The 57671-nt window shown below is 70.6% G+C and carries 47 protein-coding genes and 3 pseudogenes; 32 read left to right on the forward strand and 18 right to left on the reverse strand.

What is annotated here, in order from left to right; genetic code table 11:
• Window positions 1–54: 54 nt before the first annotated feature.
• From ACFE76_RS14145 to ACFE76_RS14155, 3 genes are read left to right on the forward strand one after another with little or no spacing between them, the layout of a single operon-like run.
• The gene (locus tag ACFE76_RS14145; RefSeq protein ID WP_375432406.1) at window positions 55–258 is read left to right on the forward strand and encodes a hypothetical protein; all 204 of its coding nucleotides are present in this window, start codon (window positions 55–57) and stop codon (window positions 256–258) included.
• Window positions 255–509 (forward strand): hypothetical protein, encoded by a 255-nt coding sequence (locus tag ACFE76_RS14150; protein WP_375432407.1) that lies wholly within the window; start codon window positions 255–257, stop codon window positions 507–509. The genes ACFE76_RS14145 and ACFE76_RS14150 overlap by 4 nt, the downstream gene beginning before the upstream one ends.
• 35 nt (window positions 510–544) lie before the next feature.
• A complete protein-coding gene (locus ACFE76_RS14155) occupies window positions 545–1258 on the forward strand; it encodes an ATP-binding protein (RefSeq protein ID WP_375432474.1) in 714 nt (237 codons plus the stop codon).
• Window positions 1259–3120: 1862 nt separating this feature from the next.
• Here the strand turns inward: ACFE76_RS14155 and ACFE76_RS14160 are convergent.
• The 4 genes and pseudogenes from ACFE76_RS14160 to ACFE76_RS14175 form a co-directional block, all read right to left on the reverse strand.
• The gene (locus ACFE76_RS14160) at window positions 3121–4203 is read right to left on the reverse strand and encodes an amidase domain-containing protein (RefSeq protein ID WP_375432408.1); all 1083 of its coding nucleotides are present in this window, start codon (window positions 4201–4203) and stop codon (window positions 3121–3123) included.
• A gap of 810 nt (window positions 4204–5013) precedes the next feature.
• On the reverse strand, window positions 5014–5928 hold the full coding sequence (locus tag ACFE76_RS14165) for a hypothetical protein (RefSeq protein WP_375432409.1): 915 nt from the start codon (window positions 5926–5928) through the stop codon (window positions 5014–5016).
• A 1241-nt stretch (window positions 5929–7169) separates the two neighbouring features.
• Window positions 7170–8415: pseudogene (locus ACFE76_RS14170) on the reverse strand (type II toxin-antitoxin system HipA family toxin).
• A 107-nt stretch (window positions 8416–8522) separates the two neighbouring features.
• A pseudogene (locus ACFE76_RS14175) lies at window positions 8523–8633 on the reverse strand (helix-turn-helix domain-containing protein); the annotation flags it as partial.
• Window positions 8634–8923: 290 nt separating this feature from the next.
• Here ACFE76_RS14175 and ACFE76_RS14180 point away from each other — a divergent pair.
• The gene (locus tag ACFE76_RS14180) at window positions 8924–9211 is read left to right on the forward strand and encodes a DUF1905 domain-containing protein (protein WP_375432410.1); all 288 of its coding nucleotides are present in this window, start codon (window positions 8924–8926) and stop codon (window positions 9209–9211) included.
• Window positions 9212–9233: 22 nt separating this feature from the next.
• Here the strand turns inward: ACFE76_RS14180 and ACFE76_RS14185 are convergent, their stop codons facing one another.
• Window positions 9234–9584, reverse strand: coding sequence for an MmcQ/YjbR family DNA-binding protein (locus ACFE76_RS14185; protein WP_375432411.1), 351 nt, complete (start codon window positions 9582–9584; stop codon window positions 9234–9236).
• 42 nt (window positions 9585–9626) lie between these two features.
• Here ACFE76_RS14185 and ACFE76_RS14190 point away from each other — a divergent pair, with 42 nt between their 5' ends.
• Together ACFE76_RS14190 and folP are read left to right on the forward strand one after the other, a co-directional pair.
• Window positions 9627–11051, forward strand: coding sequence for an MFS transporter (locus tag ACFE76_RS14190; protein WP_375432412.1), 1425 nt, complete (start codon window positions 9627–9629; stop codon window positions 11049–11051).
• 48 nt (window positions 11052–11099) lie between these two features.
• Entirely contained in the window at window positions 11100–11996 is an 897-nt protein-coding gene (folP, locus tag ACFE76_RS14195) for a dihydropteroate synthase (RefSeq protein WP_375432413.1), read from the forward strand.
• Window positions 11997–12166: 170 nt separating this feature from the next.
• On the opposite strand, the gene ACFE76_RS14200 is transcribed toward folP, so the two are convergent.
• Window positions 12167–14557: a response regulator gene (locus tag ACFE76_RS14200; RefSeq protein WP_375432414.1), complete on the reverse strand. Its 2391-nt coding sequence runs from the start codon at window positions 14555–14557 to the stop codon at window positions 12167–12169.
• A 134-nt stretch (window positions 14558–14691) separates the two neighbouring features.
• Here ACFE76_RS14200 and ACFE76_RS14205 point away from each other — a divergent pair, with 134 nt between their 5' ends.
• From ACFE76_RS14205 to ACFE76_RS14285, 17 genes and pseudogenes are all read left to right on the forward strand, one after another.
• Window positions 14692–16050 carry an SWIM zinc finger family protein gene (locus ACFE76_RS14205; protein WP_375432415.1) on the forward strand — a complete coding sequence of 453 codons (1359 nt, stop codon included), beginning with the start codon at window positions 14692–14694 and terminating at the stop codon, window positions 16048–16050.
• A 1-nt stretch (window position 16051) separates the two neighbouring features.
• Window positions 16052–16927 carry a hypothetical protein gene (locus tag ACFE76_RS14210; protein WP_375432416.1) on the forward strand — a complete coding sequence of 292 codons (876 nt, stop codon included), beginning with the start codon at window positions 16052–16054 and terminating at the stop codon, window positions 16925–16927.
• Entirely contained in the window at window positions 16914–18041 is a 1128-nt protein-coding gene (locus ACFE76_RS14215) for an AAA family ATPase (protein ID WP_375432417.1), read from the forward strand. The genes ACFE76_RS14210 and ACFE76_RS14215 overlap by 14 nt, the downstream gene beginning before the upstream one ends.
• Entirely contained in the window at window positions 18038–20365 is a 2328-nt protein-coding gene (locus ACFE76_RS14220) for a DUF5682 family protein (protein WP_375432418.1), read from the forward strand. Before ACFE76_RS14215 ends, ACFE76_RS14220 begins: the two co-directional genes overlap by 4 nt.
• The gene (locus ACFE76_RS14225; RefSeq protein WP_375432419.1) at window positions 20362–21567 is read left to right on the forward strand and encodes a VWA domain-containing protein; all 1206 of its coding nucleotides are present in this window, start codon (window positions 20362–20364) and stop codon (window positions 21565–21567) included. Before ACFE76_RS14220 ends, ACFE76_RS14225 begins: the two co-directional genes overlap by 4 nt.
• 40 nt (window positions 21568–21607) lie before the next feature.
• A complete protein-coding gene (locus ACFE76_RS14230) occupies window positions 21608–23038 on the forward strand; it encodes an NAD-dependent malic enzyme (RefSeq protein ID WP_375432420.1) in 1431 nt (476 codons plus the stop codon).
• 3 nt (window positions 23039–23041) lie between these two features.
• Complete coding sequence (locus ACFE76_RS14235) at window positions 23042–23491, forward strand: hypothetical protein (RefSeq protein ID WP_375432421.1); 450 nt, start codon at window positions 23042–23044, stop codon at window positions 23489–23491.
• Window positions 23488–24051, forward strand: a complete 564-nt coding sequence (locus ACFE76_RS14240) for a YqgE/AlgH family protein (RefSeq protein WP_375432422.1) — start codon at window positions 23488–23490, stop codon at window positions 24049–24051. The genes ACFE76_RS14235 and ACFE76_RS14240 overlap by 4 nt, the downstream gene beginning before the upstream one ends.
• Before the next feature lie 150 nt (window positions 24052–24201).
• On the forward strand, window positions 24202–24924 hold the full coding sequence (gene mtrA / locus ACFE76_RS14245; RefSeq protein WP_375432423.1) for an MtrAB system response regulator MtrA: 723 nt from the start codon (window positions 24202–24204) through the stop codon (window positions 24922–24924).
• Between the two features lie 22 nt (window positions 24925–24946).
• Window positions 24947–26641 carry an MtrAB system histidine kinase MtrB gene (mtrB, locus tag ACFE76_RS14250; protein ID WP_375432424.1) on the forward strand — a complete coding sequence of 565 codons (1695 nt, stop codon included), beginning with the start codon at window positions 24947–24949 and terminating at the stop codon, window positions 26639–26641.
• Complete coding sequence (locus ACFE76_RS14255; protein WP_375432425.1) at window positions 26638–28407, forward strand: LpqB family beta-propeller domain-containing protein; 1770 nt, start codon at window positions 26638–26640, stop codon at window positions 28405–28407. The genes mtrB and ACFE76_RS14255 overlap by 4 nt, the downstream gene beginning before the upstream one ends.
• Before the next feature lie 74 nt (window positions 28408–28481).
• Window positions 28482–29213, forward strand: a complete 732-nt coding sequence (locus ACFE76_RS14260; protein ID WP_375432426.1) for a ComF family protein — start codon at window positions 28482–28484, stop codon at window positions 29211–29213.
• 161 nt (window positions 29214–29374) lie between these two features.
• Window positions 29375–30010 carry a ribosome hibernation-promoting factor, HPF/YfiA family gene (gene hpf, locus ACFE76_RS14265; RefSeq protein ID WP_375432427.1) on the forward strand — a complete coding sequence of 212 codons (636 nt, stop codon included), beginning with the start codon at window positions 29375–29377 and terminating at the stop codon, window positions 30008–30010.
• Window positions 30011–30128: 118 nt separating this feature from the next.
• On the forward strand, window positions 30129–31361 hold the full coding sequence (locus tag ACFE76_RS14270; RefSeq protein ID WP_375432428.1) for a winged helix-turn-helix domain-containing protein: 1233 nt from the start codon (window positions 30129–30131) through the stop codon (window positions 31359–31361).
• Between the two features lie 153 nt (window positions 31362–31514).
• A pseudogene (gene secA, locus ACFE76_RS14275) lies at window positions 31515–34180 on the forward strand (preprotein translocase subunit SecA).
• Between the two features lie 112 nt (window positions 34181–34292).
• A complete protein-coding gene (locus tag ACFE76_RS14280; protein ID WP_375432475.1) occupies window positions 34293–34487 on the forward strand; it encodes an SEC-C metal-binding domain-containing protein in 195 nt (64 codons plus the stop codon).
• 78 nt (window positions 34488–34565) lie between these two features.
• Window positions 34566–35585 (forward strand): DUF3048 domain-containing protein, encoded by a 1020-nt coding sequence (locus ACFE76_RS14285; protein WP_375432429.1) that lies wholly within the window; start codon window positions 34566–34568, stop codon window positions 35583–35585.
• Between the two features lie 141 nt (window positions 35586–35726).
• Here the strand turns inward: ACFE76_RS14285 and ACFE76_RS14290 are convergent, their stop codons facing one another.
• Window positions 35727–36461, reverse strand: coding sequence for a DUF5995 family protein (locus ACFE76_RS14290; protein WP_375432430.1), 735 nt, complete (start codon window positions 36459–36461; stop codon window positions 35727–35729).
• Window positions 36462–36624: 163 nt separating this feature from the next.
• Here ACFE76_RS14290 and ACFE76_RS14295 point away from each other — a divergent pair, with 163 nt between their 5' ends.
• Both ACFE76_RS14295 and ACFE76_RS14300 read left to right on the forward strand, forming a co-directional pair.
• Window positions 36625–37167 carry an Rv3235 family protein gene (locus tag ACFE76_RS14295; RefSeq protein ID WP_375432431.1) on the forward strand — a complete coding sequence of 181 codons (543 nt, stop codon included), beginning with the start codon at window positions 36625–36627 and terminating at the stop codon, window positions 37165–37167.
• Between the two features lie 34 nt (window positions 37168–37201).
• On the forward strand, window positions 37202–37693 hold the full coding sequence (locus ACFE76_RS14300; RefSeq protein WP_375432476.1) for a phosphoribosyltransferase: 492 nt from the start codon (window positions 37202–37204) through the stop codon (window positions 37691–37693).
• A gap of 66 nt (window positions 37694–37759) precedes the next feature.
• Here ACFE76_RS14300 and ACFE76_RS14305 read toward each other — a convergent pair whose 3' ends face one another.
• From ACFE76_RS14305 to ACFE76_RS14320, 4 genes are all read right to left on the reverse strand, one after another.
• Window positions 37760–38515 carry a GntR family transcriptional regulator gene (locus ACFE76_RS14305; protein WP_375432432.1) on the reverse strand — a complete coding sequence of 252 codons (756 nt, stop codon included), beginning with the start codon at window positions 38513–38515 and terminating at the stop codon, window positions 37760–37762.
• Between the two features lie 63 nt (window positions 38516–38578).
• Complete coding sequence (locus tag ACFE76_RS14310; protein WP_375432433.1) at window positions 38579–39757, reverse strand: Gfo/Idh/MocA family protein; 1179 nt, start codon at window positions 39755–39757, stop codon at window positions 38579–38581.
• 53 nt (window positions 39758–39810) lie between these two features.
• Window positions 39811–41121, reverse strand: a complete 1311-nt coding sequence (locus ACFE76_RS14315) for a hypothetical protein (RefSeq protein WP_375432434.1) — start codon at window positions 41119–41121, stop codon at window positions 39811–39813.
• A 6-nt stretch (window positions 41122–41127) separates the two neighbouring features.
• Window positions 41128–41547 carry a hypothetical protein gene (locus ACFE76_RS14320; RefSeq protein WP_375432435.1) on the reverse strand — a complete coding sequence of 140 codons (420 nt, stop codon included), beginning with the start codon at window positions 41545–41547 and terminating at the stop codon, window positions 41128–41130.
• 56 nt (window positions 41548–41603) lie between these two features.
• Here ACFE76_RS14320 and ACFE76_RS14325 point away from each other — a divergent pair, with 56 nt between their 5' ends.
• Both ACFE76_RS14325 and ACFE76_RS14330 read left to right on the forward strand, forming a co-directional pair.
• On the forward strand, window positions 41604–42068 hold the full coding sequence (locus ACFE76_RS14325; RefSeq protein WP_375432477.1) for a DUF6912 family protein: 465 nt from the start codon (window positions 41604–41606) through the stop codon (window positions 42066–42068).
• Window positions 42069–42123: 55 nt separating this feature from the next.
• A complete protein-coding gene (locus ACFE76_RS14330) occupies window positions 42124–42930 on the forward strand; it encodes a Ku protein (protein WP_375432436.1) in 807 nt (268 codons plus the stop codon).
• A gap of 35 nt (window positions 42931–42965) precedes the next feature.
• On the opposite strand, the gene ACFE76_RS14335 is transcribed toward ACFE76_RS14330, so the two are convergent.
• Window positions 42966–43877, reverse strand: coding sequence for a hypothetical protein (locus ACFE76_RS14335; RefSeq protein ID WP_375432437.1), 912 nt, complete (start codon window positions 43875–43877; stop codon window positions 42966–42968).
• Between the two features lie 276 nt (window positions 43878–44153).
• On the opposite strand from ACFE76_RS14335, the gene ACFE76_RS14340 reads away from it, so the two are divergent.
• Entirely contained in the window at window positions 44154–44357 is a 204-nt protein-coding gene (locus ACFE76_RS14340) for a cold-shock protein (protein WP_375432438.1), read from the forward strand.
• 67 nt (window positions 44358–44424) lie between these two features.
• Here the strand turns inward: ACFE76_RS14340 and ACFE76_RS14345 are convergent, their stop codons facing one another.
• From ACFE76_RS14345 to ACFE76_RS14360, 4 genes are all read right to left on the reverse strand, one after another.
• Window positions 44425–44970 carry an RNA polymerase sigma factor gene (locus ACFE76_RS14345; protein ID WP_375432439.1) on the reverse strand — a complete coding sequence of 182 codons (546 nt, stop codon included), beginning with the start codon at window positions 44968–44970 and terminating at the stop codon, window positions 44425–44427.
• 77 nt (window positions 44971–45047) lie between these two features.
• Window positions 45048–45653 (reverse strand): hypothetical protein, encoded by a 606-nt coding sequence (locus tag ACFE76_RS14350; RefSeq protein ID WP_375432440.1) that lies wholly within the window; start codon window positions 45651–45653, stop codon window positions 45048–45050.
• Between the two features lie 60 nt (window positions 45654–45713).
• Window positions 45714–46778: a magnesium and cobalt transport protein CorA gene (locus ACFE76_RS14355; RefSeq protein WP_375432441.1), complete on the reverse strand. Its 1065-nt coding sequence runs from the start codon at window positions 46776–46778 to the stop codon at window positions 45714–45716.
• A gap of 38 nt (window positions 46779–46816) precedes the next feature.
• Window positions 46817–47287: a DUF2505 domain-containing protein gene (locus tag ACFE76_RS14360; RefSeq protein ID WP_375432442.1), complete on the reverse strand. Its 471-nt coding sequence runs from the start codon at window positions 47285–47287 to the stop codon at window positions 46817–46819.
• 115 nt (window positions 47288–47402) lie between these two features.
• Here ACFE76_RS14360 and ACFE76_RS14365 point away from each other — a divergent pair, with 115 nt between their 5' ends.
• Both ACFE76_RS14365 and ACFE76_RS14370 read left to right on the forward strand, forming a co-directional pair.
• Complete coding sequence (locus tag ACFE76_RS14365; protein ID WP_375432443.1) at window positions 47403–52418, forward strand: NAD-glutamate dehydrogenase; 5016 nt, start codon at window positions 47403–47405, stop codon at window positions 52416–52418.
• Window positions 52419–52530: 112 nt separating this feature from the next.
• On the forward strand, window positions 52531–53397 hold the full coding sequence (locus ACFE76_RS14370; RefSeq protein WP_375432444.1) for a PHP domain-containing protein: 867 nt from the start codon (window positions 52531–52533) through the stop codon (window positions 53395–53397).
• A 14-nt stretch (window positions 53398–53411) separates the two neighbouring features.
• Here the strand turns inward: ACFE76_RS14370 and ACFE76_RS14375 are convergent, their stop codons facing one another.
• Entirely contained in the window at window positions 53412–54290 is an 879-nt protein-coding gene (locus ACFE76_RS14375) for an oxidoreductase (RefSeq protein ID WP_375432445.1), read from the reverse strand.
• Window positions 54291–54474: 184 nt separating this feature from the next.
• On the opposite strand from ACFE76_RS14375, the gene ACFE76_RS14380 reads away from it, so the two are divergent.
• Both ACFE76_RS14380 and ACFE76_RS14385 read left to right on the forward strand, forming a co-directional pair.
• Window positions 54475–55239, forward strand: a complete 765-nt coding sequence (locus ACFE76_RS14380; RefSeq protein WP_375432446.1) for a DUF4397 domain-containing protein — start codon at window positions 54475–54477, stop codon at window positions 55237–55239.
• 134 nt (window positions 55240–55373) lie between these two features.
• Window positions 55374–55895 (forward strand): class F sortase, encoded by a 522-nt coding sequence (locus ACFE76_RS14385; protein WP_375432447.1) that lies wholly within the window; start codon window positions 55374–55376, stop codon window positions 55893–55895.
• A 9-nt stretch (window positions 55896–55904) separates the two neighbouring features.
• On the opposite strand, the gene ACFE76_RS14390 is transcribed toward ACFE76_RS14385, so the two are convergent.
• A complete protein-coding gene (locus tag ACFE76_RS14390; protein WP_375432448.1) occupies window positions 55905–57569 on the reverse strand; it encodes a DEAD/DEAH box helicase in 1665 nt (554 codons plus the stop codon).
• Window positions 57570–57671 lie beyond the last annotated feature (102 nt).

The raw sequence follows: 57671 nt of genomic DNA on the forward strand, positions 1-57671 counted from the left end.
TGAAACTCCTTCAGTTGAGAGGACCACTTACACAGACCATCTGACACGCCCGCGGTGAACGGCCGGTTCGGGCACAAAGATCTCGCCTCCATCCTGAACGCGCACCCGCCGACCACCACCCGCCAAGCCGGGGAGTCCCGTTCCCTGGCCCAAGGCACCCGCGGCTGGGCCCCGATCAGCCAACCCCAAGTCAGCCAACCCCAGGTCAGCCAACCCCAGGTCAGCCAGCCGGTCGACGGGCCGGCGGTGACCGAGTGACCGGGCGGCAGCGGGCGGGGCGGCCCGACACGCTCCAGGTGGACCGGTTCGACGTGGCGAACGCCTCGTTCTGGCTCGACATGGTCGCCTGCTGGCTCGACGACCCCGCCCACGCTTCCCAGCTCGCCGCCGACCTGTGGGATAACACCGTCGACGCCGGCGAGCCGTTGACGGTCATCGTCCGGCGGTCCGCAGGCGCCCTCCGGGCCGCGCTGACTGCCGACACCGACACCTCCCTGGACCTCCGGTGACCGCCGTTGGGTTGCCGGCCGACGTGGAGCAGCTGATGCGGCAGCTGAAGATGCCGTACGCCCGCGCGTTGGCGCCAGAGCTGATCGCGACCGCGAAAGCGCAACGGTGGGAACCGGTCGAGGTGATCAAAGCGTTGTTCGTCGAAGAGGTCACCGGCCGCGGCCGGTCCATGCTCGCCACCCGCCGCAAAGCGGCCGGGTTCCCGACCGGGAAAACCTTCGACGCCTGGGACGCCACAGCATCCTCGATCCCCGCCCCCACCCAACAGGCGTTGCGGACCCTGGAATGGGTCCACCGCCGCGAGAACCTCGTCGTCTGCGGCCCATCCGGGACCGGGAAGACGTTCTTCCTCGAAGCCCTCGGCCAAGCCGTGGTCGAAACCGGACGCAGGGTCGCCTGGTTCACCCTCGAACACCTCGGCGTCCTCGTCCGCGCCCACCGCACCGACGACACCGTCGCCCGGATCCTGCGCGCCGACCTGATCATCATCGACGACATCGGGCTCCTCCCCGTCGCCCACGACGCCGCCGAAGGGCTCTACCGCATCGTCGACGCCGCCTACGAGAAACGCTCCATCGCCCTCTCCTCGAACCTCCACCCCGCCGGGTTCGACGAGCTGATGCCGAAAACGTTGGCCACCGCCACCGTCGACCGGCTCCTCCACCACGCCCACGTCTGCCAAACCAACGGCGACTCCATCCGCCTCACCCAAGCCCTCACCGGGAAAGGAGTCACCGCCCTCACCTAACCCCCTCGATGGCCAGCCCCGCCAACCCGGTGGGCAGATCCGCTGGCCATCACCGGGCACTTCCCATGGCCACCGGTGGGCAGGATTACTGACCGCCAATGGGCAGAATCTCCTGGCCCTTGACACCTGCTCAGCGCAGCCGCCTCCTGGCGGGTAGCGGCCAGCTCGGCCCGCAGCTCCGCCGTCTCCGCGGCAAGCTCTCGGATTTCCAGCCGTCGGGAGCGTCTGCGGGTCACCTCCAAGAGGTCCGGCAGCACAACCGCCGCGACCAAGATCAGGTAGAGAACGACGCGGGGGTCCGTGAGCCCCAGCGGTTCGCAGAGCGTCACCACCCCCACTGCTCCCCGAACCACCTCCTGATGACAGACCGTCGGCGGCTCCGGCCACAGTGCGACGACGGCGAACCCGAGGAGTAGAACCACGGCAATCCGGCGTAGCTGTCGACCGACAGCGTAGCTCCGTCTCCTGGGCTTGCGGGCGGCTGCAGTGGTCACGGGGGGTCAGAGTGCCCGCTACCCCGGACACGACAGCGATCGCGGCTGCCCAACAGGCGGGGCGAGTGGTCGTCGTCGTCGGCTCCGAGGTGGGCAAGCTCGCATCGTCAGCAAACTTCGCGCACCAGGACCCGCTGCTGTCCCACCACTTGCTAGTCGACGAGCTGTCTTGACAGCACGGCTGACCGATGGCCGCGTTAACCGCACCCCGACGCCATGACGCCGCCCACATGCAACGGCGATCGATTGCAGCGTCCGGGTCGCAGGGCATCCTGGCCTCGTGACCGACACAGCCGCCAGCAAGCCTGGGGACCGAGCGCCACCGTCGTTCGACGGCTGCGCCGTATGGCCGTGGTTCTACTCCTCGGGTTCGCCGTCGTGGCTCTGTGGCCGGAGCCCCCGACGGTCGCTCGTTAGGAGGTGGCTCAAGGGGTGGTGGTGCCCTGCTCAAGCCGATGCGGTTCGCGGACGCGCGCGTGGGCTTCTACCTGCTCTTGATAGGGCTGGCTGTGCTACCGGACGCTCTGGCCCACGCAGTGCAACGACGCACGCGCCGGGTGGCAGTTCGAGCGCTCGCGGCGGAGGCGATGAGCTGCGAGCCGCGCTAGCCACCAACCGGCGAAAGGCGACAGCGCTGACCGAGTTGCTGACCGCCAGCCCTACGGGGCAGCAGCGCTCCGAGTCACGGCCCACCTTAAAAATCCCCGGGCTGACGCGGGCCTCACCTCAACCGGTCGTTGACGACGGAGCGTACCGCGGCTTGCCGAGCGCAGCGCGCCGCCCATCTGCACCTGGTCTCGGATGGCCTGCGCCATGCGTGTGACGACGGATGCCCGTGGGCGTCGATATGACTGGGGATCCGAGAACGATTCCTTGTCAGGCGGGGATCACCCTCGCCCGGCCGGGACTGGCCGCGGCTGCCGACGCCTAGTGCGGGTGGCGACCACACCTGCGAGCCCCACGGCGATGGCATACCCGCCCAGAGCGAGGCTGAGGCGGAGTCGGGAAGATGAGACACAGGGCTTCCAGTATTCGTAGAGCCCCGTCTTGGGGTTCCCGCCCATGAAGGCCCCGTCGATCGTGGGTAGGGGACATTCGGCGCTGCCGCTCACGGTGTCAGTGCCGACCTGAGCGCGGGCCGGCAGCAGCAGGACCATGGCGGGGATCACTACGCCGAGGACGACGGCAACCGCGAGTACCCGAGGTGCGGCGCCGCTGGCTGGCCCCTTCAGCACGCGGAAGGCGACGACTACAGCCGTAGCTGCGAGGGCAGCGAGAACCAACCACACGACGGCGGCGGGGATCGCACTCTCGGGGGCGGCGGGGAAGCCCGCTGCATCCATGGCAGTAGTCCTCTCGGCGGGGTGGTTACGTACGCAGCCCTAGGACCTTCCATTGAGTCCCGCCGCCCGACCTGAAATTGCTGATGACGGTGCTGGGAGGGACGTTGTGCCGGTTCCCGGACTTCTGCGAGTAGTAGGGGTGAGCTGAGGTCCGCTTCGTGACGATTATGACATGGTCCTTGATGCCGTCCCCGTACTTGGCGCCACCGACGTTCCAGTCGAAGTACGCGAGGTCGGCCAGGAAGCCGTCTTCCAAGTCGCTGAATGTCGACTTTCCGGCCTTGTCGTGAACCATGCGGTAGCTCTCCTCGGCGCGTGACCAGGAGTAGGTGAAGGTCCCGGGACCGGTCATGTTGTAGTCCCAGTAGTTGAGGTTGGCGCGATAGGGATAGGTGGTGTCACGGATTGGCCACCCGCCCACGTTCAGTGCCTGGGAGATGAAGTTGCTGCAATTGTTGCCCGCATCCCCGTACTTGGAGTTGAGTTGGTTGGCGTGCGCGTCGTCGGTCCACAAGGACGCGTAGTTCGCGACAGCCTGGTAGTTGAGAGTGGGATAGGCGGTTGCCTGAGCGCTGATCGACCCCGATTCCGCCTTGGAATTAGCCGGCGCCGCCCCGCCCCGCTTGCCTCGAAGCTGCCAGGCCGGGAGAGGAGTGGTGTCCTTCACGGTGGCGATGTCCGCCGCGGTCTCGGCCACCACCTGAAGTGGCGCGGTGGAGACGCCGGTGCTGCGGTCCTGCCGGACCACGATGGGTCCCTCGGTCTGCTCCACAGTGTCAAGTAGGTGATCGATGGTTTCGCCGCCAGTGAACGTGCTTCCATCGGCCTTGTCGGTCAGACGTACCGACACCCGCACCGAGACTCGGTAGCGGGCACCGGCGTCCGTCGGGGTTCGGGTGATGATCGAGGAGACTACGTCCATCCCGCCGACGGTGAGACCCGGGTCGTCCTCGTAAGCGGACAGAAAGCTGTCGAAGTAGTCATTGCCGATCGAGGTTGAGGACGCTGCGAGACGGGTGCTCGCCGGTGCCAGACGGGAGCCGGCCCCAGGCATGACGCCCTTCGAGCGATAGAACGCCGACACGGCCGATTCCTGGTCCGCGGTCACTCTTACCTTGTCCGCGTGGGCTGGGGTTGCTGATGTTGCGACCAGCGTTGCCGATACCAACACCAGCGCACCCGATAGACCTACGAGCCGACGTATCACAGCGATCCTCCGAGTCTGCTCCGAACCCCAGGTCGCATGCAGAACGTAGCAGCATTGCTGTCCGCGCTACAAGGGCTGCCAGCGCGACCAGAGTCCGCCGGGCACCCGGGAGAAAGGGAAAGTTGTTCCCTGACTTGTTTTGGGCCGGAACCCGGACACCCCAAGAAGACGGCAGTCGAAGGCAGAAGAATCGGGCAGCGGTGCCAGCCATTCTGACCGCAGACCGCCGACAGTTACATGGTCCGGGCATTGCTGGTGGCACCGTACGTCGTAGCCTCAGGGTTTGGGTGCCGCGCTCCCAGGGACGATCAATGGGGATTGCGGACGGGCCTGGACGTTGTTTGCCTGACCCCTAATCATCTCGCTCAGCTAGGCGGTGGCGAGATCGTTCAGCGCTTCATCCAAAGTTCGTCTCCACACAGCAGCGGTCTCGTGAGGTTCTCTGAGGTACTTGATCTCGATCGCCGCGGGGGCATACCTCGGAGGACGAGGCCTATGGCGTCAGCGCCGCCGGCGCGCCGCCGCTCTGCCTCTAGAATTGGGACTAATCGGCGACTCCCGCCGCCCTCAGAGCGTTCCGGCGCATGGCGGTCAAGAGTTTGTGCACCGCTTGCTCCGGGGCTGTGCGGAACTCCCTTGGTGCGGGTGCGGGTGCGGGTGCAGCGATGGGGACGTGTCGTTTGGCCATAGCCACCAGTGCACTGGGCGGATTCAACTGGTCGTCGCAACACCTCCGTGATCAAGGTGTTGCGACGACCAGTTGAATCCGCCGTGTGTGCGGGCTTCGGTGTGGTCGAGGAACATGAGGACTTCCCCGAACAAGGACTCGGGTTCGGCCTCCACGCGCACGTCGTCGGGGTTGCCGCTGTATCCGATCTCGGTGAAGGCGGGCGACTGCCACAGCACTGTCTGTCGCAGGCGGCCTCGTCGCATCTCGACGTTCCCGACCCGTTCGCTGCTGAGGAGCTCGTACTCGTGCGCCTCGAGGACGCCGGCGACCAGAGCGCTCCAGAGGTCGTCAGTGAGTGTGGCGAGCTCGGAGCGCAGGGGGTCTATGCGGTGCCCCAGAGGTCTGCCGCGGAACGCCGGACCGTCGATGCGCATGCTCCGGTGGCTGAGCATCGCATCGAGGCGGTGGGCGGTGAGAACGGAGTCGGTGGGGATGGAGACTGACACCTTCCTGCCTTGGTAGGTCTCCATCACGGCGTAGAAGTCGTCGCCCCAGGTCTGGTCAACGAAGTCGCGGGTGTCGATGGTGAGGAACTCGTCGACCGACTCGATGTAGGGGGTCACGTAGACAGGCTCGGGCGAGGCGTACCAGAACTTCAGGTGCTCGATCTCCACCTGGACGGCCAGGGTGTCCCTCGCCGCGAAAGCTTCTGGCGAGAGCGTGCTGGCCTGGATGCCCTTGAACTGAAACCAGACCCGCACCGAGGTGGCATGGAAGTACTTGCGCTCAAGTCCCTTGTTGTCGGCCTTGGTTCCCTCGACGTAATACTGCAGGCCGGTGTCGACGCCGAACCGGTCCTTGCTGTAGTCGATGGTGACGCCGCGGCCGGCCACGAGTGTCTCGAACTTCGCCATGTAGCGCTCTTCGAGCTCGTCGGCCGGGCCCATTCCCACCATGCGGCCAAATCTGGCTCAGAGCGCCACCGATTGCGGGCAGCCGTGTCGTTGACCGCCCGATGGGTTGCGGCTTGTAGCCGCGGCTGCCGCGCCTCAGACTGTGAGGCGGGGCGCTCAGCTCATTGGCTCTGGGCCCGAAAACAGGTCGAGGGCACCGCTGGTCGGATCATCGACGAAGGCTGCCACCACCCCGGCGGAGTGGCGATCACAGGTGTCGTAGCGGGAGCTGCGCGCAGGGCGGAACCTCGTTAGACGAGCGGACCGCCTGGACGCTGGACCCTCATCTAGCAGGCCTGCGGCCAGCCGCTCCAGTAAGCCATCCGGCGTCGCGTGAGCGCGGTCTGGCCGCTCGCGAGACGGTCGCTCCGTGGTCCGAAGTCCGCCACCACGTCGACCGGTCCCAGTCAGGGGGGCGGGCTGGTTAGCCTTGCCAGGGGCACCGAAGAAGGCCCTAGTTCTCGAGCGTGCCGCCTGGGGTTTCGGGACTGCATCGGTCCTTGTCAGGGGCTACTTCGTAACGGAGGTTGTGGACCCCCTGCCGCTTAGCGCGTGGACCCCTCCCGAGATCGGACCGGCTGCACGCCTGAGATCGGCTTTCGGGAACATGCCACCCACCCCTGGGGTCTTCGCAAGGATGTTGGGCAGATCGTCGCAGAATCGCCGTCCCCTCGGGGCGGCGGTTCGCGAGCCCCGGGGGACTGCTGTATCACCTTCCTCCTGCTGCGCCTCCAACTGACCGGCTGGGGCACGCCTGTTCGAACGCGTCTGTCAGGAAGTCCAGGACATCGCCACCGCCCTCCTTGGACAGACATCCATCCCCTCGGTCGGGGCGCCCGTCGAGGGTAGCCGGGCGGGGCTGTTGGGCTGCCCGAGTTGGCTCCCACGTCTCGGCTGACCGACTGAATGGGTCGGTCACGACCGCGTCACAGAACGCAGGACCTCATGGTTGCCAGCGCTCAAGAACTGCCCGGCAGGGTTCTGATCGAGATCAACAAGGAGGTCGGAATCCGCCTTCGACGAATTTCGGCGAGAAGGGCGTCACCAACCTCCTACGATTCGTTCGAGTTGTGGGCGGAGTGGCCGGTGGCGCTGCCAACGTGGCGTCCATGAGGATGATAGGCCGTTGGGCACGCTATCTCCGTGGCGGCCGGTTCCGTTGAGGTCCGCTCTGGTGATGGTCGACCGAAGCTCGGTGCAGCGAGGTCATCGCGTCGCTGGCGCCTAACCCAGCCTCCCGTTAGTCAGTTGAGGGTCGGGAGACCTTCGAAAGCGTCGGTCATCCTGGCCAGATCGCGTTCAGGGATTCCGTTGCTCGCGGCAGAGGTCCGCCATCCCTTGGTGGCGTCCCGTACCTCTCCAAGCACCTGGTTGGCCTCTTGGCCGGTGAGTCCAAAAGTTGCCGCCGACGCCATCAGGCCGTCGATCTCCTCGTCGCGGGAGTGTGCGGCCCCGATCCCGATCTCGCGTTCTTTCGCGGTGTCGGGGTTGGGGTTGACGTCGAACACCGGCGAGAGCGTCCAGCCGGCTCGGCCGCGGAGGAACCCGTGGTTGCGCAGATGGTCGTCGGTGTTGTGGATGGCTACGGAGAACGCGACTCGACGCCACAGCTCGGCCAAGTCCTGCTTGACGGTGACGTCGCCGTGCTCGGTCAGGGCCTCGGCGATGTCGACGTAGTCGAATTGGTCACTGCTGCCCTCACGCGCGGTCAGCAAGGTCATCGCTGACATGTAGGGGATGCGGCCCCCGCTCGGCGCGGTCGAAACGGTCGAGCAGGAGAACCGCCTTGCCGTTGATGCGTCGCAGACTCCGGCTCGGGACGCGGATCCCGGCTCGTTCCGCCAGATCGAGAGCGGTCTTCTCCCAGGCGATGACGTCCCACTCGTCGCGCGGGCTGGCGAACTTCGCAATCAGCAGCCGGTTGCCGTCGCGCACCGACGCCTTGGGTCGAGCGCCGCCCAACGATCCGGTGCCGGCGTCGAGGAGCTCCTTGTCCGCACCGAGATCGTCCTCGTCGAGCTCGACCTGCTCGGCGGCGTGCAGGAGGCGGGGCAGCTCGAGGAGCTTGGGGACGTCGGAGTCCTCGGCGAGGAACGGACCCTGTGGTCCGCTGTCCGGCTCGGTGAACCTGAATGCCCCTTGCCGGGTGCAGTCGGTGACTCCCAGCAGGTAGTCGATCTCGGTGACGTCGCGCTGGGTGCGGGCTGCAACCTCGTCCAGGCCGCGCAGCCGCTTCCGGATGAGGTTGCATCCCCACCGGTCCGGGGCGCAGTCGGCGAAACAGTAGGGCAGGCCGTCCGCGACGGCGTGCTGGCCGGAGAACAGGGGAAGGGACGGGTCCAGCGGGAAGGCCGTGGTCCGGTCGGCCAGGTAGGTCTGGTCGTAGCGAAACGTCGTCGCCACTCCGCGACGTTTGGCGGCGATGTAGGCACGCCCGACGAGCAGGTCTGCGGTGGGCGTCGTGAGGTAGACGTCGATGCTCCGGCTCATCGACGGACCCGCTTCGGCAGCTCGAGGTGTTGCTCGGCGAGGGACTGGCCGAGGGCGGTCTCGAACGGGTTCATCCCCTCGAGCACGAAGTCGAGTGCGCCCAAGACCCGGCACACCTCGAGGAAGACGTCGAGGCCGACCGTGGCCTCGCCGTGCTCGAGCTTGCGCAGGGTGTTGCGCGTGATGCCGGCCCGGTCGGCTACCTGTTCAGCGGTCAGCCCTTAGAGGCGACGGAACGTGAGGAGGTACTCACCCAACGTGCGTGCGGTGCGCTGGGCTTTGCGGGAAAGCGGTCGCGTCGGCACTACGTCCTCCGGGGTCTTATGGTGAATCAAGTGCTCATCGTACCGCTCAACGTGGTGAGCACCGTGATCTTTAGATTGGCACCGGTTGGCTCTCGTCCTGCGCCCCTTGTCGACTGCCGCGCGCTCCACCCCGGGCGCAAGAGCAGGTGGGGGTCGCGGCAGCGGGAGCCGGAGCGGTGTCGGCAGAATCTAGGCTGACGCAGATGGAGCTCGAGTTCACCGGTGAGGTCTGGTACTGGCGGGGACCGTCGCCGTTCCACTTCGTCACGGTGCCGGCGGCCGAAAGCGCTCAGCTGCAGGCGGTGGCGGCGGCAGTGACCTACGGCTGGGGCGTGCTCCCGGTGACCGCGAGGGTGGGGCCGACGAGCTGGTCGACGTCGCTCTTCCCCAAGAACGGCGGCTATCTGGTGCCGGTCAAGGCGTGGGTACGCACGGCTGAGGGCATCGACCTCGGCGACACCGTCACCGTTCGGCTGAGCATCGACGTCTGACCCTCACGTCGAGGTCCGCAGTTCAGGTTGGCAGTCGCAGCCCCCTGCGCTCGACCAGCTCGGCGGGAGCGGTCAGCCGCCAGGCCTCGTACGTCAGCTCCGCGAGCTCAGCGCGGTCGATCAGGGCCAGGTGCACCACCACCCAGCCCATGGAGCCAGCGGTGAACTGGACCTCGAAGACGTCGGGCCGCTCGGCCACCAGGGCCAGCTGTTCGGCGAGCGGCTGCTTGAGCCCGACCGTCTGGGTGGGCAGCCAGAGGTAGCCGAAGCCGTGCCCGCGTACGAGCAGCTGGATGTAGCGGCCGTGGTCGGCCTGCTGCACGTCCTCCAGCTGCGCGACCAGCTCGAGGAAGTCATCGCTGGTCACCCCCATGCCGATATCGAACCACCGCGGGCTGGCATAGGGTCGGGCGACGTGACCTCGTCCCCCGTCTCCGGGTCGACGCGGCGGCGTTCGGCTACGTTGAACCGGCCGCTGGCGCTGCTCGTGGCCGGCACCTACTTCATGGAGAACCTGGACGGCACGATCATCGCGACGGCTGCCCCGGCGATCGCCCGGGACCTGCACGTCGACCCGGTCGACGTGAACCTGGCCATGACGGCCTACCTGGTCACGATCGCCGTCGGCATCCCCATCAGCGGCTGGTTGACCGACCGGTTCGGCGGCCGCCGGATCCTGCTCACCGCGATCGCGGTCTTCACCGTGGCGTCGGTGCTGTGCGCCGTCAGCGTGAACCTGCCGATGCTGGTGGCGATGCGCGTCCTGCAAGGGGTGGGCGGAGCGCTGATGGTGCCGGTCGGTCGACTCGTCGTGCTGCGCGTCACCGACAAGCGGGACCTGCTCGACGCGATGGCCTACCTGACCTGGCCGGCGCTGGTCGCGCCGGTGGTCGCGCCGGCCCTCGGCGGGCTGATCACCACCGCGGCCAGTTGGCACTGGATCTTTCTGCTGAACGCACCGCTCGGCGTGGTGGCGCTCGTCGTCGCCCTCCGCGTCGTCCCGGCCTTGGAGGGCACGACGGTACCGCCGCTGGACTGGACCGGTTTCGTCCTCGTCGCCGGCGCCTTGGCGGCGCTGCTGGTCGGTCTCGAGCTGGTCGGACCGCGCGGGGGCGGCGGCCTGGCCGCGGGCGCTACCCTCGCCGGCGCGGTGGCCCTCGGGTTCGCCACGGCGGTCTGGCTGCGACGCGCCGCGCACCCGCTGCTGCGGTTCGCCGCGCTGCGACTGCCGTCCTTCCGGGTGAGCAACCTCGGGGGCGGGGTCTACCGGATGGTCATCAGTGCGGTGCCGTTCCTGCTGCCGCTGATGTTCCAGGTCGGCTTCGGCTGGAGCCCCGTGCGGGCGGGTCTGCTCGTGCTCCTGCTCTTCCTCGGCAACGTCGCGATCAAGCCGGCGACCAGTCCGCTGATCCGGCGATTCGGTTTTCGTACGGTGCTGATCGCGAGCATCGCCGGCGGACTGCTCGCCTTGGTGGCGATCGCCTGGATCCGGCCGACGACGCCACTGCCGGTGGTCGCAGCCGTCCTGGTGCTGAGTGGGGTCTTCCGCTCGGTGGGCTTCAGCGCGTACAACTCGCTGCAGTTCGCCGACGTCGAGCAGTCCGCGATGACCGAGGCCAACACGCTGGCCTCGACCCTGCAGCAGGTGGCGATCGGCCTCGGGGTGGCTCTCGGCGCGGTCGTGCTGCGGCTCGTCGACGTCACCGCCGGAGTGGGGCGGCTCGGACCGGTGGTGCCGTACGGCATCGCGTTCGGGGTGCTGGCGGCGCTGATGCTGCCGTCGTTGGTGGCGGCGCTGGCGCTGCACCGGTCGGCGGGCAACGAGGTCGCCGGTCGCTGACGGGGTCGCGACCCACCCCGGGCCCGGGCCTTGGGTAAGGATGGGCGGGTGCCCGACCCGTACCTCCCGCCGATCCGCCAGCCCGTCCGCACGATCGGGCGTCAGAGGTTCGACTTCTCCCGCCAGATTGTCGTGATGGGCATCGTCAACCGGACGCCGGACTCGTTCTACGACCAGGGCCGGACCTACGCCCTCGATCGGGCGGTCGACGCCGCTTTGGCGGCCGCGGCGGCCGGCGCCGGGTGGGTCGACGTCGGCGGGGTGCCGTTCTCACCCGACACGCCTGAGGTCGGCGAGTCCGAAGAACTGGACCGGGTGCTGCCGGTGGTCACCGCCGTCGCCGCAGCCAGCGACATCGTGATCTCCGTCGACACGTTCCGGCCCGCCGTGGCCGCCGCCGCCATCGCGGCGGGGGCGGCTGTCGTCAACGACACCACCGGCCTGCACCACCCCGAGCTGGCCGACGTCGTGGCCGGCTCGCAGGCGACGGTCGTGGTGACCCACAGCCGGGCCGAACCCCGCCGGCCCTTCCCGCGGCCGACCTATGCGGACGTGGTGAGCGAGGTCAAGTCGTTCCTGGCCGATCGGGTGCAGCTGGCGCTGGACCACGGAGTCCCGGAGGAGCGGATCGTGATCGACCCGGGGCACGACCTGAACAAGAACACGCTGCACACCCTCGAGCTGACCCGGCGGCTGTCCGAGATCGCCGACCTGGGCCTGCCGCTGCTGGCCGCGGTGTCGAACAAGGACTTCGTGGGGGAGTCGACCGGACTGGCCAAGGCCGATCGAGGGGCGCCGTCGATCGCCGCCGCGACCGCGTGCGCGCTGGCCGGGTCACGGCTCTGGCGGATGCACGACGTCGGCTCGGCGGTCGCCGCAGCCCGGCTGGTCGAGGCGGTGCTGGGGCTGCAGGTGCCCACCGACCTGCGGCACAACATGAGTTGAACGTCCGGTGTTGTCCGTCCCGGTTCGAGTGTTGTCCGTCAGGTCAGGGGCCCGCTCTACGAACGTGTGTTCGATAGCGTGAAGGCATGTTCGACGAGGAAGACCAGATCGACAAGAAAGACCAGATCGACAAGAAAGACCAGATCGACAAGAAAGACGATGGGCGTCGGTCAGTCGCTGCCGGCAGACACCTCGGCCAGCAACAGAGCGAGCTCGCGCGCCCGGACGGGCTTGCTGAGATAGCTGTCCATCCCGGCGGCAGCGCAGGCGTCGCGGTCCTCGACCAGGGCGCTCGCCGTCATGGCGACGATGTAGGGCCGCGAGCCCTCAGACTGCGACACGATCCGCCGGGTCGCCTCGAGCCCGTCCATCTGAGGCATCTGGACGTCCATCAGCACCACGTCGTAGGTGCTGCTCTGCACGGCCTCGACGGCTTCCCGACCGGTGCTGACGGTGTCGACGCTGTAGCCGAGCCGGTCGAGCATGAGCTGGGCAACGCGCTGGTTGACCAGGTTGTCCTCGGCGAGCAGTACCCGCAGGGGAGAGGCGGCCGGCGTCAGGTCGGCGCCGGAGGTCACCCGTGCGTCCTGCTGGACGTTCTTCTGCTCGAGCAGCGTCACCAAGACGTCGCGGACCTGGCCGCTCTTGGCCGGCTTGTTGAGGTAGGCCGCGAACACGTCGTCGGACCCGGTGGGCCGGTTGCCGACGCTGGTCAACAGCAGCAGGGGGGCGTGCTCGAGGCCGGGCTTCCGGCGCAACGTGCGCCCCAGCTCGACGCCGTCCATCTCAGGCATGTTCATGTCGAGCACGGCCACGTCGTACCGCAGGCCGTCGGCGACCATCTCCAGTGCGGCGACCGGCGCGAGGGCGGTACGGCAGGTCATGCCGAGCCCGCTGAGCTGCAGGTCGAGGATCCGGAGGTTGGTGGGGTTGTCGTCAACCAGCAGTACCGAGCGCCCGACCAGCGAGCTGACGGCGGCGTTGAGCCCCGACTCCTCGGGTTCGACCTGCGGGCCGACCTCCAACAGCAGGGTGCAGGTGAAGGAGGAGCCCACGCCGGGCTTGCTCGTGGCCGTGATGGCACCGCCCATCGCATTCGCGAGGCGCTGGCTGATCACCAGGCCGAGCCCGGTGCCGCCGTAGACCCTGGTGGTCGAGGTGTCTACCTGGCTGAACGACTTGAACAGCTGCTCGAGCCCACGCTCGTCCATGCCGATACCGGTGTCGCTGACCGTGATCGCCACCTCGGCCCGATTGTCGGGCCGCGGGGTGGAGCTCACCGTGACCAGGACGTCGCCTCGCTCCGTGAACTTCACGGCGTTGGACAGCAGGTTGACCAGGATCTGCCGGATGCGTACGACGTCGCCGCGAATCTGGACGGGGCAGTCGTCCTCGACGTAGCAGACGAGGTCCAGCCCCTTGCGGGTAGCGACGGCGACCACGAAGTCCAGGCAGTTCTCGATCTCCGTTCGCAGGGTGAACAGCTCTGCCTCCAGCCGCAGCTCACCGGCTTCGATCTTGGAGAAGTCGAGGATGTCGTTGATCACCGCCATCAGCGCGTCGCCGCTGGTCCGGATGGTGTCCACGAACTCGCGCTGCTGCTCGTCGAGCGGGGTGTCCAGCAGCAGGTCGGTCATCCCGATCACGGCGTTCATCGGGGTGCGGATCTCGTGGCTCATGGTGGCCAGGAACGCCGACTTGGCCGCGTTGGCGGCCAGCGCGGCGTCGCGGGCGCTGGTGACCAGCTCGGCCACCCGGGTGCGCTCGGTGATGTCGGTCGCGATGCTGCAGGTGGCGTAGACGGTGCCGTTGCTGTCGGTCAAGCCGAATTTGGTCACCTCGTAGGTCCGCAGCCCGTCCGGCCCGACGTGGGTAGCCTCCACCTGGATCGGCCCCTCCTGGGCGCGCTGGTCGTAGTCGCGCCACCGGTAGGAGGGGTCGGGATCCAACGCGTCGATGGTCTTCCCTATCAGCTCGGCCTCGGTCGTCCCGAAGATGTGCGTGAAGGTCTCGTTGACCATGAGGAAACGGCCCTCCAGGTCCTTGACCGTGATCAGCGAGGTGCTGTTGCGGATCACCGACCGCAGCATTGCGGCGTTGGCGTCCCGCTCGGCCTCGGCCGTCACCCGCGCCTGGCTCAGGGTCTGTTCGGCCTCGAGGGCTTCCAGTCGTTGCTTCTGGGCAAAGGAGTCGAAGAGGAGGGCCTGGATCAGCAGCCGCCCGTAGGAGTGGCGATTGACGACGAAGTAGAACGCGACAGCGGCGAGCAGGACCTGCCAGGACGCCAGCCACCAGATGTTGGGTCGCCTGGCGGCAAAAGCAGGTCCGTCGGTGCCGAGCAGGTTGATGACCTGCCACGACACCTGCAGGATCCGTTGGAGTCCCAGGAGGAGGGTGACGGTGACGACAGCCATCGCGAGGCGGTTGGTCCGCAGCTGGTTCAGTCGATACAGCCGCAGCACGATCAACACGGCCATGACAACAGTGCACAGGCCCACGACGGCGTTCGCCATCATGCTGACCTGCCACCACATCAACCCGTCGAAGGGGCCATCGCGCACCCGGGACCTACCTTCCGTGATCCCGAGGACGCTGAGGCTACCTCACTGGAGCCTGACGCGGGAGGACGCGCGTGTACTGGTGCGCCTCGGCTCTCCTCGCGGCACGGTGGGTGCCCAGAACTAGGCTGCCCGCCATGCAAGCGGCTGAGCAGCGGAGCGGGGCGTGGGACCGGACCCGCGTGCTTGCCCTCGCACCCGATGACTCCGCCCAGCGAGCAGCGTCCGCGGTGCCCTCGAGCAGCTGGCAGGAGCTGGGTTGTACGGACCGCTCGCTGCTGTGGGGGGTCTGTCGGGGCAGTGGTTCCCGGCCGTACGAGGTGGTCGTCGACCCGGCAGCGCCGGCGTACGGCTGCAGCTGCCCGAGCCGGAAGTCACCGTGCAAGCACGCGCTCGCGCTGCTACTGCGGTGGAGTGCCGGCGACCTGCCTGAGGGCGCGCCGACGGCGTTCGCCGAGCGGTGGCGGTCCGGCCGCGCCGGGCCCGCAGCCGAGGCGGTCGAGTCTCGCCCGGCCGGCACCCTCGCTGACCCGGCCGCCGCGGCGGCCCGGGCGGTCGCGCGCCGCCAGCGGGTCAGTGACGGCCTGGACGAGCTGTCGGTCTGGCTGGGCGACCAGCTGCGGGGCGGGCTGGCCCAGATGGAACGGGCCGGGTACGCCGCCGTCGACACCGTCGCCGCCCGGATGGTCGACGCGCAGGCGCCCGGGGTGACGTCGCTGTTGCGCGCGCTGCCCGCCGAGCTGACGTCCGAGGGCTGGCCGGGGCGGGTGCTCGAGCAGCTGGCCGCGCTGCACCTGCTCGTCCAGGCTCACCGGTCCCTGGACGCACTGCCGGACGGCCTTGCTGCGACCGTACGCGCGCGGATCGGCTATCCGACCGCGAAGGCTGAGGTGCTCGCGGGCCCCGGCGTCGACGACGAGTGGTGGGCGGTCGGCCAGCTGGATGCGGTCGAGGCGCGGCTGGAGACTCGACGGGTGTGGCTCTGGGGTCGGCACAGTCGGCGCTGGGCCCTCTGGCTGACCTTCGCCGTTCCGGGCCAGGCGCCCGACAGCACGGTCACCGCGGGCGAACGGCTGCTAGGGCGGTTGCACTACTACCCGGGGTCGGGCCAGTACCGCGTGGTGGTGGGTGAACGGCGCGACGCCGCCGACCTCGGTGAGCTGGCGATGCCGCCGGCGGAGTCGGTGCCGCAGTCTCGGGCCCGGTTCGCGGCGCTGCTCGCCGCCGACCCGTGGGCGAACCGGATGCCGGCGGTGCTGCGGGTCACGCCCGTGCCGCCGGAGCGGACAGAGCCATGGCGGCTGCGCGACGGTGACGGCTGGTACCGGGAGGTGGTCGGTCCCGAGCTGTCCCTCTGGTCACTGCTGGCGGAGTCCCGCGGCCGGGAGGTCGCGGTCGTCGTCGAGTGGACCGACGCCGGGGTTCGGCCGCTGGCCGTCCTCGACGACGCCGCTGCTCGCCACGGCGCGGTGACTGCGGTCCGGGCGGTGTCCTGACGTGCCAAACGGAAACGAGCTGGACTGGGGAGAGCTGGTGACGACAGCGTTGCTGGGGACCGACCGTCGACCGGTGGTCACGACGTCGGGCCTGCTCGACGAGGCGGCTCGGCACCGCGCCAGCAGCCGGTCCGCACCGCCGTTGGCGCGCTGCCCGGCGCCGCCCCGCGCCCCTGAGCTCGAGCGCCCCGAGGCGCCCGTGCCGGCCCAGGAGCTGCTCGACGGCCTGCTCGGGCGGCCGGTGGCCGAGCTGGTGAACGGGTGGCTCGCGGCGGCCGTGGCGGCCCAGGTGCTGGCCGCGCCCCGGCACTGGGCCGCCCTGGCCGCCCTCGCCGCCAACCGCCCCGACTACGACCGGCGGCTGCTGGCCCTGGCCCTCGGACGGGCGGGCAGCTGGTTCCTCGACCAGAACCCGGCCTGGAGCCGGCTCGCCGAGTCTGTCCGGCGCACGCTGGCGCAACCGCCGACCGAGGCTGAGCCCGGACCGAACGACGACGGCAGTAACCGGGCCTGGGCCGACGCGAGCGTCGTGCCGGGCGAGGCGGAGGTGCGGGCCCGGCCCGAAGCGGCCCTCGCGGTCGCGGCACCCTGGCCGCGCCCGCTCACGGTTGCGGCCCTGCGGGTGGTGCTCAGCGGTCAGCTCGGCTGGCGGGCGGCCACGTACGGTTCAGCGGTCGGCGCCCGGATGGCGGTGGCCGACGCCGACCTCCTCCAGCAGGCGACGGAGGCGCTGGGGATCGTCGACGGCCGCGGTGCCCCACCGGGCGCGCGGCTGGTCCAGGACGCCGTGGCGGCGGCCACCCGATCGGTCCAGGCCCGGGTCGAGATCGCCCGCTCCTTCACTCCCAGCAGTCAGGAACCCGATGAGCACGCGTGACCCCGACCCGGCCGACCCGCGCCAGCAGCCGAGTCCGCCGGAGGCGCTGCGGCCGCACGCCGAGCAGGTGTACGCCGAGGAGCTGACCGCGCTGGCGGCCGATGACGACCGACCGCGTCCGCCGCAGTGGCGGCTCTCGCCGTGGGCGGTGGTGACCTACCTGATGGGCGGCACGCTGGCCGACGGCACCGTGATCAGCGCCAAGTACGTCGGGTCCCGCCGACTGATGGAGGTCGCGGTCGCCACGCTCGCGACGGACCGGGCCCTCCTGCTGCTCGGCGTGCCCGGCACGGCCAAGTCGTGGGTGTCGGAGCACCTCGCCGCGGCGGTGTCCGGCCGGTCCACGCTGCTGGTCCAGGGCACGTCCGGCACCACCGAGGACGCCATCCGCTACGGCTGGAACTACGCGCGGTTGATCGCCGAGGGTCCGAGCCCGGCCGCGCTCGTCCCCTCACCGGTGATGGTGGCGATGCGGACCGGGACGATCGCCCGGATCGAGGAGCTCACCCGGATCCCGGCCGAGGTGCAGGACGCGCTGATCACGGTGCTGTCGGAGAAGACACTGCCGATCCCCGAGCTCGGCGACGAGGCGCAGGCGCTCAAGGGCTTCAACGTCATCGCCACCGCCAACGACCGCGACAAAGGGGTCAACGAGCTCTCTTCGGCCCTGCGTCGCCGATTCAACACCCTCGTCCTGCCGCTACCCGAGCACGAGGAGGACGAGGTGGCGATCGTCGCGAGCCGGGTAGCGGCGATGGCCACCAGCCTCGAGCTGCCCGAGGTGCCGCCGGCGCTGGAGGAGATCCGCCGTGTGGTCCAGGTGTTCCGTGAGCTGCGGTCCGGGGTCAGCGCGGACGGCCGGACCCGGGTCAAGAGCCCGACGGCCACCCTGTCCACCGCCGAGGCGATCTCGGTCGTGACCAGCGGGCTGGCCCTGTCGGCCCACTTCGGCGACGGTCAGCTGCGGCCGAGCGACATCGCAGCCGGCATCGTCGGCGCCGTGGTCAAGGACCCGGTCTCCGACCAGGTCGCCTGGGATGAGTACCTCGAGGTGATCGTCCGCGACCGGGAGGGCTGGGCGGACTTCTACGCCGCCTGCCGCGACGCCACGTGAGCGTGCTGGAGGAGGCCGAGGATGCCCACGCCGAGGTCGACGAGCCCGAGGCGCGGGTCGAGGTCTTCGGGATCCGGCACCACGGGCCGGGTTCGGCGCGCTCGCTGCTGACCGCGCTCGAGGACTACCAGCCCGACGTGGTGCTGATCGAGGGGCCGGCCGACGCCGACCCCGTGCTGGGCTGGGCCGCCGCGGCGGGCACGGAACCCCCCGTCGCGCTGCTGGCCTACGCCGCGGACGCGCCGGCGGTATCGGCGTTCTGGCCGTTCGCCGTCTTCTCCCCGGAGTGGCAGGCGCTTCGCTGGGCCCAGACGCACGACGTGGAGGTCCGGATGTGCGACCTGCCGGCCGCGCTGACCCTCGCCCCCCGTCCCGCCGACCTGCTCGACGACGGCGAGCCCGAGGTGTCACCGCCGGAGCTCGACCCGTCCGACCCGAGGCGCTGGGCCCGGTCGGACCCGCTGCGCGCCCTGGCCGAGGCGGCGGGGTACGACGACGCCGAGCGTTGGTGGGACGACGTGGTCGAGGGGCGGCCCTCTCTCGGCGACACCGACGGGTCGTCGCCGTTCCCGCTGCTGGTCGAGGCGATGGCCGAGCTGCGGCAGGAGGTGGAGACGGCGACCGGCCGCGGTGCCCCCTACTCCTCAGCCCAGCACGAGGCCCGCCGCGAGGCGTACATGCGCCAGACGATCCGCGCCGCGCTCAAGCGCCGCCGCCGCCGCGTCGCCGTGGTCTGCGGCGCCTGGCACGCCCCGGCGTTGACCCTGCCGCTGCCGCCCGCGGTGGCCGACACCCGGGCGCTGCGCGGCGCGGCCAAGCGCAAGGTCACCCTGACCTGGGTGCCGTGGACGCACACGCACCTGGCCAGCGCTCTCGGCTACGGCGCGGGGATCACCTCACCCGGCTGGTACGCCCACCTGTGGAGCGCGAACGACGCGCCGGTGGTGCGCTGGCTGACCAAGGTCGCCCACGCGCTGCGCCGGCACGACCTCGTAGTCTCCAGCGCACACGTGATCGAGGCCGTCCGGCTCGCCGAGACCCTGGCCGCGCTGCGCGGCCGGCCCCTCGCCGGGCTGGCGGAGGTCCAGGAGGCGACCCGGGCCGTGCTGTGCGACGGCGACGAGGGCGCGGTCCGGTTCGTCACCACCGAGCTGGTGGTCGGCGAGGCGCTGGGAACGGTCGACGACCGGGTGCCGATGGTGCCACTGGAGGCCGACCTCGTCGCCACCTGCCGACGGCTGCGGGTCCGACGCGAGCCACACCCACGTGCCTTCGACCTCGACCTGCGCAAGCCCACGGACCAGGCCCGCTCGCAGCTGTTCCACCGACTGCAGCTGCTGGAGATCGGCTGGGTCACCCCGGCCGAGAGCACGGTCGAGAGCCAGGGCACGTTCCGTGAGACCTGGACGGCGAGCTGGCAGCCGGTCTTCTCCGTCGACCTCGTCCGCGCCGCCGTCTGGGGGACCACTGTGGTGGGCGCCGCCACCGCCCGGGTGCTCGACCGGCTGACCGGTAGCAGCCTGGTCGAGCTCACCCGTACGGTCGAGCACTGTCTGCTCGCCACCCTGCCCGAGGCGCTGAGCCGGCTGCTCGAGGTGCTGGCCGAGCGGGCGGCGCTCGACGCCGACGTCGTGCACCTGATGGACGCCCTGCCGGCGCTAGCCCGGGCCCAGCGCTACGGCGACGTCCGCGGGACCGACACCACGGCGTTGCGGGAGGTGCTCGTGGTGCTGCTCGTCCGGATCTGCGCCGGCCTGCCGCAGGCTGTCGCCGGGCTTGACGACGAGACGGCCGCCCTGATGCGGCAACGCTTCGACCGGGTCGGTACCGCGGTCGGGCTGCTGGCCGACGAGGACTTCCGCGAACGCTGGCTCGCCACGCTGGCCGGCCTGGTCGACCGACGCGACGTCCACGGCCTGCTGGTGGGCCGGGTGGTCCGGCTGCTCGTCGACGCCGAGCGCCTCGACGACGTCGACGTACGGGTCGACCGTGCCCTCTCCCATGGCGTGGACGCCCGCGCCAAGGCCGCGTGGGTGGACGGCTTCTTCGCCGGCGGGGCGCTGCTGCTGATCCACGACCCCCCGCTGCGCCAGCTGCTCGACCGCTGGGTCTGCGGGCTGGACGACGCCGAGTTCGCCGACCTGCTGCCGCTGGTCCGACGGACGTTCGGCACCTTCAGCCCGGCCGAACGCCGCTCCATCGCCGGCCGGCTCACCGCGGGTGACCGTCCCGCGCCGGCGGTGACCGAGCCCCAGCCCGACCTCGACGCCGACCTGGCGGCGCCGGCGCTGGCCACCGTCGACGCGATCCTCGCGGCCCGATGAGCACCTCCGAGGCGGCCAGTGAGGACCTGGCCGAGGACGGACGCCGTCGCCGCTGGCGGCTGCTGCTCGGCGAGGCGGCCGAGGAGGCGATGGAGAGCCAGCTGAGCCCGCTCGAGATCGGGATGGACCGGGCGCTGGCGGCCCTCTACGACGGCGAGCAGACCGGCGAGCGTGGTACGCCCCGACGCGCCGGCGGGCTGGGCTCGTCCGCCCCGGGCGTGGCCCGCTGGCTCGGCGACATCCGCACCTATTTCCCGACCAGCGTCGTGCAGGTGATGCAGCGCGACGCGATCGACCGGCTGCAGCTCACCTCGATGCTGCTCGAACCCGAGCTGCTCGACTCGGTCCAGCCCGACGTGCACCTGGCCGCCACCCTGGTCGGGCTCAGCCAGGTGATGCCCGAGACGACCCGTCGGACCGCCCGGCTGGTCGTCGGCAGGGTGGTCGCCGAGATCGAGCGACGGGTGGCTCAGCACACCGTCGCCGCCGTCCGCGGCGCCGTCAGCCGGGCCAGCCGGACCCGCCGGCCCAAGCTGGCCGACATCGACTGGCCCGCCACCATCAGCCAGAACCTCCAGCACTACCTGCCCGAGCAGCGGACGATCGTCCCGGAACGGCTCGTCGGCTACGGCCGGCGCAGCTCGGCGGTCGCCCGGGACGTGATCGTGGCGATCGACCAGTCCGGGTCGATGGCGGAGTCGGTGGTCTACGCAGCCGTCTTTGCCGCCACCCTGGCCTCGCTGCGGACGGTCCGTACCTCGTTGGTGGCCTTCGACACCGAGGTCGCCGACCTGACCAGCCGGTTGGCCGACCCGGTCGACGTGCTGTTCGGCTGCCAGCTGGGCGGCGGCACCGACATCAACCGCGCCCTCGCGTACTGCCAGTCGCTGGTCAGCCGGCCAGAAGACACCCTGCTGGTGCTCATCTCCGACCTGTTCGAGGGCGGCATCGCCGAGGAGATGCTGCGTCGGGTCGCCCGGCTGCTGGCCGACGGCGTCACCGTCGTCGTGCTGCTGGCCCTGTCGGACTCGGGGACCCCGAGCTTCGACTCCGAGCACGCCGCCGCGCTCGCCGCCCTCGGCGTCCCCGCGTTCGCGTGCACGCCGGACCAGTTCCCCGATCTGTTGGCCGTCGCCCTGAGCCGCGGCGACGTCGGCCTCTGGGCCGCCCGGACGGCCGTCGAGCAGGCGGTGGCCCCGTGACCTGATCCGGCCCGAGGCGAGAGGACGGCACCGTGAGAAGATGCCGAGCGTGGCTGCGCTTCCGTCGGTGTCGTACTCGATCACGGTGCGCTTGGAGGTGCCGGCGGGCGGGGGGTCGGTGTCCGCGTTGACCTCGGCGGTCGAGGGGGCGGGCGGTACCGTCACCGCGCTGGACGTCACGGCGTCGGGGCACGAGCGGCTGCAGATCGACGTCACCTGCGCGGCCCGGAACACCGACCACGCCGACGAGCTGGTCGCGGTGATGCGGTCCGTGCCGGGCGTCACGATCGGCAAGGTCTCCGACCGCACCTTCTTGATGCACCTCGGCGGCAAGATCGAGATGCGCTCCAAGCACCCGATCCGCAACCGTGACGACCTGTCGATGGTCTACACCCCCGGCGTGGCGCGGGTCTGTCTGGCGATCGCCAAGAACAAGGAGGACGCCCGCCGGCTCACCTCCAAGCGGAACAGCATCGCGGTGGTGACCGACGGGTCGGCGGTGCTCGGCCTCGGCAACATCGGGCCGGAGGCGGCGCTGCCGGTGATGGAGGGCAAGGCGGCACTGTTCAAGCGGTTCGGCGACATCGACGCCTGGCCGTTGTGCCTGGACACCCAGGACGTGGACGAGATCGTCACCGTGGTGAAGGCGATCGCGCCGGGCTTTGCGGGCATCAACCTGGAGGACATCTCGGCGCCGCGCTGCTTCGAGGTCGAGGCGCGGCTGCGCGAGCAGCTCGACATCCCGGTCTTCCACGACGACCAGCACGGGACGGCGATCGTGGTCGTGGCAGCGCTGTACAACGCGCTGCGGGTGGTCGACAAGCAGATCGATCACGTCAAGATCGTCATGTCCGGCGCCGGTGCGGCCGGGACCGCCATCATCAAGCTGCTGCTCGCCGCCGGCGCGACCGACGTGGTCGTAGCCGACATCGACGGCGTGGTGCACGCCGGCCGGCCCGGGATCACCGGCGAGCTGGCCTGGCTGGCCCAGCACACCAACGCGACCCAGGTCACCGGCTCGCTGACCGACGCCGTAGTGGGGGCGGACGTGTTCGTCGGGGTGTCGGCGCCGAACCTGCTGACCGGGGAGGACATCTCCCAGATGGCGCCCGGGGCGATCGTCTTCGCGCTGGCCAACCCCGAGCCCGAGGTCGACCCGATCGAGGCGATGAAGCACGCCGCGGTGGTGGCGACCGGACGCTCGGACTTCCCCAACCAGATCAACAACGTGCTCGCGTTCCCCGGCGTCTTCCGCGGGCTGATCGACGCCCGGTCCTCAGAGATCACCTCCACCATGCTGCTGGCGGCCGCCCAGGCTCTGGCCGGGGTGGTGAGCGACGAGGAGCTCAACCCGGCCTACATCACCCCCAGCGTGTTCAACCCGGCCGTGCACACCGCCGTCGCCACCGCCGTCCGCCGCGCCGCGGGCGGGCCGGCCGAGCTCCCCGTCGACCCGGACGCCGTCCCGTAACCGATGACCGACGGGCGGGACGAGCCGAAGGGACGGGTCGGGCTGGCTGGGCTGGTGGGGCGGGACTGGCGGATCGTCGGCGTGCTCGCGGGCGTGTCGGTCCTGCTGCAGGGCTGGGGCCTGTACCGGGTGGCCGGGCCGCCCACGCCGCAGTGGTTCCCCCAAGCCGACAAGCTGGAGCACGCGGCCGGCTTCGCCCTGCCCACCGTCTTGGTGCTGCTGACGCTGCACGTACGGAGCCGCGCGCACGGCGGCCAGCTGTCCCGTCGAGCGATCGGGTGGGTGGTGGCCGCTTTCGGGGTCCACGCCGTGCTGAGCGAGATCATCCAGCACGTCGGCTACACCACGCGCACCGGTGACCCGGTCGACGTCCTGGCCGACGGCACCGGGACGGTGGTCGGCGCGCTGACCGCGGTGGCCCTGCTGCGCCGGTCCCGGGTGGCGGGCCGATGACCGAGCGGGAGCCGGCACCCGGCAACCTGCTGGTCGCGAGCGTGCTGCTGGCCGACGGCGTCTTCAACTCCACCGTCGTCCTCGTGCTCGACTGCGACGCCGACGGCGCGCTGGGGGTGATCCTGAACGAGATCTCCCAGACTCCGCTGGACGCGGTGCTGCCCGACTGGGTCGGCAGTGTCTCCGAACCCCGGCTGCTCTTCCACGGCGGTCCGGTCTCGCCCAACGGCGCCATCTGCCTCGCCAGCGTGGCCAGCCCGGGAGAGGAGCCGCCCGGGTGGCGGCCGCTGTTCGACACGGTCGGTCTGCTGCACCTCGACACGCCCATCGAGATCGTCGCCGGTGCGTACCGGGACCTGCGCATCTTCGCCGGGTACGCCGGCTGGTCCGCCGGCCAGCTGCAGGGCGAGATCGCCCAGGGCATGTGGCACATCGCCGCCGCTGAGTACGACGACGTCTTCGGCACCCGGCCGCTCGAGCTGTGGCGCACCGTGCTGCGCCGGCAACGCAGCGAGATGGCGTACTTCTCGACCTGGCTGGAGGATCCTGACCTGAACTAGTGCCGTGCCCCCGCGCCGTGGTCGTCGGATCGACGCCACCACCCTCCTAGGATCACGTTCTGGCCACGAGGCTTTATGGTGGTGCTGAGTTTTGCGGGGGATGGGCGTGCCGGATAAACGCGCCGGGGCGGAACGGCGAGGGGAGAAATAGTGTCGGAAGCGACCAGGAATACGGGTGCGCGCAGCCGGGTGTTGGTGGTGGACGACGACGCCGCGCTCGCCGAAATGCTCTCCATCGTGCTCCGCAACGAAGGCTATGAGCCGATCTGGTGTGCCTACGGCGACAAAGCCGTCACCATCTTCCGCGAGGCTCGGCCCGATCTGGTGCTGCTCGACCTGATGCTGCCCGGCCGGGACGGTGTCGACGTCTGCCGCGAGATCCGGCTCGAGTCCGGGGTGCCCATCATTATGTTGACGGCGAAGACCGACACGATCGACGTCGTCGAGGGGCTCGAGGCCGGGGCTGATGACTACGTGTCCAAGCCGTTCAAGGCCAAGGAGCTGGTGGCTCGGATCAAGACCCGGCTGCGCCGGCCGGCCGGGCCGGATGACTCCGAGCTCGAGACGCTGCGGATCGGCGACCTGTCGATCAGCGTGGACGGTCACTCGGTCAAGCGGAACGGGATGCCGATCCAGCTCACCCCGCTCGAGTTCGACCTGTTGCTCGCGCTTGCCCGCCGGCCCTGGCAGGTGTTCAGCCGCGAGACGCTGCTGGAGCAGGTGTGGGGCTACCGGCACGCGGCCGACACCCGGCTGGTGAACGTCCACGTCCAGCGGCTGAGGTCCAAGATCGAGCGCGACCCGGAGCGCCCCGAGATCGTGGTCACCGTCCGCGGCATCGGCTACAAAGCCGGCGAGACCGTCCAAGCCTGACCTGCGACTGTCTCCCCCGATCGTGTCTGTACCGGCCCTGGCGGCTGCGCCCATCCGGCCCCCGGGGGACCCCTGGTGGCGGCTGCCGGCGCGCCTGTGGTGGCGTTCGCTACCGCTCCGGGTGATTGCGTCGGTGTTCGCGGCGTCGGTGCTGGTCCTGGTCCTCGGCGGGTTCCTGCTGATGCAGCAAGCCACCTCCGGGGTGATGAAAGGCAAGCAGGACACGGCCAAGAACGAGGCACGTCAGGCGATCAGCCGAGCCCAGCAACAGCTCAACGGCACCGACCAGACGGCCCAGCTCGACGTCGACCTCGTGCTGAGCAACGTGGTCAACCTGTCGGCCACGCCCTCGGCCGACAGCGAGCAGTACCAGCTCCTGCTGCTCGGTCAGGGTCAGACCATCACCTCCGGCACGATCATGGCCAGCAGCATCCCGGCCGAGCTGATCAGCGCCGTGCGGGCCAGCAAGGACCTGCTGATCACCCCGACCGAAGTCGAGTACAGCGACGGCACCCCGTCGGTGGCCGGTCTGGCCGCCGGCGGCACGGTGACCCTGCCAGGCTCGGTCGCCAGCACCTACCAGCTGTACGTCATCTTTCCCCTGACCCAAGAGGTCACGACCCTGGGCGTGCTCCGGAACGCGGTCGTGACGACCGGGGTGATCCTGATCATCTTGTTGACCTTCATCGCCGCGCTGGTGAGCCGTCAGGTCGTGACGCCGGTCCGCGCCGCCCGGCAGGCGGCCGAGAGCCTGGCGTCGGGCAACCTGCACGACCGGATGCAGGTGCGCGGCACCGACGACCTCGCGCGGCTGGCCACTTCGATGAACTACATGGCGAGTGAGCTGGAAAAGCAGATCACCACCCTCGAGGAGCTGTCCGCGGTCCAGCAGCGGTTCGTCTCCGACGTCTCCCACGAGCTGCGGACGCCGCTGACCACCGTCCGGATGGCTGCTGAGGTGCTGCACGACGCGCGGGAGGACTTCGACCCGGTCGCGGCTCGCTCGGCCGAGCTGCTGCAGGCTGAGCTGGACCGCTTCGAGGCGCTGCTCACCGACCTGTTGGAGATCTCCCGGTTCGACGCGGGTGCGGCCGAGCTGGCGCTCGGGACCATCGACCTGCGCGACGTCGTAGCCCGGGTCGTGTCGGCGTACGCGCCGTTGGCCGACCGGAACAGCACGACCGTGCTGGTGCACGCGCCCGAGCCGGCCTTGGCCGAGGTCGACGCGCGGCGGATCGAGCGCATCCTGCGTAACCTCGTGGTGAACGCGATCGAGCACAGCGAGTCGCGGCCGATCCACATCTGGGTCCACAGCGATGAGGAGGCGGTGGCGATCGCCGTCCGTGACCACGGGGTGGGCTTCGAGGCGGGCCAGGCCAAGCAGGTGTTCCACCGCTTCTGGCGGGCCGACCCGGCCCGAGCACGGATGGTGGGCGGTACGGGGCTCGGTCTCTCGATCGCGCTCGAGGACGCCAACCTGCACGGCGGCTGGCTGACCGCCTGGGGTCGGCCGGGCCTCGGGGCCCAGTTCCGGCTCACCGTCCCCCGGGTCGCGGGGGCGATCCTCGAGACCTCGCCGCTGCCGCTGGTGCCGCGCGACTACCAGCCCACGGCGGCTACGACCGCCCCTGCGCCACCGGACGCGTTGGACGAGCGGGGCGGCTCCGGCGGGCCGCTCGCGGTGTCCGGGGCCGACACGTCAGCCGTGACCGGATGAGCGCGGGTCGGCGCAGGCTGGTCGGCGTCGTGTTGAGCGCGCTGCTGCTCGGTCTGGCCGGCTGTGTCGACGTGCCGACGTCGGGGCCGGTCGAGAAGATCAGCGGTCAGGAGCCACCGTGTGAGAACTGCGTCAACGTCGAGGTCTCGCCCCCGGTTCCGGGTGAGGACAAGGCGACCATCGTCGAGAGCTACCTGCGGGCCAACGCCAACTACCAGCCGAACTACGCGGTCGCCAAGCAGTACCTGACCCGCGCGGCGGCGGCCAAGTGGAGCCCGGAAGGCAGCGTCACCATCTTTGCCGACGCCAGCAAGGAGCCCGGGCAGGGCAACCGGATCACGCTCAGGGGCAAGCAGGTCGGCTACCTGGACGCCTTCCAGACCTACAACGCGCAGCCGCTGACCCTGAAGAAGGACTTCACGCTCACCAGGGAGGGCGGGGAGTGGCGGATCGACACTCCTCCGGCGGGGCTGTTCGTGTCCCAGTCGGCGTTCGAGGAGCTCTACAAGCCCTACACGCTGTACTTCGTCGGCGGCGCGGGCAGCCTCGTGCCCCAGTCGATCTACCTGCCCAACCTGCGCAACCCCGACAGCATCGCGACGGCGCTGGTGAAGGCGTTGTTGAAGGGGCCGTCGGACTGGCTGCTGCCGGCGGTGACCTCGGCCCTGCCAGCGGGGACCGCGCTCGACGTGGATGCGGTCACCGTCGTGAACGGGGTGGCGCAGGTCTCGCTGACCGACCAGGTGACCGGTCTGGACGACCTGAGCCGGACGCAGCTCGCTGCGCAGCTGGTCTACACCCTCCAGCAGGTCACCGGGGTCAAGAAGGTGCTGGTGCTGGTGCGCAACCAGCCCTTCCGCGTCCTGGACAGCGGGTCCGGTGACCTGGCGGTACCCGTGGACGGCATCTCGCCCGGGCTGGACCCCATCCCGAGCGTTCCGGCGGAACAGCTGTTCGCCGTCCGTGACGGCAAGCTGGGCACGGTCAGCGCCAGCACCGACGACTCGGACTTCTCCGCCGTCGCCGGAGAGCTCGGCGGAGGTAGCCGCCGCATTGACTCCTTGGGGGTGTCGGTCACCAACAGCACGGTCGCCGTGGTCACCGACGGGGGCACGGTGTTGAGCCAGGCCGCGTCCGACGGCGGCAAGGTGACCCCGCTGCTGAGGGGGGTGACCCGGCTGCTGCGGCCGCAGTACAGCCGCGACGACCGGCTCTGGGCCGTGGCCGACCGGGGTGGACGCCAGCAGATGTTGCTCGTCGGTCCCCAGTCCGCTACGCCGGTCACGGTCGAGGCCATGACCAAGGGCCGGCTGCTGGCGTTCCGTATCTCACCCGACGGCAGCCGGATGGCGATGCTGATCACCCGCCGCGGCACGACGACGCTCGGCCTCGGGCTGATCGTCGGCACGGGGGCGGCGACCACGGTGACGGGGTGGCGTGAGCTGGACACCCGGCAGACGCCGACGGGGAGCGAGCGCCGGGTCCCGGCGGCGCTGCGCGACGTTGCCTGGACCGACGCCAGCACGCTCGTCGTGCTGCGCCAGGACCACTACACGCACCGCTTCGTCCCTGTGGAGCTGCCTGACGACGCTTCGTCGATCCTGCCCGAGCAGCCGTCGAACGGGTGGAACGCCCGCTCCCTGACGGTGTTGCTGCGGACCAAGACGGCGTTGGTGGTGACGGAGGACCAGCGGGTGCTGCGCGACGACGGCACCAGCTGGCTCGACTACCTCCGAAGGGTCGCCGCCGTCGCCGGCCCGGGCTGACACCGCTGGGTGAGTTCTCCACAGGCCCGGCGGTGGCGCCGGTCCGGGTCGCTGACCTGGGGGACACTGCTGCGGTGCGTCTGGAGCCCTGGGTCGCGGCGGCTGGCGACCTGCTGCTCGGCTCGGCCTGCCACGGGTGCGGTCGGCCCTGGTGGGGCGTCTGCCCGGCGTGCCGTGACCGGCTGCGGGCGCTCCGGCCCTACCTGACCCGTCCGGAGCCGTGCCCGGACGGCTTTCCGCCGACGGCCACCTGCTCGCCCTACGACGACCTGGTCCGAGGGCTGGTGATCGCCCACAAGGAGCGGTCGGCCCTGGGGCTGGGTCCGGTGCTGGCCGACCGGCTCGCCCAGAGCGTGCACGCGCTGCTCGGTCCCGGTACGGCCGGTCTGCCCGTCGTGCTGGTCCCCGTGCCCTCCGCGGCTGCTGCGGTCCGGCGCCGCGGCTACGACGCGACAGCGACCCTGGCCCGGCTGACCGCGCGCCAGCTCGCGAGCCGGCACCGGGTCCGGGCGGTCTCGCTGCTCGCGCAGCGCGGTGGGGTCGCCGACCAGGCGGGTCTGGACGCCGCCGCCCGCGGCCGCAACCTGGCCGGCGGGCTCCGGGTCCGCCGACCGGCGAAGGTCGCCGGACTCGTCGCCGCCGGGTCGGTGGCGGTGCTCGTGGACGACCTCGTGACAACCGGCAGCAGCCTCGCCGAGGCGGCCCGGGTGCTACGGAGGGCGGGGCTCCCGCTGGTCGGGGCCGCCACGGTGGCGGCGACCGTACGACGGTCCGCCGAGGGATCCCCGCACCTGTCGATCCCCTGAGAAGTCGCTGGGGAAAAGCGCCCCGGCGTGGATCGCCGACGGGCCAGGGGCTAGCGTCACTTCATGGCGCTCCTGTTCCTCCTGTGCCCCTGGTAAGACCAGGGTGGAGGAGAAGGGGGCGCTTTTTTAGTTTCCGATCCGCACGATCGAGAGAGGTTTTCATGGATGTTGTCGTGAAGGGCCGCCACTGCAGTGTGTCCGACCAGTTCCGTACCCTCGTCGAGGACAAGATCACCCGGCTGGAGAAGCTCGATGATCGGGTGATCCGGGTCGAGGTGGAGGTGTCGGCGGAACGTAACCCACGACAGCACGACCAGGCCTGCCGGGTGGAGATCACGCTGCGCAGCAAAGGTCCGGTCGTCCGGGCCGAGGCGGCAGCCGACGACAAGGCGGCCGCGTTCGACATCGCGCTCGACCGGCTGATGGCCCAGCTGCGGCGGGCCGCTGACCGTAAGCGGGTGCACCACGGCCAGCACGGCCTGGCCTCGCTCAAGAGCTCGGCCGCCGAGCCCGAGGCCGTCGTCGCGGCCGCGGACGGCGAGGACTCCGACACCTACACCGTTGCCGGGATGCAGGTCCAGGGCGAGGGCCCGCTGGTCGTGCGCGAGAAGACCCATACCGCCGTGCCGATGAGTCTCGACCAGGCGCTCATGGAGATGGAGCTCGTCGGGCACGACTTCTACCTCTACATCGACGCCGAGCACCAGATGCCGAGCGTGGTCTACCGCCGACACGCCTACGACTACGGCGTGATCCGGCTGACCGACGACGCCCGGCTGGCTACCGTCGCCAGCTGACCCGCACGCGCCCGGAGCCTGTCGAAGGGTCTCCCATCCCTTCGCGCACGACTCGCGTCATCGGAAGCTGCCGCAGTGACCCGCCGATTTGTCAGCGCTGACCGCTAGCGTGCGGGACGTGTCCAGAGAGTCGATCAGCCGTGGCGAGGCCCGCCGGATCGCCCTGGCCGCCCAGGGTTTCGGGGTGCCCCGGCTGGACCGGACGGTGACGATGCGGGACGTCTCGGCCACGGTCGCCCGGCTCGGGCAGTTCCAGATCGACTCGGTCAACGTCGTGCAGCGGGCGCACTACCTGCCGCTCTACTCCCGGCTCGGTCCCTACGACACGGCCCTGCTGGAACGGGCGGCCGGCGAGGCGCCACGCAGGCTCTTCGAGTACTGGGGACACGCGGCCAGCCTGCTCGACGTGGCGCTGCACCCCCTGTTGCGGTTCCGGATGCAGCCCGAGCACCGCGAGGTCTGGGCCACCATGGCCCGCGTGGCGGCCGAACAGCCCGACCTGGTCCGCTTCGTGCGCGAGGAGGTGGCGGCCCGCGGACCGGTCAGCGCCCGGCAGCTCGAGGTCGAGGAGGTACGCGACCGTAGCCACTGGGGCTGGAACTGGTCCTCGGTCAAGACGGTGCTGGAGTGGCTGTTCACCTGCGGCGAGGTGACCGCGGCTCGCCGGAACTCCTCGTTCGAGCGGGTCTACGACCTGCCAGAGCGGGTGTTGCCGCGCGCGGTGTTCGAGCAACCCACACCCACGCCGGCCGAGGCGGTACGAGGACTGGTGGCGCGGGCCGCTCGGGCGCTGGGGGTGGCCGACGAGCGCAGCCTGGCCGACTACTTCCGCACCTCCCTCACCCTGACCCGGCCGGCGATCCGCGACCTGGTGGAGGAGGGGCAGCTGTCACCGGTCCAGCTTGGTCGGCGGGGCGCTGGGCAGGCCGGGCACTACCTGTGGCACGAGGCCCGCATCCCGCGCCGCGTCCAGGCGCGAGCGCTGGTCAGTCCGTTCGACTCGCTCGTCTTCGAGCGGTCCCGGCTGCACCAGCTCTTCGACTTCTTCTACCGGATCGAGATCTACGTCCCCGAAGCGCGCCGGGTGCACGGCTACTACGTGTACCCGTTCGTGCTGGGTGAGGCGGTCGTGGCCCGGGTCGACCTGAAGGCCGACCGGCCTGCGGGGGTGCTGCGGGTCGCCGCCGCCTGGGGCGAACCCGGTCACGACGTCGCCGAGGTGGTCGAGGAGCTGGCGGCCGAGCTCGCGACCATGGCCGGCTGGCTCGGGCTCAGCGGCGTCCAGGTGCTGCCGCGCGGCGACCTGGCCGCCCCGCTGGAACACGCCGTCCGGCGGGCGGCACTAGGATGACTCAGTGCGTTCGGTGCCGCGCGGCCCTCGGGAGGCCGCGAAGGCCCGCGGGTGGCGGCTCCGGTCCTGCGGAACGCACAGGCGCTCCCCGGAGTGCTCCAGTGGAGTGCACAGACGTGACGACAAGAGGATGAGGGCACCATCGTGGCTTTGATGGACAGGTTGCTGCGGGTCGGCGAGGGCAAGATCCTCAAGCGGCTCAAGGGCATCTCCGAGCAGGTCAACGCGATCGAGGACGACTTCGTCGCGATGAGCGACGAAGAGCTGCGTGGTCAGACCGACGAGTTCAAGGCCCGCCTGGAGAAGGGCGAGACGCTCGAGGCCCTGATGCCGGAAGCATTCGCCACCGTGCGCGAGGCGAGCATGAGGGTGCTCGGCAAGCGGCACTTCGACGTCCAGATCATGGGTGGCGCGGCGCTGCACCTCGGCAACATCGCCGAGATGAAGACCGGTGAGGGCAAGACCCTCGTGCTGACCCTGCCCTCCTACCTGAACGCCCTGACCGGGCGGGGCGTCCACGTCATCACCGTGAACGACTACCTGGCCAAGTTCCAGTCCGAGCAGATGGGCCGGATCCACCACTTCCTCGGCCTCGAGGTCGGCGCGATCCTGTCCCAGATGGACCCGGCGTCACGCCGTGCGGCCTATCACGCCGACATCACCTACGGCACCAACAACGAGTTCGGTTTCGACTACCTGCGCGACAACATGGCCCTGACGCTGGAGGACTGCGTCCAGCGCGACCACCACTTCGCCATCGTGGACGAGGTCGACTCGATCCTGATCGACGAGGCCCGGACGCCGCTGATCATCTCCGGCCCCGCCGAGGACAGCCACCGCTGGTACCCCGAGTTCGCCAAGCTGGTCGACCGGCTCAAGCGCGACGAGCACTACGAGGTCGACGAGAAGAAGCGCACGGTCGCGATCGTCGAGCAGGGCATCGACGTCGTCGAGGACCGGCTCGGCATCGACAACCTCTACGAGTCGGCCAACACGCCGCTGATCTCCTACCTGAACAACGCGATCAAGGCCAAGGAGCTGTTCAAGATCGACCGCGACTACGTGGTCGTGGACGGCGAGGTGCTGATCGTGGACGAGCACACCGGCCGGACGCTGATCGGTCGCCGGTACAACGAGGGTCTGCACCAGGCCATCGAGGCCAAGGAGCGGGTGGAGATCCGCGACGAGTACCAGACGCTGGCCACCATCACGCTGCAGAACTACTTCCGGATGTACGAGAAGCTCGCCGGCACCACCGGTACGGCGATGACCGAGGCGAGTGAGTTCCAGAAGATCTACGGTCTGGGTGTGGTGCCGATCCCCACCAACATGCCGATGATCCGCAACGACCAGCGCGACCTGATCTACCGCACCGAGGAGGCCAAGTTCGACGCGATCGTCAAGGACGTGGCCGAACGGCACGAAGCCGGCCAGCCGGTCCTGATCGGTACGGCCTCGGTGGCCAAGTCGGAGATCCTGTCCAAGCTGCTCAAGGGCGAGGGTGTCCCGCACGAGGTCCTGAACGCCAAGCAGCACGAGCGGGAAGCCGCGATCGTGGCCATGGCCGGCGCCAAGGGCGCGGTCACGGTGGCCACCAACATGGCCGGCCGCGGTACCGACATCATCCTCGGCGGCAACCCGGAGTTCCTGGCCGACGCCAAGCTGCGTCAGTCAGGGATCGACCCGGTCGAGCACTCCGAGGAGTACGAGGCGCAGTACCCCGAGCTGCTGCACACGTTCGAGGAGTCGACCGCCGCCGAGCACACGGAGGTCGTCGACGCGGGCGGGCTCTACGTGGTCGGTTCCGAGCGGCACGAGTCCCGACGGATCGACAACCAGCTCCGCGGCCGTTCCGGCCGTCAGGGTGACCCGGGCGAGAGCCGCTTCTACCTCTCCCTCGGCGACGACCTGATGCGGCTGTTCAAGTCCGACATCGTCGAGTGGGTGCTGCAGGCGCTCAAGATGCCCGACGACCAGCCGATCGAGAACAAGCGGGTCAGCGCCTCGATCGCCAGCGCGCAGGGCCAGGTCGAGTCGCAGAACTTCGAGATCCGGAAGAACATCCTCAAGTACGACGACGTGATGAACCGGCAGCGCCACGCCGTCTACGGCGATCGCCGCAAGGTGCTCGAGGGTGCCGACGTCGAGAGCCGGCTGCGGGCGACGGTGGACACCGTCGTCGAGCAGTACGTGAACGCCGCCACCGAGGGCTTCGCCGAGGACTGGGACCTCGAGCAGCTCTGGACGAACATGAACACGCTCTACCCGGTCTCCCTCTCCCGCGCCGAGTACGAGGAGCGGGACGACCTCGACCTCGCCGAGCTCACCGCCGACTTCAAGGCCGACGCTCAGTCCGCCTACGACAAGCGGGAGGCCGAGCTCACTCCTGAGGTGATGCGCGAGCTCGAGCGCCGGGTGCTGCTCACGGTGCTCGACCGGAAGTGGCGCGAGCACCTCTACGAGATGGACTACCTGCGTGAGGGGATCGGGCTGCGGGCGATGGCCCAGCGTGACCCGCTGGTGGAGTACCAGCGCGAGGGTGGCGACATGTTCAAGCTGATGATGGACGCCTTCATGGAGGAGGTCGTCGGCTTCGTCTTCCACCTCGAGGTGGAGGTCGAGCAGACCCCGGCGTTGGGGGTCGGCGTGGTGACCGGCGACGACGGCCGGGCCGTCCAGATCGGCGCCAGCCAGAACGGCGCCGGCCAGCACGGGGTCGGTCAGAACGGGGTCGGCCAGAACGGGGCGGGCCGCAACGGCAGCTCGGCGAACGGCCACGAGGGCCACGACCACGGGCCGCTCGTGGAGTCGGGACCTGACCCGGACGATTTCGGGGTCGCAGTGCACGCCGTCGACGGTGAGGACGTGCCGGAGGAGGCCGAAGAGCTCGTGGCCGTGGAGTCCGAGCCGGTCGCCGCTGCCCGGCCCCAGGTGAAGGCCAAGGGGCTGGCCTCTGCCCGTGGCCGTACCCTCACCTACTCCGCCCCCGACGAGGACGGCTCGGTCAAGACCGCCGGCGCTCCGGCCGAAGCCGACAACGCCTACGCCAACGTCGGACGTAACGCTCCCTGTCCCTGCGGCTCCGGGAAGAAGTTCAAGATGTGCCACGGTCGTACGGGCGGCTGAGCTCGTTCTCGAGGAGTTCACGCTGGGCCACGGCCGGTCAGCCCGCTGAGCACAGTCGGAGCGCTTAGCCTCACCCGCATGGCGAGGTGGGTCTGGAAACGTAAGCGTCCGGCGATCGTTGTCGCGGCGGTGGCCGCGGTGGTGATCGGTGGAGGAGTGGCTCTGGCCGGCGGTGGGTCTGCGCCAGCGGCTCCCTCGGCGGACCCGGCGTCCTCGCCCTCGGTCACAGCCTCGGCGTCGCCGAAGCCGAAGCCGAGTCCGAAGGCGGCCAAGCCGACCGATCCGCTGACCGGCGGCAAGGTCAGCGACCATGAGGTGATCGCGGCCAAGATCGAGAACATCGCCCAGGCGCGGCCGCAGGTCGGTCTCAGCCAGGCCGATCTCGTGGTCGCCGAAGAGGTCGAGGGGGCGCAGACGCGGTTGGTGGCGGTTTTTCACACCCGCTTTCCGACCCGGCTCGGTCCGGTCCGCAGCGCCCGCAGCACTGACGCGCAGCTGCTGCCGCTCTTCGGCCGCCCCGGGCTGGTCTACTCCGGGGCGAACTCGCGGGTGCAGCGCACCATCGACAAAGCGTCGATCACGCCCATCTTTCGCGCGACCCGGGACAACCGGCGGGTCGCGCCGCACAACGTCTTCGTCGACCTGATGTCGATCGCCGCGTCGGAAAAGGCGGGCCAGGCCCGCGACATCGGCTGGACCTTCGCGGCCGCCACCCCGAACGGCGGTAGTACCAAGCCGCACCCGACGTCGAAGGTCGGGCACGACACGTTCCGCTTCGACTACGGCAGCGACCGCTACACCGTCCGCTGGAACGGCCAGCGCTACGTCGACGGCGACTCCGGAGCGGTCACCAAGGTCGACAACGTCGTGGTGCTGCGCGTCCACAACCATCCCGACGGCAACCGCGACGTGCTCGGGTCGGCGTCGGTCATGTCCGACACCGTCGGGTCGGGTGCGGTGACCGTCTATCGCGACGGCCGCTCGTTCCGCGGCACCTGGTCGCGGAAGTCCGCCTCCGCGCCGATGACCCTGCGGTCGGCCGACGGCGAGGACATCCCGCTCGCCCCCGGCCAGACCTGGGTGACCCTGCAAGGGTGAGAACCTCGCTGCTGCGCCCCTTCGGCGCTCGTACGCCCCGTACACCGGGCGCATGAGCGGTTAGAGGGCGCAGCAGCGTCTGCGGAGGGGTCAGGCTCTCGTTGAGGAGTCAAACTCTCGGTGCCCGAGCGAACTGCCCGCTCAGGGAGGCGGCAGCCGGACGCCGAAGCCGGTCGTGGCCAGCCGGAGCAGGACGGCGCCGGGGCGCAGGATGTCGGCGATCTTCGCCGACGCCAGCACCTCGAGCTCGGCCACCCGAGTGCGGTAGGCGTCCGGGCTCTCGGTGCGGGCCTGCTGCAGGGCAAGGACGTTCTCCCACACCTTGCCGCGCGACTCGGCCAGGAAGCGCCGCGACCCGAGCCGGTTCGCAGGTCCGAGCAGCCGGTCGACCACCCGGCGGGGACCACCGAGCTCGGCGTCCTCGGCCGCGACCCGGCCACCGAGGATGTCGTCGATCCGGTCGTGGTCGAGGACCCGCAGCGCCAGCCGTTCCGGGTCGGCGAAGTCCGCCGGGCTCAGCACGTCCAGCATCGCCTGGGGCAGGTCGTAGTTGATGTGGGCGTTCATCCCCACCAGCAGGTGACCGAGCGGGTGCACGTCTGGCGCGACGGAGAAGGCCAGCCGCCAGGGCCGGGTCGGCGTACCGCCGGAGCGGTCGGCGTCGTGGGCGTCGAGGAAGTAGCGGCCGAACACCGCCGTCCACTGCTCGACCCAGGCGCCGTCGGCGAAGGAGCCACGACGCACGGCCGCGCCGACCGCCTCGGTGGTCCGGCGGTAGGTGGCCAGGAACGCGGCCCGGTGAGCGATGTCGGCGGGGAGGTCGGCCAACCGGGCGTCGAGCTCGTCGACCAGCGCGTCGATCGGGGTCGTGGTCACCGGACCAGTCTCATCCGGTACCGCCTGGGGCTTGTCACGGGGGTTCCAGGGGGTCGACCCCTGGCGGAGTCGGGCCCAGTTGTCCACAGATTGCCTTCCGGCACGGTTCAGGACGGCCCTCAGGCCCGAGGCTGGGAGTCCGACCGCAGAGATTGGACGCCCGATGACCACCATGCTCGTCGCCCCGCTCACCGAGAGCCGACCCGAGGCCCACCGTTGGCTGGCGGCGCCGCTGGCCCTGGGGGGCCCCAGCCAGCCCACGCTGGACCTGCGGCCGGCCGCAGAACCGTTGGTCCTCGCGGAGCCGATGGACCTCGCCGACCGGACCGCGCCCGGGCTGCCGGACGCCCAGGCCTGGAGCGTCGCCCTCGCCACCCGGCTGTTCGAGGTGCTCGCCGCGCGGCGCCCGGTCAGCCAGCTCAGCCGGTGGTTGAGCGAGGAGGTGCTGACGGCGTTGACCGAGCAGCTGACCCGGCTGCGGCAAGCCACGGGCGATCGCGCGACGGGGCGGCGGCCGGCGGTCAAGCTGCAGTCGGTGCGGCTTCAGTACCCCCGGACGGGGGCGGTGGAGGTCAGCATCCACGCCCGGCTGGCGACACGGTCGGTGGCGTGCGCTTTCCGGCTCGAGGCGCAGCCGAGCCGCTGGCTCTGCACGGCGCTGGACCTGGGACCCGGTGGTCGGCCGACCGAGCCGGACCCGACATGATGGCGTGGTGGACAGGGAGATGGTGGACGGGCAGATGGTGGACAGGGAGATTCTGACCTACGGGCTGTTCGGCGAGGGCATCCGCGAGCTCGCCCAGCAGGTCGCCGACAGCGACTTCACCCCCGACATCCTGCTCGGCATCGCCCGGGGCGGTCTTGTGCCGGCCGGGGCGCTGGCGTACGCGCTGGACTGCAAGAACCTGTTCACGATCAGCGTCGAGTTCTACACCGGCGTCGACGCCCGGCTGGACGTCCCGGTCATGCTGCCGCCGTTCCTGGACGCGCGCGACCTCGACGCCGCGAAGGTGCTGGTCGTCGACGACGTGGCGGACACCGGCAAGACGTTAGAGCTGGTGCACCAGTTCTGCGCCGGTCACGTCGCCGAGGTCCGGACCGCGGTGCTGTACGAGAAGCCGCGCTCGATCATCAAGGGCGACTTCACCTGGCGCTACACCGACCGCTGGATCAACTTCCCCTGGTCGACCGAACCGCCGGTCACCCCGCGTAGCGACGTCCGCGACGCCTGACCCTTCGACAGGCTCAGGGGGCGGGGAACAGGCTCAGGGAACGAGGGGACAGGCTCAGGGAGCGGGTCAGACGACCAGTGACGACTGGATCGAGTAGTGCGCCGCGTGGTAGAGGTGGCGCCCGAACTCGACGAACTGGCCGACGTCGTCGTAGGCGATCCGGTCCACGGTGAGGCAGGCGGCCGGGGTCTCCTCATCGAGCAGCTCGGCCTCGTCCTCGGTCATCAACCGGGCGGAGATCCGCTGGTGGGCGATCTTGAGGTTGACCCCGAGGGAGCGCAGGCAGGCGTAGAGCCCCCTGCGGACCAGGTCGGCCTCGTTGATCTGGAACTGCGCCGGCAGGTAGTTCGTCAGTATGGCCAGCGGGACGTCGTCAGCCAGCCGGAGCCGGCGGATCTTGATGAACTCGCGGTCGGTGACCTCGACCGCGTCGATGGCGTCGCGGACGTCGGGGTCGAGGGTGCCGATCGAGAACTCGAGCAGCTGGGTGCTCGGCTGCTTCCCGGCCTTGGCCAGGTCCTCGTTGAGGCTGCTCAACCGCTCGTCGCGGCGGAACTGGGACCGGACGACCTGGGTGCCGACGCCGCGCTTGCGGACCAGCAGCCCCTTCTTGACCAGCTCTTGGATCGCCTGCCGGGCCGTGGGCCGGGAGAGGCCCAGCCGGCTGGTCAGCGACAGCTCGTTCTCGAGCCGGTCACCCGGCGCGAGGATGCCGGTGGCGATGGCGTGCTCGATGGCCTGGGCGAGCTGGTGGTAGAGCGGGACGGGCGAGTTGCGGTCCAGCGTGATGTCCAGCTCACGCATCGTCGGTGCCGCAGTCATGGACGAACTATAAGTGCTCCGAACGCGAATCAGGTCAGGTTGTCCGCACAATCCCTGTGCGGTTCAGGGGCTGACCCAGGCGCCGGAGACCGCCGAGGTGCTCATCGCCGCCACCAGTCGGGCTGCCGCCAGCGCGTCGTCGATGGTGGCTCCGACGGCGGTGCCGGTGCTGATCGAGCGCACCAGCCGTTCGAGCTCGATCACCTTCAGGTCGTCGTAGCCCATCGCAATGCCAGCGCCCGGCTGGAAGTGGCCGAGCTCGCCGGCCCCGGGAGCCACGTACAGCGTCGTCCACGAGGCGTTCTGGTAGTCCTGGTCAAGGCAGACGCGCAGCTCGCCCATCCGGCGGAAGTCCCACGCCAGCGCACCCCGGGTCCCGTGCACCTCGATCCCGTACGTGCACTGCTCGCCGACCGCGGTCCGACTGGACTCGAGCGTGCCGCGGGCGCCGCCGGCGAACCGGAGCAGCGCCGAGGCGTAGTCCTCGTTCTCGACGTCGCCGAGCGGGCCGCCGGACCCACGGGAGAAGTGCGACGCCGTACCGGCCACCACGGGTCGCTGCGAGATGAACGTGGCCGTGTCCGCCACCAGCGACTCGATCTCGCCGACGACATAACGGCCGAGGTCGACGCCGTGGCTGACCAGGTCGCCGAGCACCCCAGAGCCGGCCGCGGCCCGGAAGAAACGCCAGGTCAGCGCCCCGTCGGGATGGGCGGCGTAGTCGGCGAAGAGCCGGATGCTGACGTGGCTGAGCGTCCCCAGCCGGCCGTCGGCGACCAGCTGGCGGGCCAGCTCGACGGCCGGGGCGTTGCGGTAGTTGAACCCGGCCGCGGACGCGACCCCCGCCGCCCGGACCGCCGCCGCGATCTCGTGGGTCTCCTCAGCGTTCCGGCCGGCCGGTTTCTCGATCCAGAGGTGCTTGCCCGAACGGGCGACGGCGACCCCCACGTCGCGGTGGATCGCGTTGGGGCCGGTGACGCTGACCACGTCGAGGTCGTCCCGCTCGATGAGCTCCTGCCAGTCGGCGTGCCTCGACCCGAACCCGAGCGCCGCCACCGCCGCGTCGAGCTGAGAGCCGGCCGCAGGGTCGGCGACCGCGACCAGGACCGGGGCCAAGGGGGAGTCTGGGTAGTGCTGGCGCAGCCGCAGGTACGCCCGCGCGTGCACCTGGCCCATCCAGCCCAGTCCGACGATGCCGACCCGCAACGGCTGTGCTGTCGCGGATGCTTCCCCTGCGTCCATGTCCCTAGTTTGTCAGCACAAGTGGAGCCGATCCAGGTGGGCGCGGACTGAGCTCAGGGGGAGAAGAGCAAGACCAACCCGGCGCAGGTGTAGCCGATCATCACCGCGAGCATCGGCCACTGGCCGCGGAGCGCGTCCCGCTCGGGCAGCAGGGCGACCGCCTTCTCGTGGGCGCTGATGATGCCGAGGACGTGCCCGCCCACGATCGCGAACGCCTGCAGGGTGGCGACCAGCGTCGGATGGTTGAAGATCGTGGAGCTGATGGCCAGGTCCGCGGTGCCGAGGGCGTTCCAGCCGCGGCCCAGCGGGTCCGACAGCAGCACCGCCGTGTGCTGGCCCTCGACCACGAGCAGGGTGAAGTAGTGGGCGACGGCGTAGCCGACCACGATCGGCACGACCGAGCCCGCCATCAGCCGCGGATAGTGGGCGGCGGGCCGGTCGCCGTACCGGCCCATCCAGGCGGCGGCGAGGGCAAAGCTGACCGCCACCAGGGCGATCATCGTCACCAGGCCGCCGCTGGCCCAGACCACGCTGATCACCGACGAGCTCTGCACGGTCTGGATCCACCAGCTGAGGTTGGCGAAGCTGTCGAACGCGGTGCTGCCGAGCAGCGCCGCGACCACCCCGACCGCGCCAGGCGGTGGACGCCAGGAGGCGAGCCCGCCGAGCGGGTGCACCAGCCGCAGCTCGCCCTTGACGGTGCGGAACGGCGACAGCTGCGCGACGGTGGTGGCGTACGCCTCGAACGGGTCAGCTGCCCCGATCCAGCGCGAGCCGAAGACGATCGCGCCCAGGATGCCGAGAACGAACCAGGCGAGGACCCAGACCCGCAGCACGGCGAGGGTGGTCCGGTCGGGCTGCACCAGCTCCAGCCAGGCGAAGCCGAACAGCCCCACGGCCGCGGGCCACACCCCGAGCCGGCTCGGAAGGGTGAGGATCCCGACCTCGGGGTCGACCCGCGCCAGCGCGCACAGCAGCCGGTGGACCGTTCGCAGCGGGTTGGCGACCCGCCAGACCGGCCCGAGCAGCAACGACACGGGCACCAGCCCGACCCACAGCCAGACGAAGACAAAGCCGAAGACGGGGTTGGTCAGCAGGTCGCGGCCCAACATCAGGGCCAGCGCCACCCAGGCGTACAGGGCGAGGACGGCCAGCCGGAGGACAGCCCGGGTGACGGGGGAGTCGACCAGCCGGGTCAGGAGCGGCAGCGGCCGGCCGCGCAGCTCGGTGTAGCGGGGGTGACGCCAGGCCAGCAGCAGCACCACGAACGAGACGGTGAGCGCGACCGCGGCGCCGACGACCAGGAACGAGAAGGGCAGCGGCAGGTCGTGACGGGAGGCGATCCCGTGCAGGGGGACGAGCATGCGCCGCTAGCGGACGTTCAGGATCGCGATGATCTTGCCGGAGTGGTGGGTCTCGATCTCGAAGCTTCCCGGCGTGGTCAGGTCAAAGCCGCCGGTCGCCGGCGTACCGGCCTTCACCTCCAGCTCGTAACCGTCACCGCCGGTGTGGGCGTGGACTTCCTCGTCGACGTCGGAGGTGATGTTCTCGACCACCCGCTGGCCGACCCGGGCGTCGATCTTCTGGCCGTTCGGCGTCACCTGGCCGCCGGCGATGGTGATGTCGATGGTGATGGTGTCGGCTGGGGCAGCGCTCGTGCCGCTCGAGGCAGACGTGCTGCTCGAGGAGGACGGGACCTCGGTCGGGGTGGTGGCGCTGGTGCACCCGGTCAGCGCCAGGCCCAGCACCAGCACCACGGAAGCGGCGCTGGAGCGGTGGGAGAAGGTCACGGCAGCTCATCCTCGTTCCGATCGGGAGTCCCCCACGGTAATACGGTGGGCTGGTGATGGTCTTCGTCCCGCTGCCGCTCAGCCAGGCCGTGGCCCTGCGCGCCGCACCCCGACCGGGTCCGCACGACGGCTTCGCGGCCACGCCGGAGCTGCGTGCCGCCCTTGGTCCGGACCCGCACGAGGAGGAGACCGACTACGCCGCCCTGAGTGCCGCGGGCGTCGCCGCGCTCGACGGGCTGGTCGGCTCGAGACGGCTGGTGGTCGCCGTCGAGGTGCCGACCGGTGGAGTGACCGACCGCGGGTCCGGGCTGGGGGAGGTCGAGCTCGGCGGCCTGCGCTGGGACCAGGTGCAGGCGCTCTTCGCCGACGAGGAGTCGGCGGCAGAGATGGTGTGCGCCGCGGCTGCCGCGGCCGTCGGCGTACCGGTCGCCGACGTGCTCGGGCTGCCCGCGGTGGTGGCCCTGACCGACAGCTTCGACCTGCTCTGGTTTGCCCCTGAGGAGCTCGACGCCCTGGTGTGAACGACCTGCAGGTGGCCAGGTGTGCACCGGATCGCTGACGGGGGACACTAGGCCCATGCCACGTTCGATCTGGAAGGGCGCCATCTCCTTCGGCCTGGTCACGATCCCGGTCAAGCTGTACTCCGCGACCGAGGAGAAGGACATCAGCTTCCGGCAGGTGCACGCCAGCGACGGCGGTCGGATCAAGTACAAGCGCGTCTGCGAGCTGGACGGCGACGAGATCCCGTACGCCGACATCGCCAAGGGCTACGAGATGGCCGACGGCCGGATGGTGATCCTCGACAAGGAGGACTTCGACCAGCTGCCGCTCGCCACCACCAAGTCGGTCGAGGTCGTGCAGTTCGTCGGCGCCGAGGAGGTCGACCCGACCTACTTCAACAAGACCTACTTCCTGCAGGCCGACGGGCCCGGCGTCAAGCCGTACGTGCTGCTGCGCGACGCCCTCACGGCCAGCGAGCAGTGCGCGGTGGTCAAGGTGGCGCTGCGCTCACGGGAGGCGCTGGCGCTGATCCGCCCGAAGGACGGCGTCCTGGTCATGCACACGATGTTGTGGCCGGACGAGCTGCGTGACGGGTCCTTCGCCGCGCCGCCGGAGAGCGTGACCGTCTCCAAGGCCGAGGTCACGATGGCGCAGTCCTTCATCGACGCACTGTCGGCGGACTTCGCGCCGGAGGAGTTCACCGACTCCTACCGGGAGGCGGTCGAGACGCTGGTGCAGAGCAAGGCCGAGGGCCTCACCATGCCGGAGGAGGCCGAAGCGCCGAAGGAGGCCGAGGTCGTCGACCTGGTCGCCGCGCTCCGCGCCTCGGTCGAGGCCGCCAAGAAGCGGCGCGCTTCGGCCGAGCAGGCGAAGACCGGCTGAGCCTCCAGGGCCACCACCTTCAGGGCCGTCACCCTTCAGGGCCGCCAGGGGTGCCGGCGGGGCAGGGTGATCGTGCCGGACCCCATCAGCTGGCCGGGCTCCAGCGGGGCCGCCTCCCAGCTGAGCTGGCGGTGCTGGGGACGGCGTGAGTGGAGTCGGAAGGGGCGGCTCGTCCCGGCGGGCAGCGTGACTACGGCGTCCGGGTCGGTGTAGCTGCCGTCGGCCGGTGGCGTTCCCCAGCGGATCAGCACCCGCGCGTCCAGCGTGCTCGGGTTGGTGAAGACCACGACGCCGCGGTGCCGCCGGGCCGTCACGCACTCGTACTGATACACACCGACGCTGAGCGGGAACAGGCTCGGGTCGGACGCGGTGTTGCGCAGCTCGAGGTCGTAGCGGCCCAACGGCAGTCCCCTCGGGACGGGAGCGACGACCGGGTAGTCGCCGTCCTGACCCGGTTCGCCGGCGGCGACCACCGCCCCCGCGTCGTTGACGAGCTGCCAGCTGATCCCGCCGGTGTAGGGCACCGTGGCCGGGATCGCGTCCACCTTCAGCTCCGGCGCCGGGTCGCTGCTGCACCAGCTGAGCGTGCGCTCGTTGCCGATGAACGGTCCGCTGTCGGGGATCAGGTCAGTGACGCACTCGGCGGGGGCCTGCTGCTGCCAGACGTTGTTGGGGCCGAGGACGTAGCCGGGCAACGCTGCGGCGGTCAGCTCGACCTGACCGCTGCGGTCGAACGGCAACAGGGCGGTCGGGAAGGTGAGGGGCGCCCCGTCCATGAGGTACCGCACGCCTACGCTCGGCGTGATGGCGGTGACCACGACGCCGTCGCACCCCGCGGTGGTCGCGTCCACCTGCGCGAACGGGTCGACGGTGGTGGCCGCGCTCGCAGGCGGGGCGCCGCTCAGCACCAGGGCCAGACCGGCCACGGTGAGCAGCAGTGAACGCACGACGGTACGAACAGCAGCTGGGGTCATGCTGCGCCTCCACGGGCGACCGGAATGGGGTCGATGACCGGATCGTACTGCGGCTCGGCGCGGCTGGGCAGAGCACCAGCCCACCCGGCTACCGGGACGGGATCAAGTGTGCGAGACTGAAAGCGCTGTAGAGGTCTTGTGTCGTGGTAAGTGCTGCGTCCCCAAAATCTTGATGGGCGTTGGTACGGGTCCAACGTCTAACAGCGTTCGAGAGCCGTGAAGTGCGGCCTCGATATCTAGGAGATTTCCATGGCACAGGGAACCGTCAAGTGGTTCAACGGCGAAAAGGGCTTCGGCTTCATTGAGGTTGACGGGGGTGGCCCCGACGTCTTCGTGCACTACAGCGCGATCGAGTCGACCGGCTTCCGTTCGCTCGACGAGGGTCAGCGTGTCGAGTTCGACACCACCCAGGGCCCGAAGGGCCCGCAGGCCGACAAGGTCCGCCCGATCTGATCTTCTCCCGCTCCACGCGAGCGGGATGATCACCACCACGAACCGCTGAGCAGCGACACTCTCCTGGCTACCAGGACGTCGCTCCTCGGCGGTTCGTGCGTTTCTCGGCATTCTCAACCCCTCGCCCGAGCTCAGCCTCGACCATCGTCCGCAGCCGAAGCCGCGCCCGGTGGTAGCGGCTCCGGACCGCACCCGGACGGGCACCCACGAGGTGAGCGGCCTCCGTCACGGTGAAGCCGTCCCAGTGGATCAGGGCCACGACCTCGCGGTCCGCCGGAGGCAGCCGGTCGAGACATGCGCGTACGGCGTCGACCTTCGGGTCGTCCGACTCGGCCGGCAACGTCGCGCCAGCGTCGGCCTCGTGGACCGTGCGCAACCGGTCCGTCAGGGCTGACCGGCGGTCGGTGCCACGGCGGTGCGTCGACAGCACCCGGCGGGCGACTCCGAAGAGCCACATCCGCGCGTCCCTGTCGTCTGCGGGCAACGCGTCGACCCGCCGCCAGATGACCACCAGCACGTCGCCCAACAAGTCCGCAGCGTCGGCCGGCGACCCGGTCTGCCGAGTCAGGTACGACAGCAGGCCAGGTGCCTCACGGCGGACCACGTCCTCCACCCGAGTGACGTCAGACCCGGCGCTCGGGCCAGTCGCGCTCGTCGCCAGTCCGGCACCGGGCGCGGCCGCTGGCCCGTTCACCGGGTGCCCGGTCGGCACGACATGGCACTGCCGCTGAAGATCACACCCGCGGAGTGGCGGTCGTTGACCGGTACTCCCGGCAGCGCCCGGGTGGCCGCGGCGGCCAGGTCCTCGTCGACGATCTCGTAGAAGACATCCGTGGTCGTCGGCTCGCTCGAGCTCTTGGTCCGAGCCGCGGCCGTGTCGTACGCCGTCTGCCCGAAGCCCGTCCAGTCCTGTTCCTGCAGGTAACGCGTCACCTGGTCGCGCGACGAGCGGTCGAGCTGACGGAACTCCAGGAAGGCCTCACAGGTGACAGGGCTTCCCGAACGCTCGACGTAGTCGACCGGGACCGCCGTGGATATCCGTTCGACGCCCGGCTCGAGGGTCTGGAACGGCGGCACGTGCAGCTGCGCCGCCGTCAGCGTCCCGCCCGCGGTGAGCATCACGACGCCGGCCGCCGCCGCGCCCCAGAAGACCCGGCGGCGTCGCCGAGGTCGGGCCACCCGTCCCCGCGACGCCGGCCGGGTGGCCGTCGCGAGGTCACGGGCTGCCGTGGCGGTCTCGGGTCCGAGCGCAGGGCGCGCCCGGGTCAACAGGGCGTCCAGCTCGTCGTCGTCCATCAGTCCTCCTGGGTGGGTCTCACCAAGGACATGGCCGGCACGGGACGATGTGTTGCGTCTCTACAGCCAGCGCTTGCGCTTGAACACCAGGTACAGCACGACACCCATGGCCAGCATGGCGGCGAGGGCGAGCGGATAGCCGTACCGCCAGGTCAGCTCGGGCATGTCCTGGAAGTTCATCCCGTAGATGGTGCCGATCAACGTCGGGGCGAAGAGGATGGCGGCCCAGCTGGAGATCCGCTTGACCTGCTCGCTCTGGTCGAGGCTGGTCTGGGTGAGCGAGCGCATCTCGTCGTTCTGCTGCTGGCCGACGAGCGTGGTGTGCACCATCAGCGCATTTTGCAGCAGTACCCGGAAGGCGTCGACCCGCTCCACGATCCGGATCACGTGGTCGGCCACGTCCCGCAGCAGCCGCTGCAGCTCCACGTCCACCGCGTCCTTCTCGATACCGCCCTTGAGCGCGGCCACCATGTCGGCGAGCGGCTTGGTGGCGCGCTGGAAGGCGATCACCTCTCGGGTCAGCTCATAGATCCGCCGGGTGACGCCGGGCTCGCCGGAGAACAGCTGGTCCTCGATCTCGTCGATGTCGTTCTGGAGCCCGGTCACCACCGGCACGTACTCGTCGACGACCTGGTCGAGGATCGCGTAGAGCACCGCCTCGGGTCCGAGGCACAGGAGGTCGCGGCTCTCCTCCAGCCGGGCGCGGACGCGGGCCAGGTCGGGGGACTCGGCGTGCCGGATCGTCACCACGAAGTCGGCGCCGACGAAGACGTGCAGCTCGCCGAACTCGACCTTCTCGGTCGCGTCGAGATAGCGGGCCGGTCGCAGCACCGTAAAGATCAAGTCGCCGTAGTGCTCGAGCTTGGGCCGTTGGTGAGCCGCGATGGCGTCCTCGACGGCGAGCCTGTGCATCCCGAACTCTTGCGCGACCGCCTCGATCTCGGTCGACGTCGGCCGGTACAGCCCGATCCAGGCCATCCCGCGGCGCTCCCGCATCAGCTCGAAGGTCTCGTCCAGGTTGCCGGGGCTGGCGGTGCGTCGGCCGTCGACGTAGATCGCGTTGTCGACCAGGCCCGGGCGCGGGCCCGGGGCGTCCTCGCCGGCCTGGCTGACCAGTTCCGCCACGGGTCCTTCCCCTCCCTCGTCGCCCCGGACCGCGTCAGTCAGCGGGCCAGCCAGCGGGCGCCGACCTCCTGCTGGGTCTTGAACCCCTCCAGCACGGCGGGCGCGGTGGACTGCTCCAGCTTCTTGCCCAAGAGCGGGATCGCGACCTTGAGGTCGCCGGTCAGCTGGACCACCGTGCCCGGACCGCCGGCCGCGACGACGACGTGCCCCTTCAGGCTCACCGGCTGGCCCTTCACCGTCATGGTGAGGTTCCCGGTCTGCTGACCGTCGGCGCCGGCCGGACCCCAGACGGTCTCCTCGGTGACGGTCAGCTCGCCGCCGGTGAAGCGAGCAACCGCGTCGGGAGCCGCGAACGTGCGGGTGGTCTTTGTCGTCGACCCCACGACCGTGGCCTCGTACGTGCGCGAGTCCGTCGCCTGGCAGACCTCGGCCAGGTAGGCCTGGTCCGTCATCATCGCGTACACGTCCTGGGGCTGGGCGGCGAACTCGATCCGCGTGGTGATGTCCATGCGCCCATTCTGACAGCGCGCCGAACCGGGGGAGCCCGAACCCGGCAGCCACGGACTACTAGGGTCGAGAGCCCAGACGCGGCGGTGTGCGACGCGGGAGCGAGGACGGTTCGACGTGGCGGCAGCAGACCCGGTCACTGTGGTGTCCGACGAGCAGCAGGAGCAGCAGAAGATGTCCAAGGTCGCCGAGGTGGCGGCCGCGGGAGCCGCCGTCGCGGCGGCGCTCGGCCAGGACCCGGACCAGGTCGCGGATTTCCTCACCCACTACTTCCGGCACGTCGACCCGGCCGACGTCGACTCCCGTACGGTGCCGGACCTGCTCGGCCTGGTCGAGAGCCACTACCGGTCCGCGCTGGCCCGCCCCACCGGCACCGCCGTGATCACCATCCGGACGCCGGGTCGGGCCGACGGCTGGACCGCCGGCGGCGCCACGGTCGTCCAGGTCGTCACCGACGACCGACCCTTCCTCGTCGACTCCCTCACCATGGAGGTGCTGCGCCAGGGCTGGAGCGTCCGGGAGGTGTTCCACCCCCAGCTGTACGTCCGCCGCGACGACGCGGGCACCCTGCTGACGATCGCCCGCAGCGACGCCCGGACCGAGCTGGGCGTGCTCGCGGAGTCGTGGATGCACCTGGAGATCCTGCCGCCGGCCCGCCCCGAGGACCCCGACCAGCTCGGACCCGACCTCGAGCGCGGACTGCGCGAGGTGCTCGGGCTCGTCAGTGACACGGTCCAGGACTGGGACGCCATGATGGCCCGGGCCGGCGAGACCGCGGAGCTGCTCGGCCGCCCCACCGATCTGCCCGGCGCCGCCGCTCCCGATCGCGCGGCGGCGGTTGCCCTGGCGCGGGAGCTGCTCGGCTGGCTGAACGCCGACCACTTCACCTACCTCGGCTATCGCGAGTACCGGCTGACGTCGGAGAGCGCGAGCCCAGAGAGTGTCGCCGCGAGTGTCGCCGACGGGGTCGGAGACGACCGGGTCCGCTACACCGTCGTCCCGGGAACGGGGCTGGGCATCCTGCGCGGCGACGCCGACGACCCGGGCGCCTTCCACGCGCTGCCCCTCGCGAATACCGGATCCCAGCCGGGTGCGGGGGCGGAGCTGATGGTCGTCACCAAGGACAACTCCCGGTCGCGGGTGCACCGGCCGGCCTACCTGGACTACCTCGGGCTGCGGCTCTTCGACGACGACGGCCGGGTGGTCGGCGAACGGCGCTTCCTCGGCCTGTTCTCCTCCTCGGCCTATTCCGAGAGCGTCGCCCGGGTGCCGGTGCTGCGGCAGAAGGCCGTGGCCGTCCTGGGCCGGACCGGCTACGACGAGCACAGCCACGGCGGCAAGGCCGTGCTCGACGTGCTGGAGACCTACCCGCGCGACGAGCTCTTCCAGACCCCGCTCGCCGAGCTGTCGGTCACGGTGGAGAAGATCGCGCACCTCAAGGAACGCCGCCAGGTGCGGATGTTCGTCCGGGCCGATCCGTACGGGCGCTACCTCTCCTGCCTGGTCTACCTGCCGCGGGACCGCTACACCACCGCCGTCCGGCGCAAGATGGAGGACCTGCTGCTGCGTCGGCTCGGCGGCGCGACAATCGACTACACCGCGCGGGTCACCGAGTCGGTGCTGGCCCGGCTGCACTTCGTCACCCGGATGCCCGTCGGCTCGCCGCTCGGCGCGGTCGACGTGGCCGCCCTGGAACGCGAGCTGACCGCGACCACGCGTTCGTGGGACGACGAGTTCGCCGACCAGCTCGTGGCCGCCGACGGCGTGACCGACGGGGCCGAGCGACTCGGCGTGATGGCCGGTGCGCTGCCCGAGTCGTACAAGGAGGACTACGACCCGGCCCAGGCCGTCGCCGACCTGACCGCCCTCGACGCCCTGAGCGGGTCGTCGGCGATGTCGCTCACCGTGCACGGAGCCGTCCGGGCCGACGACGAGGCCGACCTGCGGCTGAAGATCTTCCGCCGCGACGCCTCGATGTCGCTGTCGAAGATCCTGCCGCACCTCAGCCTGCTGGGCGTCGACGTGATCGACGAACGGCCGTACGAGCTGGCGCTGCGCGACGAGCGCGCGTTCGTCTACGACTTCGGGCTCACCGTGCCCGGCGGCCGGGAGGCCGTCGCCAGTACCTGGGGCAGTGGCGTCCGGGACCGGTTCCTGGCCGCGTTCGCCGCCTCCTACGAGGGCGACAGCGAGGCCGACGGCTACAACGCGCTCGTGCTCGGCGCCGGCCTGGACTGGCGTCAGGTCAGCGTGCTGCGCGCGATCGGCCGCTATCTGCAGCAGGCGGGCAGCACCTACAGCCAGGCCTACATCGCGTCGGCGCTGAACGCGAACGCCGGTCTTGCGGCACGGCTGGTGGCTCTCTTCGAGACCAAGTTCGACCCGCGGGCGTCCTCGGCGGAGGGGGCCGAGCTCGACTGGCTTGCCCGCACCGAGCGGGTGTCGTGGCTGACCGCCGAGGTCACCGCCGGGCTCGACGACGTGGCCAGCCTCGACCACGACAAGATCGTCCGCTCCTACCTCGCGGTGCTCGGCGCCGCCACCCGCACCAACTTCTACCGGACCGAGACATCGGGGGCCGCCCGGCCGGCGCTGGCGATCAAGCTGTCGCCGCGGCTGATCCCCGACCTGCCCGAGCCGCGGCCGGCGTTCGAGATCTTCGTCTACTCGCCCCGGGTCGAGGGGGTCCACCTGCGTTTCGGTGCGGTCGCGCGCGGTGGGCTGCGCTGGTCTGACCGGGCGGAGGACTTCCGGACCGAGATCCTCGGCCTGGTCAAGGCACAGATGGTGAAGAACACCGTGATCGTGCCGGTGGGCGCGAAGGGTGGCTTCTACGCCCGCCGGCTGCCGGACCCGGCGCTCGACCGGGAGGCCTGGCTGGCCGAGGGGACCGGGTGCTACCAGGTCTTCATCGAAAGCCTGCTCGACGTCACCGACGACGTGGTCGAGGGCACGATCACCACGCCGACCGACGTGCTGCGCTACGACGGCGACGACCCGTACCTGGTGGTGGCGGCCGACAAGGGCACCGCCACCTTCTCCGACACCGCCAACGCGATCTCGCTGCGGCGCGGCTTCTGGCTCGGGGACGCGTTCGCCTCCGGCGGGTCGGCAGGCTATGACCACAAGGCGATGGGCATCACCGCCCGCGGCGCGTGGGCCTCGGTCACCCGGCACTTCCGCGAGCTCGGGCTGGACGTCGACCGCGAGGACTTCACCTGCGTGGGCATCGGCGACATGAGCGGCGACGTGTTCGGCAACGGCATGCTGCTCAGCAAGCACATCCGGCTCGTCGTGGCGTTCGACCACCGGCACGTCTTCCTCGACCCCACCCCGGACGCCGCGAGCAGCTGGGCCGAGCGGGCGCGGCTGTTCGCGCTGCCGCGGTCGAGCTGGGCCGACTACGACACCTCACTGATCTCCGCCGGCGGCGGGGTCTATCCCCGGACGTTGAAGACCATCGCGGTCAGCCCCGAGCTGCGCGAGGTCCTGGACCTCGGGGCGTCGGTGACCTCGCTCGCCCCGACGGAGCTGATCAGCGCCTGTCTGAGGGCGCCGGTGGACCTGCTCTGGAACGGTGGCATCGGCACCTACGTCAAGTCCGCCGCCGAGTCCTCGGCCGAGGTGGGCGACAAGGCCAACGACGCGCTGCGGGTGAACGGGTCCGAGCTGCGGGCCCGCTGCGTCGGCGAGGGCGGCAACCTGGGGCTGACCCAGCGCGGCCGGATCGAGTACGCGACGGCGGGCGGCCGGATCAACACCGACTTCGTGGACAACTCCGCCGGGGTCGACACCTCCGACCACGAGGTGAACATCAAGATCCTGCTCGCCGGTGAGGTCGCGGCCGGCCGGCTGACCACGCCCGACCGGGATGCGCTGCTGGCCTCGATGACCGACGAGGTGGCCGGTCTGGTGCTGGCGCACAACCACAGCCAGAACCTCGCGCTCGCCAACGCTGAGCACCAGGCGTACTCGATGGCCGGCGTGCACGAGGACTGGATGGCCCGGCTCGAGGAGCGCGGGCTGCTGGACCGCCAGATCGAGTTCCTGCCGAGCGAGGACGAGCTCGAGCTGCGGCGCAGCGCCAAACGCGGTCTGACCTCACCCGAGCTGGCCACCCTGCTCGCGTACACGAAGATCGTCCTGGAGTCCGAGCTCGACGCGTCGGCGCTGCCGGACGAGGAGTACCTCGCCTCGGACCTGGTGCACTACTTCCCGCAGGCGCTGCAGGAGCGGTACGCCGCGCAGATGCCGGGCATGAGGCTGCACCGCGAGATCATCACGACGGTCGCGGTCAACCGGTTCGTCGACTCGGCCGGGATCAGCTGCTTCCACCGGATCTCGATGGAGACCGGCGCCGGGCCGGCGGACATCGTGCTGGCCCACGTCGCCGCCCGTGCGGTCTTCGGCGCCGACGCCCTCGATGCGGCGATCGGTGAGCTCGACCACCAGGTCGACGCCGCGACGCAGACGGTACTGCGGCTGGAGGTGCGCACCCTGGTCGAGCGCGCCACGCGCTGGCTGGTCAGCCGGCGGCGACCGGTCGACGTACGGGCGCTGGTCGACGAGCTCGGCGACGGGGTCGGCCGGGTCCGGACGGCGCTGCCCGACCTGCTCCCCGGGCGCGAGCGAGAGGCCTTCGAGGCCCGGCTGGAGCGCTACCGGAAGGCAGGCGTGCCCGCGGCGCTGGCCCGGGCGGTCGCCGCGCTGCCGCCGGCGTACGCGGCCCTGACGATCGTGACGGTCGCGGGGCGCAGCTCGGCGGAGCTGCTCGACATCGCCGAGGTGCACCTCGACCTGGCCGCCCGGCTGGGGCTGGACCGGCTGTTGACCCGGATCATCGAGCTGCCCCGGAACGACCGCTGGCAGACCATGGCGAGGGCCGCGCTGCGCGACGACCTGCACGCGGTGCACGCCGGGCTGACCGCCCAGGCGCTGACCCACCTGGAGCAGCCGAACGACACCGAGTCTGGCCGGGACGCCGAGCAGGTGGTCGCCGAGTGGGAGCGGTCCGTGCCGGGCGCGTCGGAGGCCGTGAAGACGCTGCGGTCGATCTGCGCGGGCCGGCCCGACCTCGCCCGGATGTCGGTGGGACTGCGGGTCGCGCGGGGTCTGCTGCCGCAGGCGGAGTGATCACGGTAGTGACTGGGCCGGCACGGTGAGCCAGCTGCACGCACACCCGTCCCCCGGGCGTGCCGACCAAGACGCGCGGGACTGACGAGGGCCACCATGGTAGGTCTGGGGGATGCGGATCGACCTGCACACCCACTCCTCCATCAGCGACGGGACCGACACCCCGGCCGAGCTGGTGGAACATGCGGCTCGGGCCGGCCTCGACGTGGTGGCCCTGAGCGACCACGACACCTTCGACGGGCTGGACGACGCGGTCGCCGCGGGGGAGCGGCTGGGAGTCGAGGTGGTACGCGGGCTCGAGCTGTCGTGCGCCCGGCAGGGTGACAGCGTGCACCTGCTCGCGTACGGCGCCGACCCGACCAGCCCGGCGCTGGCCGAAGAGCTCGCGCGGGTCCGGGACGGTCGGCAGGGCCGGGTGGCGGGTGTGCTCGCCAAGCTCGCCGCCCTCGGCGTGCCGGTGAGCGAGGAGGCGGTGATGCGCCAGGTCGGGGACAGCCCCTCGGTCGGACGCCCGCACATCGCCGACGCCCTGATCGAGGCCGGCCACGTGAAGGACCGGACCGAGGCGTTCGACCGCTACCTCTTCGACGGTGGGCCGGCGCACGTCGCCCGCTACGCGCTCGACCTGGTCGACGGCGTCGACCTGGTGCACGCCGCCGGCGGGGTCGCGGTGATCGCGCACCCGTGGGGCCGGGGCCGGGAGAAGACGCTACCGCCGGAACTGCTGGCCGCCCTGGCCGCCGAGCACGGCCTGGACGGGATCGAGGTCGACCACCAGGACCACGACCGCGACACCCGGCGCCGGCTGCGCAAGCTCACCAGCCGGCTCGGGTTGCTGGCCACCGGTTCCAGCGACTACCACGGCACCGGCAAGACCGACCACGACCTCGGCTGCAACACCACCGACCCCGACGTCCTCGCCGAGATCCAGGCCCGACTTGTCAGAAACCAGTTGTCCCAGAGGGCAACTGGAGTCTGACAGCTCGGCAGAGGTCAGGCTTCCAGGGTCGCGACGTCTTCCGCGGTGAGGGTCAGCTGGCCGGCGCCCATGTTCTCCTCCAGGTGGGCAACCGAGGAGGTGCCAGGGATCAACAGCACGTTCGGCGCGTGCTGCAGCAGCCAGGCCAGCCCGACCTGAGCCGGGGTGGCGTCGTGGCGCCGGGCGACCTCCTGCACCTGCGGCTGCTCGGTCACCTTCGGCATCCCGGGGAAGGCCGAGCCGAGCGGGAAGAACGGAACGAAGGCGATCTCCTCGGCCAGACACCGCTGCAGCACGTCCTCGTGGGTGCGGTCCAGGATGCTGTACGGGTTCTGCACGCAGACGATGTCCAGCTGGCTGAGCGCGTGGTCGAGCTGCTCCAGAGTGACGTTCGACAGCCCGATGCCGGCGATCAGGCCCTCGTCCTGCAGCGCGAGCATCTCGGCCAGCTGGTCGTCCAGCGGCGGCGGGGTGTAGTTGGGCAGCGGGTCGGTGATCCGCAGGTTGACCGCGGCGAGCTGCTCGACCCCGAGCGTGCGGAGGTTCTGGTGCACGTCCTCGCGCAGCTCGGCCGGCTTCTGCGCGGGCGGCCAGCCGCCCTTCGCGTCCCGGCGGGCGCCGACCTTGGAGACCAGGGCCAGACCGTCGGCGTACGGGTGCAGCGCCTCGCGGATGAGCTCGTTGGCCACGTCCGGGCCGTAGAACTGGGCGGTGTCGATGTGGTCCACGCCGAGCTCGACGGCTCGGCGGAGGACGGCGACGGCGGCATCGTGGTCGCGCGGCGGGCCCATCACGCCGCGGCCGGGCAGCTGCATCGCGCCGAAGCCGGTGCGGTGGACGGGCAGGGCGCCCAGAAGGTAGGTGTCGGGGACGTCAGGAGCGGTATCGGGCATGGCTCGACCGTAGCGCCAGGACGGTGCTGTTCAACGGCCGCCGTTCAACACCACCTCCTTGACGCAGCCGGACGAGCTGCGCCGTTCCCGCCCGGGCGTCCCCACGGCGCGGTACTCTTCCTCCGTCCCTCGTTCGACGAGGGCACGGAGAAGCCCCTCGGGGGCCACACCATCGGGGGTTGGCGTGACGACGAAGATCATTCGACGCTGGGGAGTGCTCGCGCTGGTGGCGGTGGCGACCATCGCCTCGACCGTGTTGACGACTGGTCCGAGCTACGCAGCCGACAGCGCCAAGGTGTACGTGGTGCAGGGACTGCCGGGCAAGACGGTCGACGTGGCGTTCGACGGGCACGTCGTGGCGCGCGGGATCAAGACCGCGAAGGTCGTCGGACCGTTCCCGATCAAGTCCGGCCAGCGCAAGGTGACGTTCAGCGACAACGGCAAGGTGCTGCTCGAGCGGATGTTCTCGGTCAAGCCCAAGTCCAGCTGGGACGTTGTCGTGCACCTGCCGGCTGAGTCCAAGACCAAGCCGGCCGTCACCGTCTTCCGCAACGACCTGACGGCAGTGCCCTCGGGCAAGGCCGAGCTCGTCGTGGCGCACACCGCCCAGGTGCCGCCCGCCGACATCCGCGTCGACGGCAAAGTCTTGTTCAAGAACGTGGCCAACGGCGAGTCGCTGAACCTCGTCGTCCCGGTCCAGACCTACAAGGTCGCCATCTCACCCGCCGGGAAGTCCTCGCCCGTGCTGCTCGGCCCGGTCGACCTCACGGTGAAGGGCGGCGCCCTCAACCGGGTGTACGCCCTCGGCGACCCTGAGGACAACACCATGAACGTTGCCGTCCACGTCATCCCGACCGGCAACAGCGGGTCGTCTCGGCCGGACCGGGTGGACACCGGGACGGGCGGTCAGGCTGCCGGCGTCAGGTCGCTCGCGTCGTTCTGGCGTTGACCGGGGTCCGCAGACACCGGGCGGTCAGCACCATCGTCGCCGCCCTCGTCCTGGCGGTTGCCGGTTGTGCGAGCGCGGACCCGGTCGACCCGGGCTCGGCGGGTCCGTCCGAAAAGGCGACCGCCGGGTCCGGCGTGTCCGCAGCGTCGGTCGAGCCGGTTCCCACCGCCCGGGTGGGCAAGGCGGCACCGAGCACGCGGGTCCGCTTCGTCCCGACCTCGGTCGTGCTGGCGGGCGGCGCGCACGCGGTCGTCGCACCGGCGGCCACGGTCGAGGGCGAGCTGGTCGTCCCCGAGGACGTCCAACAAGTCGGGTGGTGGGACGGCAGCGCCGAGGCCGGTGACCCGTTCGGGAACACCGTGATCGCCGGACACGTCGACTCCGCCACCGAAGGCCTGGGCTTCTTCGCCCGGCTACGACAGGTCACGAAGGGCCAGACGGTGACCGTCCGGCACGGCGCGCACGCGGCGCGCTATCGCGTGACGTCGGTCCGGACGGTCAAGAAGCAGGCGCTCGCCACGTCCAGCTCGGCCTTCGACCAGCTCGGCGACCACCGACTGGTGCTGATCACCTGCGGCGGCGCCTACCGGGCCGACCGCGGCGGGTACGACAGCAACGTGGTGGTCACCGCCGTACCGCTCGGCCCGGCTCGCTGAGCGAGCTCGTTAGCGGGACGCGTCCGCGCTCACGGCGTCGGCCGAACCCTGGCCGCCGGAACGACGACGACGGCGACGCCGACGGGGTGCGTCTCCGGACTCGTCGGCGGCACCGGCCACCGGCTGCTCGTGCACCGTCGCGACACTGGCCACCTCGGCGGCCGGACTGCCGTCGGTCGAGGTGGTACCGGTCCCGCGGGTCCGTCGCCGGTTACGGGGCTGAGACGCCCGCTGGGCGCGGCGCTCCTCCCAGCTCGGGCCGTCCGCCTTCGGGGTGCTGTTGCTGCTGCCACCGCTGCGGCTGCGCTCGACGACGGGGGCTTCGTTGATCCGGCCCTTGGCGCTGCGGTCGATGCCGAGGTCGTGGAACAGGTGCTCGGAGGTGGAGTAGGTCTCCTCCGGCTCCTCGAACGGCAGCCCGAGGGTGTTGTTGATCACCTTCCACCGGGTCCGGTCGGCCCAGTCCACGAAGGTGATCGCGATCCCGGACGCCCCGGCGCGGCCGGTCCGGCCGATCCGGTGGACGTAGGTCTTGTCGTCCTCGGGGCACTCGTAGTTGATCACGTGCGTGACGTCCGTCACGTCGATGCCGCGTGCGGCGACATCGGTAGCCACGAGCACGTCGGCCTCACCGCCGCGGAAGCGCTTCAGCGCCTTCTCGCGCAGCACCTGGGACAGGTCGCCGTGGATCGAGGTGGCCGAGAAGCCGCGCTCGGCCAGGTCGTCGGACACCCGCTGCGCCGAACGCTTGGTACGGCAGAAGATCATCACGCGGTTGCGGTTCTCGGCCTGCAGGATGCGAGCCACGACCTCGGGCTTGTCCAGGTCGTGCGCCTGGTAGACGAACTGGGCCGTGGCCGGCACGGTGGTGGAGTCCTCGGCGGACTCGGCCCGGATGTTGACCGGGTGCCGCAAGTGGCGGCGAGCCAGGGTGACGATGGCCGAGGGCATGGTGGCCGAGAACAGCATCGTCTGCCGCAGCTCGGGGGTCTTGGCGAGGATCCGCTCGACGTCGGGCAGGAAGCCCAGGTCGAGCATCTCATCCGCCTCGTCGAGCACCAGCACCTTGATGTGGCTCAGGTCGAGCGCACCGCGGTCGGCGAGGTCGAGCAGCCGGCCGGGCGTACCGACGACCACCTCGACGCCGGCCTTGAGCGCGTCGAGCTGGGGCTCGTAGCCCATGCCGCCGTACAGGGTGACCACACGGGCCTTGCGCTGGGCGGCCGCGACGGACATGTCCTTGCTGACCTGGCTGGCGAGCTCACGCGTCGGCGCCACGATCAGGCCCTGCGGGGCGCCCGGCTTGGCCAGGGCGGCGAAGTCGCGCTCGTCCTGCACGACGATCCGCTGCAGCATCGGGATACCGAAGGCGAGGGTCTTGCCCGTGCCCGTCCGCGCCTGGCCGATCATGTCGGTGCCGGTCAGGGCGATCGGGATGGCCATCGCCTGGATCGGGAACGGGTTGGTGATGCCGACCGCGTCGAGCGCGTCGACGATCGTGCCGAGCACCCCGAGGTCGCTGAACGTCTGCGGGATCGGCGGCTCCGTCGGCTCGTCCGCGTCACTGGGCAGCAGCGGCTCGTCGAGCGTCGACTCCGGCGCTACGTCGTCGAGGGTGGGGTCGGTCAGAGGGTTCTGGGTGTCGAGCTCGCTCGGGTCGAGGTGCTCGGACATGTCGCTGGTCAGGATGGTCGCCTTCGCTAAGTCAAGTCTTCAGATCACACCTGGTCCGCAGCCCTCAAGGGGGGAGCGGTGTCGCGTGCGGTCCGGGGTCCC

Origin of the sequence: uncultured Friedmanniella sp. (assembly GCF_964244005.1) — a bacterium.
Taxonomy (GTDB): Bacteria; Actinomycetota; Actinomycetes; order Propionibacteriales; family Propionibacteriaceae; genus Microlunatus.

Excerpts from the sequence above, each read along its gene's own strand:
- ACFE76_RS14155 (WP_375432474.1), top strand. The coding sequence starts at position 545 with ATGCGGCAGCTGAAGATGCCGTACGCCCGCGCGTTGGCGCCAGAGCTG.
- ACFE76_RS14165 (WP_375432409.1), bottom strand. The coding sequence starts at position 5,928 with ATGGTGGGAATGGGCCCGGCCGACGAGCTCGAAGAGCGCTACATGGCG.
- ACFE76_RS14180 (WP_375432410.1), top strand. The coding sequence starts at position 8,924 with ATGGAGCTCGAGTTCACCGGTGAGGTCTGGTACTGGCGGGGACCGTCG.
- ACFE76_RS14185 (WP_375432411.1), bottom strand. The coding sequence starts at position 9,584 with ATGGGGGTGACCAGCGATGACTTCCTCGAGCTGGTCGCGCAGCTGGAG.
- ACFE76_RS14205 (WP_375432415.1), top strand. The coding sequence starts at position 14,692 with ATGCAAGCGGCTGAGCAGCGGAGCGGGGCGTGGGACCGGACCCGCGTG.
- ACFE76_RS14215 (WP_375432417.1), top strand. The coding sequence starts at position 16,914 with ATGAGCACGCGTGACCCCGACCCGGCCGACCCGCGCCAGCAGCCGAGT.
- ACFE76_RS14225 (WP_375432419.1), top strand. The coding sequence starts at position 20,362 with ATGAGCACCTCCGAGGCGGCCAGTGAGGACCTGGCCGAGGACGGACGC.
- ACFE76_RS14230 (WP_375432420.1), top strand. The coding sequence starts at position 21,608 with ATGCCGAGCGTGGCTGCGCTTCCGTCGGTGTCGTACTCGATCACGGTG.
- ACFE76_RS14235 (WP_375432421.1), top strand. The coding sequence starts at position 23,042 with ATGACCGACGGGCGGGACGAGCCGAAGGGACGGGTCGGGCTGGCTGGG.
- ACFE76_RS14240 (WP_375432422.1), top strand. The coding sequence starts at position 23,488 with ATGACCGAGCGGGAGCCGGCACCCGGCAACCTGCTGGTCGCGAGCGTG.
- ACFE76_RS14255 (WP_375432425.1), top strand. The coding sequence starts at position 26,638 with ATGAGCGCGGGTCGGCGCAGGCTGGTCGGCGTCGTGTTGAGCGCGCTG.
- hpf (WP_375432427.1), top strand. The coding sequence starts at position 29,375 with ATGGATGTTGTCGTGAAGGGCCGCCACTGCAGTGTGTCCGACCAGTTC.
- ACFE76_RS14285 (WP_375432429.1), top strand. The coding sequence starts at position 34,566 with ATGGCGAGGTGGGTCTGGAAACGTAAGCGTCCGGCGATCGTTGTCGCG.
- ACFE76_RS14295 (WP_375432431.1), top strand. The coding sequence starts at position 36,625 with ATGACCACCATGCTCGTCGCCCCGCTCACCGAGAGCCGACCCGAGGCC.
- ACFE76_RS14300 (WP_375432476.1), top strand. The coding sequence starts at position 37,202 with ATGGTGGACAGGGAGATTCTGACCTACGGGCTGTTCGGCGAGGGCATC.
- ACFE76_RS14305 (WP_375432432.1), bottom strand. The coding sequence starts at position 38,515 with ATGACTGCGGCACCGACGATGCGTGAGCTGGACATCACGCTGGACCGC.
- ACFE76_RS14310 (WP_375432433.1), bottom strand. The coding sequence starts at position 39,757 with ATGGACGCAGGGGAAGCATCCGCGACAGCACAGCCGTTGCGGGTCGGC.
- ACFE76_RS14315 (WP_375432434.1), bottom strand. The coding sequence starts at position 41,121 with ATGCTCGTCCCCCTGCACGGGATCGCCTCCCGTCACGACCTGCCGCTG.
- ACFE76_RS14325 (WP_375432477.1), top strand. The coding sequence starts at position 41,604 with ATGGTCTTCGTCCCGCTGCCGCTCAGCCAGGCCGTGGCCCTGCGCGCC.
- ACFE76_RS14330 (WP_375432436.1), top strand. The coding sequence starts at position 42,124 with ATGCCACGTTCGATCTGGAAGGGCGCCATCTCCTTCGGCCTGGTCACG.
- ACFE76_RS14340 (WP_375432438.1), top strand. The coding sequence starts at position 44,154 with ATGGCACAGGGAACCGTCAAGTGGTTCAACGGCGAAAAGGGCTTCGGC.
- ACFE76_RS14350 (WP_375432440.1), bottom strand. The coding sequence starts at position 45,653 with ATGGACGACGACGAGCTGGACGCCCTGTTGACCCGGGCGCGCCCTGCG.
- ACFE76_RS14360 (WP_375432442.1), bottom strand. The coding sequence starts at position 47,287 with ATGGACATCACCACGCGGATCGAGTTCGCCGCCCAGCCCCAGGACGTG.
- ACFE76_RS14370 (WP_375432444.1), top strand. The coding sequence starts at position 52,531 with ATGCGGATCGACCTGCACACCCACTCCTCCATCAGCGACGGGACCGAC.
- ACFE76_RS14375 (WP_375432445.1), bottom strand. The coding sequence starts at position 54,290 with ATGCCCGATACCGCTCCTGACGTCCCCGACACCTACCTTCTGGGCGCC.
- ACFE76_RS14390 (WP_375432448.1), bottom strand. The coding sequence starts at position 57,569 with ATGTCCGAGCACCTCGACCCGAGCGAGCTCGACACCCAGAACCCTCTG.